The organism is Streptomyces sp. NPDC096176 (genome assembly GCF_044763255.1).
GTDB lineage: Bacteria > Actinomycetota > Actinomycetes > Streptomycetales > Streptomycetaceae > Streptomyces.
In genome coordinates this window covers 667,369-722,715 of record NZ_JBIWFV010000002.1, presented here as the reverse complement: position 1 = coordinate 722,715, position 55,347 = coordinate 667,369, and the positions used below count along the sequence as shown (strand labels likewise).

Here is a 55,347-nt window from a genome sequence, read left to right as displayed (position 1 = left end):
CGCAGCGCCCGGCGCCTCGTCCCCGATCCGATCGACGCGCAGGACCTGCTCCAGACCGCTCTGGTGCGCACCTACGGCCGCTGGGACGGAATCGCGGACAAGTCGCTCGCGGACGCGTACCTTCGCCGCGTGATGATCAATACGCGCACCGAGTGGTGGCGGGCTCGCAAGCTCGAGGAGGTCCCCACCGAGCAGCTGCCCGACGCGAGCGTCGAGGACGGCACCGAGCAGCACGCGGACCGCGCCCTGCTGATGGATGTGCTCAAGGTGCTGGCGCCGAAGCAGCGCAGCGTCGTCGTGCTGCGGCACTGGGAGCAGATGAGCACCGAGGAGACCGCTGCCGCGCTCGGCATGTCGGCCGGTACCGTGAAGAGCACGCTGCACCGGGCGCTCGCCCGGCTCCGTCAGGAGCTCGAGGCACGGGCCCTGGACGCCTGCGCCCTGGAGCGCGACGACGCGCGGCGGGCCCATCGGCGTGACGGACGGGAGCAGGAGCGGTGCGCGGCCTGAGAGGCAAGGGCGGCAGCGGGACCAGGGCGGCGAGCGGCACGGCCACGGCCGGGCTCGTCGCCGTGGTCCTGTTCGCGGCCGGCTGCTCCACGGGGGGTACGGGGGTGCAGGACGAGGGGGCGGCGCCGTCGGAGGCGGCGAGCAAGGCCACGCCCTCCCCGGCGTCGTCGGGGGGTGCAGGACAGTTCACGAAGTCGGTCGACGCGGTCAAGCTGCTGATGGCCGACCCGAAGGTCAGTCCGCGCGTCAAGGCAGACCTGCGGCCATGCGCCAAGGACTCGTATCCCGTCGACACCTCGTACGCCGTCCTCACCGGGAACGACGCGCCGGACGTCATCGTCAACGTGCTGACCTGCGGAGACGCGGTCGGCATGGGCACCTATGTGTACCGGGAGAACGGAAAGGCGTACGAGAACGTCTTCTCCGTCGAGGAGCCGGCCGTCTACGCGGCGGTCGACCGGGGCGACCTGGTGGTGACGAAGCAGGTGTACGCCAAGAACGACCCCGTCGCGGAGCCGTCCGCCGAGGAAGTGAGCACCTACCGGTGGTCGGCCGGTAAGTTCGCCCGGCAGTTCTGGGTCCGCAACGAATTCAGCAGAGCCGTCGGGGAGGGCGAGGTGGTCGCCTCCGAACCGTCCGCGCCGACCGAGAACTGAAGAGAACTGAGAGAGCAACCGGATGGCCGAGACCCATGTCCTTTTTGTCGAGGACGACGATGTCATCCGCGAGGCCACCCAGCTCGCACTGGAGCGGGACGGCTTCGCGGTCACCGCGGTACCCGACGGGCTGCTGGGCCTGGAGGCCTTCAGGGCGGACCGGCCGGACATCGCGCTTCTGGATGTGATGGTGCCGGGCCTCGACGGGGTGAGCCTGTGCCGCCGTATCCGGGACGAGTCGACCGTCCCGGTGATCATGCTCTCGGCGCGTGCCGACTCGATCGACGTCGTGCTCGGCCTCGAAGCAGGCGCCGACGACTATGTCACCAAGCCCTTCGACGGTGCCGTGCTCGTCGCCCGCATCCGCGCCGTGCTGCGCCGCTTCGGGCATGCGAGCGGCGCGGCGGGCGACGCGGCCGCAGCGGGCCGGCAGGAGCAGGGAGGCGAGCTGACCTTCGGCGATCTGGCGATCGACACGGAGGGCATGGAGGTGCGCAGGGCCGGTGAGCCGGTGTCCCTGACGCCGACCGAGATGCGGCTGCTGCTGGAGTTCTCCGGCGCGCCCGGCACCGTGCTGTCCCGCGACAAGCTGCTGGAGCGGGTCTGGGACTACGGCTGGGGCGGCGACACCCGGGTGGTGGACGTCCATGTGCAGCGCCTGCGCACCAAGATCGGCCAGGACCGGATCGAGACGGTCCGGGGCTTCGGATACAAGCTGCGGGCCTGAGGGACGCCTGTGAGAGCCGTCCCGGGAGAGCTGGAAGCCGCCGTATGAGAGCCGAGGAGAGTCCCACCGCATGAGGCGTCTCGTCCTGCGCACCGGCGTCCGCTGGAAGATCAGCATCGCGATCGCGGCGGTCGGCGCCCTGATCGCCATGGCGCTCAGCCTCGTCGTGCACAACGCCGCCCGGGTCTCGATGCTCGACAGCGCCCGCGACGTGCAGATGGACCGTGTGCTGCTCGCCCAGCGCTGGTACGAGACGTCCAAGAACAAGGACCCGCGCTTCAACAGCAAGATCAATGATCCGGCGCTGCCGCACGAGCTCCAGCAGCTCATGCGGGAGAACCGGCGCGGCTCGTACGTCGACGAGGGCGACGACGGCACGCCCGAGATCTGGGCGGCCGTGCCCCTCGCGAACGGCGACGTGCTCTCGCTGCACACCGACTTCGCGGGCCGCAGCGCCGTCGTGATGCAGGACCTGGACCGTGCCCTGATCATCGGGTCCGTGTCGGTGGTGCTCGGCGGTTCCGCGCTCGGCGTCCTGATCGGCGGGCAGCTCTCGCGCCGCCTGCGCAAGGCCGCCGCCGCGGCCGGCAACGTGGCGCAGGGCAACCACGAGGTGCGGGTACGGGACGCCATCGGCGGCGTCGTACGCGACGAGACGGATGACCTGGCCCGAGCCGTCGACGCGATGACCGACGCGCTCAACGCGCGCATCGAGGCCGAGCGCCGGGTCACGGCGGACATCGCGCACGAGCTGCGCACCCCGGTCACGGGCCTGCTCACGGCGGCCGAGCTGCTGCCGCCGGGCCGGCCGACGGAGCTGGTAAGCGACCGGGCGCAGGCCATGCGGACGCTGGTCGAGGACGTGCTGGAGGTGGCGAGACTCGACAGCGCCTCCGAGCGGGCCGAGCTGCAGGAGATCCAGCTCGGTGAGTTCGTCGGCCGCCGAGTCACCTCGGTCCACCCCGACGCGGAGATCCGCATTGTGCACAGCTCGTGGGTCAACACCGACCCGCGGCGGCTCGAGCGCATCCTCGGCAATCTGCTCACCAACGCCGTCAAGTACGGCAAGGGGCCCATCGAGGTCACCGTCGAGGGCCGTGTGGTGCGCGTGAGGGACCACGGGCCCGGTTTCCCGGAGGCCCTGCTGCGGGAAGGCCCGAGCCGCTTCCGTACGGGGGCGAGCGACCGCGCCGGAACCGGCCACGGCCTGGGGCTCACGATCGCCGCCGGTCAGGCCCGGGTGCTGGGGGCACGGTTGACGTTCCGCAACGCCGCACCTGAGGGGGCGACGCCGGTGGGGGTCTCCGGCGGTGCGATCGCCGTGCTGTGGCTGCCGGAGCACGCCCCGACGAACACCGGGAGCTACCCCATGTTGCCCCTGAGGGGCCGCGAAGACCGGGAGGCGAAGGGCGCACGAGCCCGCGGGTGAGGATCTCCGACGGACCGAAGGGCGCCCGTGGGTGAGGCCCCGCCGGGGCGGGGCCTCACCATGCAGCATTTACTGGTGGTGACCCGCCCGGCGACCATCGGGACGACGAGCATGGCCAGCAGCATCGGCAGCAGGAGCAAGCCGGAGTTGGTCGCCCGGTGCGGACCTGGTGAACCAGGTGCGCTGCTTCAGCGCGCAGCACCATGCACGCGGCGAAGTACGCCCTCAAAGACGTCGAGGGCGACCCCGAGGAGAAGCGTGAAGCCATCCTCGAAGTCGCCCTCGATCTGATCACCCAGGCACACCACACCCGGAGCTGACGTCCGCGTCAGGCGTGCGTCACAGGTTGACGCCGGCGGAGCGCAGGAAGGACGCCGGGTTGAGCGCCGAGCCGTAGTTCGGGGTCGTACGGACCTCGAAGTGCAGGTGCGGGCCGGACGAGTTGCCGGTGTTGCCGGACTTGGCGATGTTCTGGCCGGTCTTCACCGTGGAGCCGACCGAGACATTGATCTTCGACAGGTGCGCGTACTGCGTGTACTTGCCATTGCCGTGCTTGATCACGATGGCGTTGCCGTACGCGGGGCCGTCGCCGCCGCCGTTCGGGCCGGCCTTCACGACGGTGCCGCCGTGGGCGGCCTTGACCGGGGTACCGATCGGAACGGCGAAGTCCTGACCGGAGTGCTTGGCGGACCACATGGCGCCGCCCTGCGCGAAGCTCGCGGTGAGCGTGTACTTGCTGACCGGCTTCACCCACGACGGGGCCTTCTTGGCGGGCTTCTTCGCGGTCTTCGCCTTCGGGGTCTCCGCCTTCGCGGCACTCGCCTGGGCGTCGGCCTGGGCGGCCACGGCGGAGGCGGCATTTACGACGGCCGGCTTGGACGCCTTGCCCGCATCGGCGGAGGCGACACCCGCACCGGCTCCAACGACCATCACGGCGCCCATTCCGGCGGCCACGACAGCCCCACGGGTACGGAGCACGGACGGGCGGAGCTGGTGGATCATGGTGCGCTTCGACATACGGGAGAACCTCCGGGCATGAATGGACCCGGCACGCTCGCCGGGCTGGCTCCACATTGGTAACCCGAGCCCCCAAGTCGGCTCAAACCCCCCATCTACGACATCACGTCGTAGCGAAGGCCGTGGAAATACGACCCTTGACTCCGCTCCGGATCCCCTCCCGCACCCCCGAGAGAGAGCCGCTTATGCCCCACTCCGAATGGTTTAACCCCATGTCCGGCCCCTGGGACTGCGGGAGCGAGGGCCTCCGGCCGCACCCGACGCCCGAAGAGGCCAAAGGCCCCGGGCCCCCGCCTCCACCTTGTGGGACAAAACGGATATTCACGTCACTAAGCCGCCTAGTAGGCCTGAAAACGCCTGTGCGCCTTGTCACGGAGCAGCCCCCCGCAGACCCCCGGAATCGTGAGCCAGGCCACGCCGAACCACCCGGCCGAAAAGGAGAGAACCCCTCGGCGACAAGGGCATTTCTCGTGACCGGGGCCACAGAATCCCGCCCCCGCCATCGCTCGAAAGGCACGCCACGCGTCCTTCCCCCGGACACCCCGTTCCGGGATCCTCCTGCCATGAGCAGACCCGAGACCCCTGCCCACCGACCGTTACGCCGCCGCGGCTGGACCTGGACCCTCGCCGCCGGGCTGGCCTGCACCCTCACCTGGAGCTCACCCGCCGGGGCCGGCCCCTCCGACACCGGCCTCAAGGGCGCACTCGACAGGATTCTGGCCGACCCTCGGATGGACGGCGGGGCGGTGAGCGTGGTCATCGCCGACGCGGCCACCGGGAAGCGCCTCTACCAGCGCGACGGCGGCGACCGCCTGATGCCCGCCTCGAACACCAAGCTCGCCACGTCCGCCGCCGCCATGGCCGTCCTCGGCCCCGACCACCGCTACGCCACCGATGTGCTGACCACCGGCAAGCGGCGGGGCTCCACCCTCGTGGGCGACGTGTATCTGCGCGGGAGCGGCGACCCGACCATGCTCGCCGGGGACTACCAGCGGCTCGCCGCCGAGCTCGCAGCCTCCGGCATCAAGCGCGTCACCGGACGTCTCGTCGCGGACGACACCCACTTCGACGACCAGCGACTGGGCCGTTCCTGGGCGGCGGACGACGAGTCCGCCTACTACTCCGCCCAGATCTCGGCGCTCACCCTGGCCCCCGACACCGACTACGACGCCGGAACGGTCGTCGTCGAGGTGACGCCGGGCGACGACCCGGGCGACCGGCCCCGGGTGAAGCTGACCCCTCCCACCGACTACGTGCGCCTCGACATCAGCGCCACCACGGTCGAGAAGGGCAGGCCGGGCACAGTGGCCGTCTCGCGGGAGCACGGCTCCAACACCCTCACGGTCACCGGAGACGTCCCCGTCGGCTCGGCGGCCACCAAGGAGTGGATCGCGGTCTGGGAGCCGACGGGCTACGCCGCCGCCGTGTTCTCCGACGCGCTGGCCGAGCACGGGGTGCATGTCTCCGGCACCCCGCGCACGGGGCTGCCGACCCCGCCCGGCGCACGCACGCTCGCCTCGCACCGCTCCATGCCCCTCAAGGAGCTGATGCATCCCTTCATGAAGCTCTCCAACAACATCCACGCCGAGGCCCTCACGAAGTCCATGGGCCACAGAACCGCCGGGCACGGCACCTGGGACGCCGGGCTCGCCGCGATCGGGGCCCAGCTGGAGAAGGAGGGTGTCTCGACGTCCGACCTCCGCCAGGCCGACGGCTCCGGGCTTTCCCGGATGAACGTGTTCCCGGCCGAGGAGCTGGCCACGCTGCTGCTGTCCGTCCGTGACGCCCCCTGGTTCGCCGACTGGTACGCCTCCCTGCCCGTGGCATGCGCCCCGGACCGCGCCGTCGGCGGGACGCTGCGCTCCCGTATGTGCAACACCCCGGCCGCGCTCAACGCCCGCGGCAAGACCGGCTCGCTCACAGGGGCGTCCGCGCTGTCGGGATACGTCACCGACGCCGCCGGACGCGAGCTCGTCTACAGCGTCGTCCTGAACAACTACCTCGCCCCTTCGGTGAAGAGCATCGAGGACGCGGTCGTCTTCACCCTGGCCTCCTCCGACACCGCCGCGGGCGAGATCATGCCCTCGTCGGTGCGGGGCACGCGGAGCGCGGAGCCGGACGCCTCCCTGGAATGCGCCTGGCGCAAACCGCTGCACTGCTGACCGGCACCCGGTGACCGCCCGGCCCCCTGAGAAGCCCTCACCGGGCAGGGCCTTGGGAATCCGAGCAGCACCGGCACGCAGACGGGCCCGGGCCCGGAACCCTGGAGGGTTCCGGGCCCGGGCCCGTCACGTCATCCGGCCCGCAGGGCCGTTACGCGTCCTTCGACAGGTTCGGACCGGTCCCACCGGCCGCCTGCTCGATCGGCGGGACGTCCGGCAGAGCCGACTTCTCCTCGCCGCGGAAGGTGAACTTCTTCTCCTCACCCTCGCCCTCGGTGTCCACGACCACGATGTGACCGGGGCGCAGCTCGCCGAAGAGGATCTTCTCCGACAGGATGTCCTCGATCTCGCGCTGGATCGTCCGGCGCAGCGGCCGGGCGCCCAGAACGGGGTCGTAGCCCTTCTTGGCGAGGAGCGACTTGGCCGCGGGGCTGAGCTCGAGGCCCATGTCACGGTCCTTGAGACGCTCGTCCACCTTGGCGATCATGAGGTCGACGATCTGGATGATGTCTTCCTCGGTCAGCTGGTGGAAGACCACCGTGTCGTCGACACGGTTCAGGAACTCGGGCCGGAAGTGCTGCTTGAGCTCTTCGTTGACCTTGACCTTCATCCGCTCGTAGTTCGACTTCACGTCGCCCTGCGCGGCGAAGCCCAGGTTGAATCCCTTCGAGATGTCCCGGGTCCCGAGGTTGGTCGTCATGATGATGACCGTGTTCTTGAAGTCCACGACGCGACCCTGGGAGTCGGTCAGACGACCGTCCTCCAGGATCTGCAGAAGGGAATTGAAGATATCGGGGTGGGCCTTCTCGACCTCGTCGAAGAGGACGACGGAGAACGGCTTCCGGCGCACCTTCTCGGTGAGCTGGCCGCCCTCTTCGTAGCCCACGTATCCGGGGGGCGAACCGAAGAGACGGGAAACCGTGTGCTTCTCGCTGAACTCCGACATGTCGAGGGAGATCAGCGCGTCCTCGTCGCCGAAGAGGAATTCGGCGAGCGTCTTGGAGAGCTCGGTCTTACCGACACCGGACGGGCCGGCGAAGATGAACGAGCCACCGGGGCGCTTCGGGTCCTTCAGACCGGCTCGCGTACGGCGGATTGCCTGCGAGAGGGCCTTGATGGCGTCCTTCTGCCCGATGACGCGCTTGTGGAGCTCGTCCTCCATGCGCAGCAGACGCGAGGACTCCTCCTCGGTCAGCTTGAAGACCGGGATGCCGGTGGCGGTCGCGAGGACCTCGGCGATCAGCTCGCCGTCGACCTCGGCCACGACGTCCATGTCGCCGGCCTTCCACTCCTTCTCCCGCTTGGTCTTCGCCGCCAGCAGCTGCTTCTCCTTGTCGCGGAGCGAAGCTGCCTTCTCGAAGTCCTGGGAGTCGATCGCGGACTCCTTGTCGCGGCGGACACCGGCGATCTTCTCGTCGAACTCGCGCAGGTCCGGCGGCGCGGTCATCCGGCGGATACGCATCCGTGAGCCGGCCTCGTCGATCAGGTCGATCGCCTTGTCCGGCAGGAAGCGGTCCGAGATGTACCGGTCGGCCAGGGTGGCGGCCTGGACCAGCGCCTCGTCCGTGATGGAGACCCTGTGGTGCGCCTCGTAACGGTCGCGGAGGCCCTTGAGGATCTCGATGGTGTGCGGCAGCGACGGCTCCGCGACCTGGATGGGCTGGAAGCGGCGCTCGAGAGCGGCGTCCTTCTCCAGGTGCTTGCGGTACTCGTCGAGCGTGGTGGCACCGATGGTCTGCAGCTCGCCTCGCGCCAGCATCGGCTTGAGGATGCTCGCCGCGTCGATCGCGCCCTCGGCGGCGCCCGCACCCACCAGGGTGTGGAGCTCGTCGATGAACAGGATGATGTCGCCGCGGGTGCGGATCTCCTTGAGGACCTTCTTCAGGCGCTCCTCGAAGTCACCGCGGTAGCGGGAGCCGGCGACCAGCGCGCCCAGGTCGAGGGTGTAGAGGTGCTTGTCCTTGAGGGTCTCGGGCACCTCGCCCTTGACGATGGCCTGCGCCAGGCCCTCCACGACCGCCGTCTTACCGACGCCGGGCTCGCCGATGAGGACCGGGTTGTTCTTGGTACGGCGGGACAGCACCTGCATGACCCGCTCGATCTCCTTCTCGCGCCCGATGACCGGGTCGAGCTTGGACTCACGAGCGGCCTGGGTGAGATTCCGGCCGAACTGGTCGAGGACGAGGGAGGTCGAGGGCGTGCCCTCGGCCGGGCCGCCTGCCGTGGCGGCTTCCTTGCCCTGGTATCCGGAGAGCAGCTGGATGACCTGCTGCCGCACCCGGTTGAGATCGGCGCCCAGCTTCACGAGGACCTGGGCGGCGACGCCCTCGCCCTCGCGGATCAGGCCGAGCAGGATGTGCTCGGTGCCGATGTAGTTGTGGCCCAGCTGAAGAGCCTCGCGGAGCGAAAGCTCCAGGACCTTCTTGGCACGGGGCGTGAAGGGGATGTGGCCGGACGGGGCCTGCTGGCCCTGGCCGATGATCTCCTCCACCTGCTGGCGGACCGCCTCGAGCGAAATCCCGAGGCTCTCCAGGGCCTTAGCGGCGACACCCTCACCCTCGTGGATAAGGCCCAGGAGGATGTGCTCGGTGCCGATGTAGTTGTGGTTGAGCATCCGGGCTTCTTCCTGAGCCAGGACGACAACCCGCCGCGCGCGGTCGGTGAACCTCTCGAACATCGTTAATCGCTCCTCAGAGCGGTCAGGCAGTAAGGGGTCGGTCCCCTCCCTGTCCTTCCGCAGCTTAGTCCCGCAAGCGGGGACCGCTCATTCCAACTGCCGACACCCGTCTGTGGCCTCCTGACCCCTGAACGCCGACAACTGCTCCAACCCGATGGTGCGAGACGATGTTCCCGCAGGCCAGGCAGTTACCCTCTCCGCCACTACGCCGATGGCGAACGTGAGACTGCCCTACGAGCGTGTCGCCCCTCCCCACTAGGAATGTCTTACCCGCCGTCACCGACAGTCCATGCAGCGCGCACCCCCTGCCTCAGCTACGGGCGAACAACCTTGCGCCACCCGACGCGCTACTGCGCCCCCGTTTTCGCGACTGAGCGCCACCAAAGGGACACTCTGCGTGGCGGGCGCCGTAACCCGGCGGCCGGGTTGGGCGTTCCCGAAGACATGGCCCTCACCGTCCCGTCCCCCCGCGCGCCCTTCGAGGGCGACGCAGCGCAGTGGTACCGCAGCGAGCTCGGCTGGGCGGCCACGGACGGCAGCCCCGTGCAGCTGACGACAGGGGTGCATTTCGACGTGCTCGATGTCCCCGCGGAGGCCGGAGCCGCGGTGCTGAGCCGCGTGGCCCGTACCGGTCCGGTGGCCCTCACAGGGCGCAGAATGCAGCTGCTGGTGGCCGCGGGCAGCGCCGAGGAGCTGCCCGGACTCCTGGACTGGCTGGAATGGGGCGGGGTCGAGCTCGACCTGACCGCCACCGGCGCGGGCGGGCGGGTGACCGCCCCGCCGCCCCCCGGGTGTGCCGGCGCCCTGGAAGCCGCCGTATGGCTGCGTCCCCCGGTTCCGGGGCGCGAGGCAGAGCTACCGGCTCTCACCGGCCTCGGGGACAGTGGCAGTGCCCCCGATCTCGCACGGCTGGTGGACACGGCGGCGACGGAGTCCCACCGCATCCGACTGCTGCATACGGCACGCCGCCGGAATGCACGACGGACTGAAACTCAGCCGTTGGCCTTCTCGTAGGCCTCACGAACCGTCGCGGGAACACGACCGCGGTCGTTGACCTCAAAGCCGTTCGCCTTCGCCCAGGCGCGGATTTCGGCGGTGTCCTTGTTGCCGCCGGCCGCCGCGCGGCCCTTGCCGCGACCGGTCGCTGCACGGCCACCGGTACGCCGGCCGCTCTTCGCGTACGGCTCGAGCAGGCTGCGGAGCTTGTCCGCATTGGCGGTGGTGAGGTCGATCTCGTAAGTCTTGCCGTCCAGTGCGAACGTCACCGTCTCGTCCGCCTCGCCGCCGTCGAGGTCGTCGACAAGAAGGACCTGAACCTTCTGTGCCACCGGATTTCCTTTCATCGAAAATGCAGTACGCGGAAAGGAAACCGCTTTTCCCTGAAAAACACAAACCCTCGGCAGAGGTTCAGAACCGCGAGAACACGGGAAACGTGCGCGATTCGGACATAGGGATCCGTCGCTTGTGACGATCCGCCTTGTGCCGATCAGAGGTGCAGAAGCATCCGGCTGTTGCCCAGGGTGTTCGGCTTCACTCGTTCGAGCCCCAGGAACTCCGCGACACCCTCGTCATAGGAACGCAGGAGCTCTGCGTAGACATCGGTGTCGACCGGCGTCTGCGTCTCTCCGATCTCGACGAAGCCGTGCTTACCGAAGAAGTCGACTTCGAAGGTGAGACAGAAAACCCGGCGCACTCCCAGCCGGCGCGCAGTGGCCACCAGCTTCTCGAGAACCCGATGACCGATGCCGAGCCCCTTGAAGGCGGGGTCCACGGCGAGAGTGCGCACTTCGGCGAGGTCCTCCCACATGACATGGAGCGCACCGCACCCGACAACCAGGCCGTCCTCGTCGCGTTCCGCGACCCAGAACTCCTGGATGGCTTCGTAAAGCGTCACCGTCGCTTTGTCGAGCAGGATGCCTTCGCCGACGTATGGGTCCACGAGCCGGCGGACGTCCGGCACATCGCCGGTCCTCGCACGCCGGACAGTGAAGGCATTTGCTGCGGCATAAGGCATGACCTGACGCTATCGCCCCGAAGCCCCCGGACCCTCGGCGGCCTCGCCGCCCTGAACCAGGCGCACAGCGGCTTGCAGCGCCTCACGCTGCTCGGGGGACATCATGCCGAAGAAGGCGACAAGGGCGGCGGCAGGGTTGTCGCTCTTCGACCACGCTTCGTTCATCAGTGCGGCCGAGTAGGCGGCACGGGTGGAGACCGCCGTATATCGATAGGCCCGACCCTCGACTTCCCTGCGGACCCAGCCCTTCTGATGGAGATTGTCCATTACCGTCATGACCGTCGTGTAGGCGATGGACCGTTCCTGCTGGAGGTCTTCCAGCACTTCTCTGACCGTCACCGGCCGGTTCCATTGCCAGATCCGTGTCATGACGGCGTCTTCGAGCTCTCCCAATTGGCGGGGCACATCGCCACCATAGTGGGAGATCGGTGATGAACCGACTATTGACGTATCAAAAAGGACGTACGGCGGTGAATCCGCCGTACGTCCTCTGCGTTACGCCCTCTGCGGTGCCGTACAGGTCGCCTGCGTCAGTCGTCGCGCCCGGCCTGCGGGCCGGACTCCGCGCGGGCCAGCGCCGCGTCCACGGCGGCGTCCTCCTTGGCCTTGTTCGGGCCGCCCTGGCTCTTGACGATCGTCACGACCAGGCCGATGAAGAAGGCGGCCATCACCACAGGGGGCACAAGCGCGGATACGTAGTCCATGACGACCAGAGTAGCTAGCCGACTGCCCACTGCCCCGGCGGGGGCACGGGCTTGCGGCGCGGCGGGAAGACCTCCGACGGCTTGGGCACCGGGCGTTCGTCCGGTGCGGGCGGCTTGGGCTGCGGCTTCGGCTTCGGCTTCGGCTCGTCGGCGGCCCGGCCTCCGGGGAGAGCGAGAAGCCGGGCGCGCCGGGGGCCGGCGGGCGCGGCGGGCGCCGGCACGGTGACGGCTCGGCCGGCCAGCCGGCTCCGCACCGACCGCTCGGCCAGCTCCTGGCAGCGGCGCAGAACGGCCGCGGCTGCGGGGTTGCCGCGCAGGGAGCGCAGCGCCGCGAGATCGTCCGGGCGGGGGTCGTAGCCGGCGGCCAGGGCGTCCTGGAGGCGTTCCAGATAGCCGGTGGCCGTACCGGGCAGGGCGTCGCGGTAGCGGGCGAGGTCGGCGAGGAGGAACGCACGCAGTCGGCCTGCCTCGCGTACCGCCTCGTCGACGGAGTCGGCCAGGTGCAGACACTCCTGGACGTCGTGCTCCGCGAGGGGGACGGGGTGAAGGGCGACGGCGAGGGCGCGTCGGAGCACACGCAGCTCGTCCACACCGAACGCCATGCCGCCACGTGATCCGTATGGCGTGGGCATGTCCCGACGATACGTCCTAATTGGACAAAATCCGCTTAGCGTCACAAAAGGGTTCGCGTGTCGCCCTCATCGGCCAGCGCCGCCTGCTGGGTTCCCTCACGGGCGGCGCGGGCCCGGTCGCGCGCGGCGGCACGACCGGTGCACCGCGCTTCCGCCGTCAGAGGCGGGAGACGTTGCGTTCGTAGACCAGACGGAGGCCGATCAGGGTCAGCCACGGCTCGTGTTCGTCGATCGCCCCTGCCTCCCCCAGGACCATCGGCGCCAGACCGCCCGTCGCAATCACCGTCACGTCGTCCGGGTCCTCGGCAAGCTCCCGCTTCATGCGCTGGACGACACCGTCCACCTGGCCGGCGAAGCCGTACACGATGCCGGACTGCATTGCCTCCACGGTGTTCTTGCCGATCACGCTCCGCGGGCGGGCCAGCTCGATCTTGCGTAGCTGGGCGCCCTTGACGCCGAGCGCCTCGACGGAGATCTCGATGCCCGGCGCGATCACCCCGCCCGCGTACTCGCCGCGTGCGCTGACCGCGTCGAACGTCGTCGCCGTGCCGAAGTCGACGACGATCGCGGGGCCTCCGTACAGGTCCACCGCGGCGACCGCGTTGATGATGCGGTCCGCGCCGACCTCCTTGGGGTTGTCCATCAGGATCGGCACGCCGGTCTTGATGCCGGGCTCGACGAGAACAGCCGGGACGTCGCCGTAGTAGCGGCGGGTGACCTCGCGCAGCTCGTGCAGCACGGACGGAACCGTGGAGCAGATCGCGATGCCCTCGATGCCGTCGCCGAGTTCGTCGCCGAGCAGCGGGTGCATGCCCATCAGGCCCTGCAGCAGCACGGCGAGCTCGTCCGCGGTGCGGCGGGAGTCCGTGGAGATGCGCCAGTGCTCGACGATCTCCTCGCCGTCGAAGAGTCCCAGAACGGTGTGGGTGTTGCCGACGTCGATGGTGAGCAGCATCAGCCCTCGACCTCGCGGAGATCCAGGCCGATGTCGAGGATCGGGGAGGAGTGCGTCAGCGCGCCGACCGCGAGGTAGTCGACACCGGTTTCCGCGTACGCGTGCGCGTTGTCGAGCGCGAGGCGCCCGGAGGACTCCAGCACCGCGCGGCCCGCGACGAGCGCGACGGCCTCCGCGGTCTGCGCGGGCGTGAAGTTGTCCAGCAGGATCAGGTCGGCGCCGGCGTCAAGGACCTCGCGGACCTGGTCGAGAGTGTCCACCTCGACCTCGATCGGGAGGTCGGGGAAGCGGTCCCGCACGGCCTTGAAGGCCTCCGCCACGCCCCCGGCGGCGACCACGTGGTTGTCCTTGACCAGTGCCGCGTCGGACAGCGACATGCGGTGGTTGACGCCGCCGCCGCAGCGCACCGCGTACTTCTCCAGGGCGCGCAGGCCGGGCGTGGTCTTGCGGGTGTCCCGGACCTTGGCCTTGGTGCCCTCCAAGACGTCGGCCCAGGCGCGCGTCGCTGTCGCGATGCCCGAGAGGCGACAGAGGATGTTCAGCGCGCTGCGCTCGCCGGTCAGCAGGTCGCGGGTGCCCGCGGTGACCGAGAGCAGCTTCTGACCGGCCTCGACGCGGTCGCCGTCCTCGACGTGCCGTTCCACCTGGAACTCGGTGGTGCAGACGATCGACAGGATCGCTTCCGCGACCCGCAGGCCCGCGACCGTGCCCGCCTCGCGGGCGGTGAAGTCGCCGGTGGCGACGGCGTCCTGCGGGACGGTCGCCGCACTCGTGACGTCGATGCCCCCGTCGAGGTCCTCCTCGATGGCCAGGTGTGCGATGTCCTCGACCTGGACCGGGTCGAGTCCGGCTTCGGCGAGGAGGGTGGCGAGGGCGGGGTCGAGACCGCACTCGTACACCTCTTCGGCGCAGCCGCAGTCGTCCCCGCAGCCGCCGCCGGCGGCCGGGGCGCCGATCTGGATCAGCGGTACGTCCACGGGGCTCGGACGTTCATCGGGCGTGCTCACGGTTACGGCTCCCTGGGGGCGTCGGGGACGGACAAGGTATCGGTGTGCGGGAAGGCGGTTCCCTCGGTGCGCCGGACGACGAGCCGGCGGTCGGCCGCGAGCCGTACCACGAGGTGGCGGCGCCAGTCGGCGTCGTCGCGCTCGGGGCGGTCCTCGCGCCAGTGGCAGCCGCGCGTCTCCTCGCGCTCCCGTGCGGCCGTGGTCAGCACCCGCGCCACGCACAGCAGGTTGGAGGTCTCCCACGACTCGACGCCGGGCTCCGCCGTCTTGCCGGATCCTTCGCGGTCCTGCTCGGCGTTCGCGTACACGTCCTCGAGCGCGGCGGCCGCCGCGGCGAGCGACTCGGCGGAGCGCAGCACGCCCGCGCCGTGCGACATGATCCGCTGGATCTCCGCCCGCGCCTCGGGGGCGATGAGGGGCAGCAGGGACGGCGCCTCGGGCGGGACGGGTGCGACGGCCGGCCAGGGCCGCCGGGAGGCGATGTCGGCGGCGATGCGCTCCGCGAAGACGAGGCCCTCGAGCAGGGAGTTGGACGCGAGCCGGTTCGCGCCGTGGACGCCGGTGCAGGCGACCTCGCCGCAGGCGTACATGCCGGGAACGGTGGTGCGGCCGTGCAGGTCGGTGCGGACGCCGCCGGACGCATAGTGGGCGGCCGGTGCGACCGGGATCGGCTCCGTCACCGGGTCGAAGCCGTGGGCCCGGCAGGCGGCGAGGATCGTGGGGAAGCGCTGCTCCCACATCTCGGCGCCGAAGTGGCGGGCGTCCAGGAACATGTGGTCCGCGCCCTGTTCCTGCATGCGCCGCATGATTCCCTTGGCGACGATGTCGCGCGGGGCGAGCTCGGCCAGTTCGTGCTGCCCGACCATGAAGCGGACGCCGTCGCCGTCGACGAGATGGGCGCCCTCGCCCCGTACCGCCTCCGAGACCAGCGGCTGCTGGCCCTCGCTGTCCGCGCCGAGGAACAGCACGGTCGGGTGGAACTGCACGAACTCGATGTCGGAGACCTCCGCCCCGGCGCGCAGCGCGAGCGCCACGCCGTCGCCGGTGGAGACCGCCGGGTTGGTGGTCGCGGAGAAGATCTGGCCCATGCCGCCGGTGGCCAGCACCACCGTGGGGGCGTGGACCGCGCCGACGCCGTCGTGCTGGCCCTCGCCCATGACGTGCAGGCTGATGCCCGCCGTACGGCCCTGTGCGTCGGTGAGCAGGTCGAGAACGAGGGCGTTCTCGATGGTGCGCAGACCCTTGTCGCGGACCGCGTCGACGAGCGCGCGGGAGATCTCCGCACCGGTCGCGTCGCCGCCCGCGTGCGCGATACGGCGCCGGTGGTGGCCGCCCTCGCGGGTCAGTTCGATCTCGCCCGAGGAGGGGTCGGTGTCGAAGAGCGCGCCCGTGGCGATCAGCCGGCGGACGGCGTCGGGTCCCTCGGTGACCAGGGTGCGCACCGCCTCCTCGTCGCACAGGCCCGCGCCGGCGACCAGGGTGTCGTCCAGGTGCTGCTCGGGAGTGTCGCCGTCGCCGAGGGCCGCGGCGATACCGCCCTGTGCCCAGCGGGTGGAACCGTCGTCGAGGCGGGCCTTGGTGACGACCACCGTGTCCAGGCCCGTCGCGGCGCAGCGCAGCGCGGCGGTGAGGCCGGCGACACCGGAGCCGACCACGACGACGTCTGCCTCGATGGCCCAGCCGGGGACGGGGGCGGTCAGCCGTATTCCGGTCACGTGGAGGCTCCGTTGGTCAGGGCGGCCCCGGAACTCCCGGCCCGGGGATTCGCCGTCCCGAAATTCAGGGGGATGTTGTCGATGAGGCGGGTGGATCCGACCTTCGCGGCGACGGCCAGGACCGCGTCGCCGGTGTGGTCGTCGGCGACCTCCTCGAAGGTGGCCGGGTCGATGAGCGCCACATAGTCCAGGACGAGCGGCGGGTCCGCCTTCGCTGCCTCGTCCAGGACGGCGCGTGCCGCCGCCCGAACGGCGTCGGCTCCGATGGCCGGCAAGGCCTGGGCGACCGCGTGCGCGTCGGCCGCGGCGCGGGCCTCGCCGAGCGCGGAGAGGGCCGCGGCACGGGCAGGTGCCGCGGGCACGACTTCCGCCCTGGCGTGCAGGGCCTGCTGGGCGGCAAGCCGGTCCCGGGCCGCGAACAGGGCACGGGACAGGGCGAGCGCGGTCTCGCGCTGCGGCGCGGACAGGTAGCGATTGCGGCTGGACAGGGCCAGGCCGTCCTCCTCCCGCACGGTGGACACGCCGACGATCTCGACCGGGAAGTCGAGGTCTCGCACCATCCGGCGGATGAGGGCGAGTTGCTGGGCGTCCTTCTGCCCGAACAGCGCCACGTCGGGGCGGGTGAGGTGCAGCAGCTTGGCGACGACGGTGAGCATGCCGTCGAAGTGGCCGGGACGCGTGCTGCCTTCGAGGCGCTCGCCCATGGGGCCCGCGGTGATGCGGACCTGCGGCTCCCCGCCGGGGTAGACCTCGTCGACCGACGGGGCGAACACCACGTCCGCGCCCGCCCCTTCGGCCGTCGCGAGGTCGGCGTCGAGCGTGCGCGGATAGCGGTCGAGGTCCTCGCCGGCGCCGAACTGCAGCGGGTTGACGAAAACGGTGACGATGACGAAACCCTTGTCGCCGACGCGCTCGCGGGCGGCGCGGATCAATGCGGCGTGTCCGTCGTGGAGGGCGCCCATGGTCATCACGACGGCGGTGCGGCCCTGGGGGGCGAAGTGCTCCACCACGTAGGCCAGGTCCGCGCGCGTCGGTACCAGTTCGAAGGCGCGGCTCATCGCAGGTCACCCTCGGCCAGGACGCCCAGCAGATCCTCCGCGAGCTCAGGTTTGAGCATGCCGTGCGCGAGAGCGCGGTCGGCGGTCGTACGGGCCATCGCCAGATAGCCGGAGACGGCGGCGGGCGCGTGCTTGCGCAACTCGGCGACGTGCGCCGCGACCGTGCCGGCGTCGCCGCGGGCGACAGGCCCGGTCAGGGCGGCGTCGCCGGACCGCAGAGCGTTGTCCAGGGCCGCGCCGAGGAGGGGGCCGAGCATCCTGTCGGGGGCGGCGACGCCCGCAGTGCGCAGCAGGTCCATCGACTGGGCGACCAGGGTGACGAGGTGGTTCGCTCCGAGGGCGAGTGCCGCGTGGTAGAGCGGGCGGTTCTGCTCCTCGATCCACTCGGGCTCGCCACCCATCTCGATGACCAGCGCCTCAGCCGCCAGCCGCAGCTCCTCGGGCGCCGTCACACCGAACGAGCAGCCGGCCAGACGCTGCACGTCCACCGCGGTCCCCGTGAAGGTCATCGCGGGATGCAGAGCCAGCGGCAGCGCCCCGGCCCGCAGGGCGGGCTCGAGGACCTTGGTGCCGAAGCGGCCCGAGGTGTGCACCAGCAGCTGCCCCGGCCGCACGGCGCCGGTCTCGACGAGGCCGTCGACCAGGCCGGGAAGCGCGTCGTCCGGGACGGTCAGCAGCACCAGCTCCGCGCGCGCGAGCACATCGGCGGGCGGCACCAGGGGCACGTCCGGCAGCAGCGCGGCGGCACGGCGCCGCGAGGCGTCGGACACACCGGAGACGGCGACCGGACGGTGTCCGGCGAGCTGCAGGGACACGGCCAGAGCCGGTCCCACTCGGCCCGCTCCGACCACACCGACGGTGAGCCGGGCGGGGCGGTCCCGCGGGTCGAGCGGTTCCTGTGCTGCTGTGGGATTCACGCGACGGTGCCTTCCGTTCCAGTCCGCAGGGGTACCGGACGATTTCTCGTCACGATGCTACGCCAGCGTTTCCGGCACCCCCGCAGTTGTCCACAGGCTGTGGGCGATGATCGGACCGTGACCGACACGAGTGAAACGAACGAGCAGGACCAGAGGGAGCGGAGGCTCGCGGCGTGGCGCGCCTGTGACCGTGTGCTGGCCCGGGGCTCCGCCGACCGGCGCATCTCGGAGCGTCTCGCGGCGCTCGCCGCCCACGCCGGCGAGGTGTACGACCTCGAGGACTGGACGGACGTGTACGGCAACGGGGTCGTCGAGGAGCTGGAACGGCGAACCGCCGCCCTGCTCGGCTTCCCGGCCGCGGCGTTCTTCCCCACCGGCACGATGGCCCAGCAGGCGGCGCTGCGCTGCTGGGCGAGCCGCACGGGGAACTCGACGGTCGCGCTCCATCCGCGGGCGCACCCGGAAGTGCACGAACGCTCGGCCTTCTCCGTGGTGAGCGGACTGCGCACGATCCATCCCACGACCGAGCCGCGACTGCCCACCGCCGACGAGGTGCAGGACTGCGACGAGCCGTTCGGCGCGCTGATGCTCGAACTGCCGCTCAGGGACGCCGGCTTCGTGCTCCCCACCTGGGACGAGCTGGTGGCGGTCGTCGACGCGGCGCGGGAACGTGATGCGGTGGTGCACTTCGACGGCGCACGCCTGTGGGAGTGCGCCCCGCACTTCGGCAGACCGCTCGACGAGATCGCGTCACTGGCGGACAGCGTGTACGTCTCCTTCTACAAGTCCCTCGACGGCATGTCGGGGGCGGCACTCGCCGGCCCCCCGTCGCTGATCGACGAGGCACGCGCGTGGCGGCACCGTTACGGGGGGCAGCTGTTCCAGCAGTACCCGGCCGCGCTGTCGGCGCTGCTGGGACTCGATCGGGAGCTGCCACGGCTGCCGTCGTACGTGGCCCACGCGAAGGTGGTCGCGGCCGCGCTCACGGACGCCTTCCGCGCTGCCGCCGTCCCCTGGTTCCGCATCAACCCGGCCGTCCCGTACACGCACCAGTTCCAGGTCTGGCTGTCGTACGACAAGGACGTGCTGAACGCGGCGGCCCTGTCGCAGTCGGAGGAGACGAGCGTGACGCTCTTCCGCCACTGGTTCTCGGAGGGCTGCCCTCCGGGGGTCTCCGTCACGGAGGTGACGGTCGCCTCCGAGGGCCTGGAGTGGACGGCCGAGGACGTGGCAGCGGCGGTGTCGGAGTTCGTGCGCCGCGTGGGGCCGGCTGTGTCCGCACCTGACTGACGCCGGAAGCCGCGGAGGGCGCCGCCCGCCGTGGCGCGGACGCGGCGGCCCGCCAACACCGCGCGGAAGCGGCGATAGGTCCAGGCCTCGCGGATCGTCCGCAGGTCGTGGTCGCCGGGACGGGGCGGCGGCGCGTCGCCCCTCTGCGCGGCCCGGTACACGTCGATCATGTGCTGCTGCATCGCGTTCATGGCCCCACGCTCCGCCCGCGCCGGGCCCCGCGTCGCGTCGATTGACGAGCCACGTCAAACGACGACGTGCCCGTTCGCGGCACCCGCATCATGGAGGGCGTGAGCGTGACCATCGACATCGCGGGGCTGGCCCCGGAACGCATCGTCTTCGACATCTCGCCCCTCGCCGAGCTGGGCGTGGCCCTGCACGCGCTCTCAGAGCCCGGGCACCATCCGGGGCTGCACGGCTGGGCGACGGCGACGGCCGCCGGGCTCAAGCCCGACCTCGCCGACCGGCTGCACGAGGCCGACTTCCTGTGGCGGTCGACGTTCTCCGACATCTTCATGCCGTTCGCCGGGCTGTCGACGCGCCACGGACGAATCGGCGCGAGCCTCGCCGGGGAACTCGACGTGCTCGACCGGCTCGACGACGAGCGGTTCGTCTCGTCGGCGCTGGAGTTCACCTGCGCCAGCACCTACTCGACCGGTGGCCCCTCACCTCTCGTCGACACCGCCCGCCGCGCGCACGCGCTTGAACTGGCCGCCAACCGGGGCCCCCGTCAATTGGACTTCACCCGAAGGCTGCTCACCGATCCCGCTTCCGTACGGACGTGGCTGCGGCGGCTGTTCGAGGACTGTGAGGACGCCTTCTTCGCCGACACCTGGCGACGTGTCTCCCCCCAACTCGCCGCCGACGCCCGCCACAAGACCGAACTGCTGCGCCGCAAAGGCCTGGCGGAGGCCCTGCACGCCGTCTCACCCGCGCTCACCCTCGATGCGGGCGGCACCAGGATCAGCGCCGACAAGCTCGCGGACGGGCGGACGACCGCCACCGACCCTGCCGTCGGCGCCGGTCTCACCCTGGTGCCCTCCAGCTTCGGCTGGCCGCATCTGATGGTGCTGCACGCGCCGGGCTGGCAGCCCGTGATCCAGTACCCGATCGGGGCCCCTGAGCTGCCGGGCGCGGCCTCCGTCGAACTGCTGACGCTGCGCATGGACGCGCTCGCCCACCCGCTGCGCATGCGGCTGTGCCGCAATCTCGGCCGCGCCGCGTACACGACGAGCGAGCTGGCCGACTCTCTTGGCATCACGGCGCCGGAGGTGTCGCGCCATCTGTCCGTACTGAAGAAGGCGAAGCTGGTCACGACCCGGCGGCGGGGCCGCTACGTGCTCCATCAACTGGACGTGACAGTGGTCGCCCGACTGGGCAGCGACTTCCTGGAGACGGTCCTGCGGTAGACCCGGCAGACCGGATCCGGAGACCCGATCCGGCCTGATCCGGCCTGATCCACACAAGAGGCCTTGAACAAAGGCCCTACTCGAACCGGGCGTGCTTGACGCCCGTCCACGCCGTCCGCAGCCGCTGCCGTAGCGCGCCGTCCGTGTTCGGCGCCAGACGCAGTCCGGCCGACGCGGCGATCATGTCCGCCACCTCGGGCACGTTCGCCCGGTCGGTGTGGATGTGCTCGGCGAAAAGCGGCTTCCGCAGCCGTTCGAGGCAATGGTCCAGCTTCTGCACGGCGAAGCTCTCGCGCTTGAGGCCCCGGCCGAGTCCCCGCTCGCTCAGCCGTCGCAGCACGGTCTCCCGTTGGGCGAGCAGCGCGACGTGGTGGACCTCGTGGCCGGCCCCGTCCCGCAGTCGGCCCACGACCTCGTCGAAGTACGCGGGTTCGACGAGGGTCATGGGCACGATCACCACGCCCTCGTGCCTGCGCAGGGCCAGGTCCAGAACCTCGTACACGCCCTGCCGCCACGAGGCCATGTCCTGGAAGTCGCCGCGCAGCGCGGGCGGAGTCATCCGGTGGAGTCCGAAGCCGACATGCTCAGGGTCGCAGACGACGCTGCCCGGCAGCCGCCGCAGGATCTCGTACGCGGTCTGCGTCTTCCCGCCCCCGAACGGCCCGTTGATCCACAGCAGCACGGCGGATCAGACCGCCCCACCGCCCGCCCGGACCAGCCCCGTCTCGTAGGCGAGCACCACCACCTGCACACGGTCGCGCAGGCCCAGCTTGGTGAGGATGCGACCCACGTGCGTCTTCACGGTGGCCTCCGAGAGCACCAGCCGGGCCGCGATCTCGCCGTTGGACAGGCCCTGGGCGACGAGCAGCATCACCTCGCGCTCCCGTTCCGTCAGCCTGTCCAGCTCCTTCTGGCGGGGCTCGGGACCCGAACTCGGCAGCATCGGCGCGAAACGGTCCAGCAGCCGCCGCGTCGTCGACGGCGCCACGACCGCGTCGCCGCTGTGCACGGACCGGATCGCGCCGAGCAGCTCGGCGGGCGGCACGTCCTTGAGCATGAAGCCGCTGGCGCCCGCCTTGAGCCCGGAGAAGGCGTACTCGTCCAGGTCGAAGGTGGTGAGGATCAGCACCTTGGGCGCGCCCGGCTCCGCGCAGATACGCCGTGTCGCCTCCACTCCGTCCAGCCTCGGCATGCGCACGTCCATCAGCACGACGTCGGCCGCCGTGGCCCGCAGGACCTCGATCGCCTCCGCGCCGTCGCCGGCCTCCGCGACGACCTCCATGTCCGGCTGGGCGGCGAGCACCATACGGAAGCCGGTGCGCAGGAGCACCTGGTCATCGACGAGCATCACGCGGATGGACATGTCTGTTCCGTCCCTGGTTCTGTAGTGGCTCTGGTGGCCGTTGTGGCTCTGGTGGACGTTGCGGCTCTGGTGGACGTTGCGGCGCTAGTGGGCGGGTTTGAGGGGCAGCAGCGCGCTGATGCGGAAGCCTCCGCCCGGCCGCGGTCCGGCGTCCAGCGTTCCGCCGACCATACCGACGCGCTCGCGCATCCCGATGAGGCCGTGGCCCCGGCCGTCCGCGCCGCCGTCCTCGTACAGTTCGTGCGCCGAGCCGCGTCCGTCGTCCTCGACAAGCAGCCCCAGCCCGTCGTCGAAATAGACGAGTCGTACGCTCGCCCCTGCCCCCGGGCCGCCGTGCTTACGGGTGTTGGTGAGCGCTTCCTGCACGATGCGGTACGCGGTGAGCTCGACGCCGCTGGGCAACGGCCGCGGCGTTCCCTCGATCTTGAAATCCACGGTCAGCCCCGCGCCCCGCACGTGCTCGACCAGGTCCTCGATCTGCTGCACGTCAGGCTGGGGGACGTACTCTCCGCTCTCCGGACCGTCGCCCGTGCGCAGCACGCCGAGCAGCCGGCGCATCTCGGCGAGGGCCTGGCGGCCGGTGCTCGAGATGGTCTCCAGCGCCTGCTTGGCCTGATCGGGGGCGGCGTCCAGCACATAGGCGGCGCCGTCGGCCTGCACCACCATCACCGACACGTTGTGGGCGACGACGTCGTGGAGTTCCCGGGCGATCCTGGCGCGCTCGGCCGCGACCGCGACCTTGGCCTGCGCCTCGCGTTCCTTCTCCAGACGGGTGGCGCGCTCCTCGAGCTGGTCGAAGTAGGCGCGCCGAGTGCGTACCGAGTCGCCGAGCACCCATGCCAGGGCGAACGGCAGGCTCATGATGACGGTGATGAAGATCCTGCCGAGGGTGCTCGTCGACTCCTCCGGCCAGCGGATCTGCGCCAGTGACGCCGCGGCCAGCCCCCCGATGAGCGCCAGCCTGGACGCCCACCGCGGACCGCCGGTCGCGGCGACCGTGTAGATGATGACCATCATGGCGAAGTCGGCCGGATTGACGTCGATGTCGAACACGAGCTGCGCGACACCCGCCAGGGCGGCGACGACAAGCATCTGTTCCGGCATACGGCGGCGCAGCGCCACCACCAGACACAGCACCAGCACGATGACCGACGCCGCGATCACCGGCCCGGGCCCTCCCGGCACCTGGGTCACCCACATCGAGGCGAACCCGAGGAGCATGACAGCCCAGAAGGCGTCGACGCCCGTCGGGTGTCCGCGGAGGAAGTCATAGAGGCGCTGCACGTAACCCAGAGTAGGGAAGCCCGATAGGTGCATGGGTCAACCGGAGGATCGATCCGGTGAGCGGAGGCCTACTCCGCAAGGTGGAGACTTGTGACCGTGACGGATGACAACGGTGAATGGCGGGGGTGGCGGACCGCGGCCGGGACCGCCCTTTACGGGCCCGGCGGCTTCTATCTCCGGCCCGAGGGCCCGGCGGGGCACTTCCGCACCTCCGTCCACGCGTCGCCCCTGTTCGCCGCCGCTGTCGCCCGGCTCCTCACCACCACGGCCGAGTCGCTGGGACTCGAGGAACCGGCCCTGATCGACATGGGAGCGGGCCGCGGCGAGCTGTTGACGGGCGTGCTCGCCGCTTTGCCGCCCGGCTTCCCGGTCCGCGCCCACGCCGTCGAGCACGCGGCCCGGCCCCCCGGGCTCGACCCGCGTATCGCATGGGCCGCCGAGGCGCCTCGGGATACGAGTGGGCTGCTGTTCGCGAACGAGTGGCTCGACAACGTGCCCGTCGACATCGCGGAGATGGACGCGGAGGGTGTCGTCCGCCGTGTACTGGTGCGCGAGGACGGCGAGGAGCGCCTGGGCGAGGAGGTCACGGGGATGGACGCCGAGTGGCTCGCCCGCTGGTGGCCGCTGACGGAACCGGGGACGCGGGCGGAGATCGGCCGACCCCGGGACGAGGCGTGGACGACGGTGGCGGGGGGGCTGGACGCTGGGCTGGCGGTCGCCGTGGACTACGCGCACACAAGGGAGGCACGGCCGCCCTTCGGAACGCTGACGGGCTTTCGCGAGGGGCGCGAGGTACGCCCGGCCCCGGACGGACGCTGCGACATCACGGCCCATGTGGCGCTGGACTCCGTCGCGGCGGCGGCTGGGGGTTCCGCGCCCGCGGGCTCCGCGGACCGCGTCGAACTCGTCCCACAGCGGGAGGCCCTGCGGCGGCTCGGGGTTGTTTCCGAGCGGCCGCCGCTCGCCATGGCGTCCTCCGACCCCGCCGGATACGTCCGAGCCCTGTCCCGGGCCGGAGAGGCCGCGGAGCTGACCGCCAGAGGCGGACTGGGCGACTTCACCTGGCTCATACAGCGGGTGGGACCACCTCTGAGAGACTGTGCTGCATGACGGAGACGACGGTCGGCATCGGGGGCGCGGCGGAAAGCACCGACATGGTGCTCAACATCGGGCCGCAGCACCCTTCGACGCACGGCGTCCTCCGCCTGCGCCTGGTACTGGACGGTGAGCGGATCCAGCACGCCGAGCCGATCGTCGGCTACATGCACCGCGGCGCGGAGAAGCTCTTCGAGGCACGCGACTACCGGCAGATCGTGGTGCTGGCCAACCGGCACGACTGGCTGTCCGCGTTCTCCAACGAGCTCGGCGTCGTCATGGCCGTCGAGCGGATGCTCGGCATGGAGGTCCCGGAGCGCGCGGTCTGGTGCCGTACGCTCCTGGCCGAGCTGAACCGGGTGCTCAACCACCTGATGTTCCTCGGCTCCTACCCCCTGGAACTGGGCGGGATCACCCCCGTCTTCTACGCCTTCCGCGAGCGGGAAGAGCTGCAGGCGGTGATGGAGGAGATCTCCGGCGGCCGGATGCACTACATGTTCAACCGGGTCGGCGGCCTCAAGGAGGACCTCCCTGCCGGCTGGCTCGGCCGGGCCCGGCACGCGGTCGCCGACGTGCGCTCACGCATGGACGTGTACGACCGGCTGGTCCTCGGCAACGAGATCTTCCGCGGCCGGACCCGGGGCGTCGGCGCGCTCCCGGCGGAGTCGGTGCACGCCTACGGAGTGAGCGGCCCCATCGCCAGGGCCTCCGGTGTCGACTTCGACCTGCGGCGCGACGAGCCGTACCTGGCCTACGCCGAGCTGCAGGACACCCTGAAGGTGGTCACCCGGCAGGAAGGCGACTGCCTGGCCCGCTTCGAGGTACTTCTGGAGCAGACGCACAACGCGCTGGACCTCGCGGACGCCTGCCTCGACCGGATCGCGGACCTGCCGCCGGGGCCGATCAACCAGCGGCTCCCGAAGGTCCTCAAGGCACCGGAGGGCCACACCTACGCCTGGACCGAGAACCCGCTCGGTATCAACGGCTACTACCTGGTCTCCAAGGGCGACAAGACCCCGTACCGCCTCAAGCTGCGCTCGGCCTCGTACAACAACATCCAGGCGCTCGCCGTGCTGCTGCCGGGGACGCTGGTCGCCGACATGGTCGCGATCCTGGGATCACTGTTCTTCGTCGTCGGCGACATCGACAAGTGACCGCCGAGCGGTCGAGCTCCGGCCGGCCGCTGATCAGCAACCGACCGGCAGACGGGCGGACCCGCAGATCCGTAGACCGGCGGCGCGGCGACCGGGCAGAACCGCGAACCGGCGGCGCGGCGGACCCGCCGGCCCGCCCGCGGACCCGCAGATCCGCCCGCAGACCCGCAGATCCGCCCGCGGACCCGCGGGGACCGCTACGAGATCGCGCTGCGCAGCTCCGCGACGTCCACCTGTTCCGTCTCGTCGTGCACGGTCAGATCGATGACCTTGCCGACTCCGCGGTGGCCATCGGTGCGCTGCGCCGCAAGGGCTTCCTCGCCCACGACGTCGGCGAGATCCTCGTGCTGCACGGCCTCGATGGCCCTCTGTGTGCCGGGCGCCGCGATGGCCTTGAGCGCACCGGTGCCGTCGACGGCCTCGGCGTCGTTGCCTGCGGCACCGCCGGCGCCGGAGTTGCCGTTGCCCGAAGCGCCCTTACCGTCACCGCCGTTGCCCGTGACGCTGTTGCCCGCGCCGCCGTTGCCGGTGCCGAAGAAGTCGAAGCCGCCCTCGGGCCGCTTCACACGGGAACGCTGCGGCCCGTAGGGGACGATCGCGGCAGCCGCGGGGACAGGACGGCGAGCGGGGAGGGCGGACGGCGGACGCACGTGCTGCTCGGTCCCGGCGCCCGCCGCGTGCTTCCCCTGCGGCTCGTCCGCCTCCTGGGCCCTCTCAGCGAGGTCCCTGCGGCGGGCTTCCTCCACGGTGCGCCGGGCTTCCTGCGCCGCGGCGTTGCGCGTCAGATCCTCAAGTGCCTTCGCGGCGCGCAGGTACGTCCCCGACGTGGGCGTGGACCCGGCGGGCGGCAGCTCCTTCGCCGGGGCAGCCGCCTCGATCGCGAGCTGCCTGCGGCCCTCGAGCGCGCTGGCCCGCTCCGTCTCCGCGTTCGCGTACCGGCGCAGCAGCGCCGCGTGTTCGTTGCGCAGCGCGGCGAGTTCGACCCGCTTGGCGCGCAGCTTGGCGTCCAGCTTGAGGCGCAGCTCGCGGGACTCCTCGACATCCGCCTCGAGCTCGGCTACGCGCTCCTCCGCCTTCCACTGGTCGCTCGCGCGGCCGCGCGTCAGCTCCGCGACCCTGCGCCCGGCGCTGCGGTCCCAACTGCGCATGAGAACGGCACCAGTGACGGCGGCCACCGCCGCGGCCGCGACCAGGGCACGGAGCACGACGGCATTTCCGACGAACCACGCGCCGGAGGCGCACAGTACCGCCGCTCCGGCGACTGCGGACGGCGGCAGCAGCTTGTGAAGGGGCGGGGAATGGCGGTGGCGTCCTCGTGGCATGGCCAGGAATTTACCGTGCGTAGACACCGAATGGGGTGTCGGCCCGGCAAATCTCTGGTCGAGAACGCCGGGCCGCCCCGCGACTACTTCTTCAGCAGCCCCTCGGACTGCAGATAGGCCTTCGCGACATCCTTGGGCTTCGCGCGTTCCGCGTCCACCTTGCGGTTCAACTCGGCGAGATCCTCGGTGCTCAGCACCTTGGTGAGCTTGGCGAGAGCATCGGCTATCTCCTTGCTCCCGGCGTCCTTCGCATTGACCACCGGGAGGACGTTGTCCGCGTTCTGGAGCTTCTTGTCGTCCTCGAGGACCACCAGGTCGTAGCTCGCCAGCGTGCCGTCGGTCGTGGAGGTGAGCACCACCTGGTCCTCGCCGTCCTTGACCGCCTGCTTGGCCTGCGGGGTCCCGACCCCCTTCGGGTCGATGCCTACCACGTCGATTCCGTAGGTCTTCTTGAGGCCCGGTGCGCAGAACGGCCGCACCTCGCACTCGTCGCCCGCCGCGATCTTCACCTTCAGCTTCGAGTCACCAAGATCGGAAAGAGTCTTGAGCTTGTTCTTCTCGGCGAATTCCTTCGAGACGGCGAAGGCGTTCTGGTCGACGGCCTCTCCGGCGGGCAGCACCTTCAGCCCCACGGCCTCCGCGAGCCCGGTGAGCGCCTCGACGGTCGACGCCACATCACCGGAGGCGACGGGCTTCTCCTCCGGCGCCTTCGGCCCGTTCGCCTTCGCGTTCAGGAATTCGGCGAGGGTCGCGGCGTATTCCGGTACGACGTCTATCTCGCCCTTCTCCAGCGAAGGTTCGTACAGCTCGCGGTTCTTCACCGTGGTGATCGACGTCTTGTACCCGGCGTCACCGAGCACCTGCGCGTAGAGCTCGGCGAGCACTTTGGACTCGGTGAAGGCGGCCGCCCCGACAACGAGCGTGCCTTTCTCACCGGAGCCGCTTCCGGACGAAGCGCTGCCCTTCTCCTGTTCGAGGGATTCACCGCCGCACGCGGCAAGAGAACCCGTCAGGGCCACCACGCCGAGTACCGCACCCGCCATGCGGGAGGTCTTGCTCATCAGGTTCTCCGTCCACTGCGATATCAAAAAGCGTCGTACGAGGGTTTCGGGCATCGCCGTCAGGCCGGTGACGGCACGGACTTGCGCAAGGGGCTCAGCAGCCGGTCGGCGGCCACCAGCACCCCCTCCACGAGCAGCGCCAGCAGCGCCGCGAGCAGCGCGCCCGCGACCACTTGCGGGGTGTCGTAGGTGTTGAATCCGGCGGTGATGATGCGGCCCAGCCCGCCCTGGCCGACCATCGAGGCGATCGTGGCCGTGGCCACCACCTGGACGGCGGCGGACCGCAGCCCGGTCATCAGCAGCGGATAGGCCAGGGGCAGCTCGACCCGCACGAAGAGCTGGCCGCCCGACATGCCCATTCCCCGCGCGGCCTCCACCACCGCCCGGTCGACCTCCCGCATGCCTACGTACGCGTTCGTCAGCAGCGGCGGTATGGCGAACAGCACCAACGCGATGATCGTCGGCGCGTAGCCGGCGCTGCGCAGCGGTGTGAGCATGAAGAGGGCGAGTACGGCGAAGACCGGGACGGCCCGGCCCGCATTGGAGATGTTGACCGCGAGGGCGCCGCCCTTGCCGATGTGCCCGAGCCACAGGGCGATCGGAAGGGCGATCACGCAGGCCAGCGCGAGGGCGACCCCGCTGACGTAGAGATGCTCGCCGAGCCGGTGCCAGGCGCCGCTCTCCCCGGACCAGTTGGAACCGGTGGTGAGCCAGGTCCACGCGCCTGTGACCACGCCCATCAGACCTTCGCCTCCGCCGTCCGTATGCGGGTCCAGGGCGTGAGCAGTCGCTGGGCGCCGAGCAGCAGCAGGTCGGCCACGGCAGCGAGCAGCACGCACAGCACGGACGCGGCCAACACCTGCGCCTTGAAGGTCGTCTGCACGCCGTCGTCGATCAGATTGCCCAGGCCGCCCTTGCCGACCAGCGCGCCCACCGTCGTCAGGGCGATCGTCGACACGGTCGCTATCCGTATCCCTGCCATCAACGCGGGTAGGGCGAGGGGCAGTTCCACTTCCCACAACATCCTGACCGGGCCGTAACCCATGCCGCGTGCGGCCTCACGCGCCTCCGCGGGGACCGCGTCGAGCCCCGCCATGATGTTCCGCACGAGGATGGTGAGGGAGTAGAGCACGAGCCCGGTCACCACCAGCGCGGCGGACAGACCGAAGAACGGCAGCAGCAGCGAGAACATGGCCAGCGAGGGAATCGTGTAGAGCAGGGTGGTGAGCCCCAGCACGGGGCCGGCGAACCGCGGCCGGCTGCGGGCGAGGAGCGCCACCGGGAAGGCGACGGCCAGCCCGATCAGCACCGACGCGACCGTGATCCAGACGTGCTGGAGGGTCGCCTCGGTCAATTCCTGGCTGCGGGTGCGGAGATACTCGCCGCAGATCCAGTCGTTCGCCGCGAGACAGCTCTCCGCGGCCTGCTCCGTGACCTTCCACCCCGGACTCATCCACCCCCACCTCCCCGATTGCCCCGAACGTATGTCTGGCGACCCTATCCCCGACCACTGACAATCCCCCAGGACCGCCACATTGCAGCAACATGGCTTTCACACAACACCCGTCACAATGGGGAGCCATGATCCGATTCGAGCACGTCACCAAGCGGTACCCGGACGGCACCACGGCCGTGGACGACCTCTCCTTCGAGGTTGCCGAGGGTGAACTGGTCACGCTCGTCGGACCGTCCGGCTGCGGCAAGACCACCACGATGAAGATGGTCAACCGACTCATAGAGCCGAGCAGCGGCCGGATATCCGTGGACGGCCAGGACATCGCGGACGCCGACCCCGTCGAACTGCGCCGCCGTATCGGCTATGTGATCCAGCAGGTCGGACTCTTTCCGCACAAGACGGTCCTGGAGAACACCGCGACCGTGCCCCACCTCCTCGGTGTCAAGCGCTCCAAGAGCCGTGAGCGGGCCGCCGAGCTTCTCGACCTGGTGGGCCTCGACCCGTCCGTGTACGGCGACCGCTACCCCGAGCAGCTCTCCGGCGGCCAGCGCCAGCGCGTGGGTGTGGCCAGGGCGCTGGCGGCCGATCCGCCCGTGCTGCTGATGGACGAACCCTTCGGCGCGGTCGATCCGGTCGTGCGCGGCCATCTGCAGAACGAATTCCTGAAACTACAGTCCCAGGTCCGCAAGACGGTCCTCTTCGTCACCCATGACATCGAGGAGGCCGTGCGCCTCGGGGACCGTATCGCCGTCTACGGCCAGGGCAGGATCGAGCAGTTCGACGCGCCCGCCGCGGTCCTCGGCGCCCCCGCCACCCCGTACGTGGCCGACTTCGTCGGCGCCGACCGCGGGCTCAAGCGGCTGTCCGTCACACCCATCGAGCCGGCAGACCTCGAGCAGCCGCCGGTCGTCCACCTCGACGACCCCTTGCCGCGCGACCTCGGCTCCCGGTGGGCCGTCGTTCTGGACGCGGAGGACAACCTGCACGGATGGATCTCCGCCGAACGGGCCCAGGGCCACGGCTCGGTGCGCGACCATGCCCGCCGGATGGAGGCCTGGCTGCCGGTCGGCGCCTCGCTCAAGCAGGCGTTCGCCACCATGCTCCAGCACGACGCGGGCTGGATCGCGGTGATCGACGAAGAGGAGACCGGAAGGTTCCTCGGCGTCCTCACACCGGCCGGGCTGCACGAGGCGCTGCGACGTTCGATCGACGCGGACGCCCAGGACATCGCCCGCACGGAGGTCGCCCTGGAGTCCATCGCGACGGCGGCGCCGGCGGTCACCGTCAAGAAGCGCTGAGCCGACCGCCGAGCCACTCCAGGGCGGGCGGGATCTCGCGCCGCCAGGTGTTGAAGTTGTGCCCGCCGCTGTCCAGCACGATCGACGACACCCGCGTCGGCGCCTTCACCTTCCTGATGAAGGCCCGCGTCCCCGCGAGGTTTCCCTCGCCCTGCCGGGAGGTCTCGCCCTGCCGGGAGGTGGTGACGAGGAACGACGACTTGCGAACAGCGACAGCTGCGTCGCGAGCAGCAGACCGACCCGTCCGGCCACCGCGCGCCGACCACCACCCGCCGGCCGCGGCCACAGCCGAACGGTGGCGGCGAACAGCAGCACCGCTGCCGAGGCGGCGAAGGCCAGGACTTTGTCACTGGTCGGACCCATGAGTCGCATGTGCCCTCTGCGTCGGGGAATCTCCGGGACGAATGAACCCGCCTCCCCCAAGTCCCGTCCTAGAGAGCGCAAATCGTCCGGGCCGACCGACCTGAGGCCTTGGACACGGGATCTCATCCGGAGTCACGGGAAGCGATGTCTGCAACAGTAGATGGGGACAAATCAGGATTGGTTCCGAATAGGGCACCGGGCGGGGCCGCTGGGCGGCGGCGGCCGGACCGGATACCGGCTCGGGTCCGCCGCCTGCTGCGCGGCCCCCGTCCCGAGACGGTTCCGGGCCTGGTGGGCACCGCGTGCACCTTCGTGGGACTCATCGACATCGCGGCCGGGGTCTTTCCCCGCTTCCGGCACAGCCGGATGCACACCATCGTCGAAGTGATGCCCGGCACCACCGGGCCGTTCGCCGCCGCGCTCTCCCTGAGCGCGGGCATGCTGCTGCTCCTCCTCGCGCACGGCATCAAGCGTCACAAGCGCCGTGCCTGGCGGGCCGCCGTGATCCTGCTGCCCGCCGGAGCCGTCGCGCAGTTCGCCTACCGGCACTCCGTCGTCGGAACGCTGCTGTCCCTGGCCCTTCTGGCCCTGCTGCTGCGCCACCGGGCGGAGTTCGCCGCCCTGCCCGACCCGCGCAGCCGCTGGCGGGCGCTCGCCAACTTCGTTCTCATGGCCGCCGGTTCGCTCGTGGTCGGCCTGATCGTCGTCAGCGCCCATCCCGGCAAGATCGTCGGCAGCCCGGGCCTCACCGACCGTCTGGAGCATGTGTTCTACGGGCTCTTCGGCTTCGAGGGCCCGGTCAGGTACGCCGACGGCGTCTCCTGGACCGTGGGCTACTGCCTCGGCGCCCTCGGCCTGCTGACCGCCGTCACCACCGTCTACTTCGCCTTCCGCCCCGAACACCCGGCCGCCCGCCTGACCGAGGAGGACGAACACCGGCTGCGCGAGCTGCTCGCCGTCCACGGCGGCCGTGACTCGCTCGGCCACTTCGCACTCCGCCGCGACAAGGGCGTCGTCTTCTCCCCCAGCGGCAAGGCCGCCGTCTGCTACCGCGTCGTCTCCGGCGTGATGCTCGCCGGCGGCGACCCCATCGGCGACGTCGAGGCCTGGCCCGGCGCCATCGAACGCTTCATGGACGAGGCCAGGGCGCACTCCTGGACCCCGGCGGTGATGGGGTGCTCCGAGACCGGTGGCGAGGTCTGGACCCGTGAGACCGGCCTCGACGCCCTGGAGCTCGGGGACGAGGCGGTGGTGGACGTCGCGGATTTCTCCTTGAGCGGGCGCGCCATGCGGAACGTGCGCCAGATGGTGAAGCGCATCGATCGCGCGGGCTACCGGACCCGGGTACGCCGTGCACGTGATCTCACACCCGAAGAGGTCGAACAGATCCGCGGAGCCGCGGCCCAATGGCGGGGCACGGACACGGAGCGCGGGTTCTCGATGGCCCTGGGCCGCATCGGCGATCCGGCGGACGGTGACGCGGTGATCGCCACCGCCCACAAGGCGGACGACAGCGGGAGCTCCCCGTACGGCGATCTGAAGGCGATCATCCACTTCGTCCCGTGGGGCACGGACGGCATGTCGCTGGAGCTGATGCGCCGCGACCGGACCGCCGACCCCGGTATGAACGAACTGCTCATCGTCGCCGCACTCCAGGCCGCGCCCGCCCTGGGGATCGACCGGGTGTCACTCAACTTCGCGATGTTCCGCTCGGCACTCGCCCGCGGCGAGAAGATCGGCGCCGGCCCGGTGCTGCGGATGTGGCGACGGCTGCTCGTCTTCCTCTCCCGGTGGTTCCAGATCGAGTCGCTGTACAAATTCAACGCCAAGTTCCGGCCCCGTTGGGAGCCCCGCTTCGTGGTGTTCCGGAACACCCGCGATCTGCCCCGTATCGGCTTCGCGGCGATGCAGGCCGAGGGCTTCGTCAACGTGGCGCTGCCCCGCCCCTTCGCCCGCCGGCGCCCCGCCCCCACTCCCCGGCCCTGCGCCCACCTCGCCCGTCACGTGGAAACGCACGAAGCCCGCGCGGCGTAGCGGGGGGCCGGACCGCCCCACCACCGCCGGGCGAGGCGACCTCCGCCCCGGCCGGCCTCGAGCACTCCTCCAGCCCGGCCCCGTTCCCGGACAAGCCACGGACGAGCCGCACCCGTGCGCGAGTGGCATGGGGGTCGGCCGTGCGGGCCTAGGCTTGGTCGCATGAGTACGTTGCGCGGACGGGGCACGGCCGACGGCCTGCCGGAGTGGGATCGCTGTGCGGTCATGGGAGTCGTCAATGTGACGCCGGACTCCTTCTCCGACGGCGGTCGCTGGTTCGACACCACGGCCGCGATCAAGCGGGGCCTCGACCTGGTCGCACAGGGCGCCGACCTCATCGACGTCGGCGGCGAGTCCACCCGCCCGGGCGCCAGCCGGGTCGACGAGGACGAGGAGCTGCGCCGGGTCGTCCCCGTCGTGCGTGGCCTCACGGCAGAGGGCGTCGTCGTCTCCGTCGACACCATGCGCGCCTCCGTCGCCGAGCAGGCGGTCGCGGCCGGAGCCGTACTGGTCAACGACGTGAGCGGCGGTCTCGCCGACCCCCGGATGATCCCGGCTGTCGGCGCCACCGACGCCCCGTTCGTGGTCATGCACTGGCGCGGCTTCAGCGAGGACATGAACAGCCGCGCCGTGTACGGAGACGTCGTCGCCGAAGTCGTCGCCGAACTGCGCCAGCGCATGGAGGCCGTCATCGAGGGCGGTGTCGCGCCCGAGCGCATTGTCATCGACCCCGGTCTCGGCTTCGCCAAGGAGGCCGAGCACGATCTCGCCCTCGTCGCGCACCTCGCCGAGCTGCGGGCGCTGGGCAGGCCGGTCCTGGTCGCCGCCTCCCGGAAGCGTTTCCTCGGCCGCGTACTGGCCGAGGACGGCACCCCGCCGCCTGCACGCGAGCGGGACGCGGCCACCGCCGCGGTCTCCGCCATCGCCGCCCACGAGGGCGCCTGGGCGGTCCGGGTCCATGAGGTACGGGCAACAGCCGACGCCGTGCGGGTCGCAAGGGCCGTCGAGGGAGCCCGGTGAGCCTGACCGACACGGAGCTCGTCGAGAAGGCCAACACCGCCTTCTACGAGACGATGGAGCGCGGAGACTTCGACGAGCTGTCCGCCCTGTGGCTCGACGAGGGCATCTCGTGCATCCACCCCGGCTGGCCGGTCCTGACCGGCCGCGGCGAGGTGCTCCGCTCGTACGCGCTGATCATGGCGAACACGGATTACATCCAGTTCTTCCTCACCGACGTCAAGGTGAACGTGGCCGGTGACACCGCACTGGTGACCTGCACGGAGAACATCCTCAGCGGCGGCCCCGCGGAGGACGGCGGCGAGCTCGGACCTCTCGTCGGACAGCTGGTCGTCGCCACGAACGTGTTCCGTCGCACATCGGACGGCTGGAAGATCTGGTCCCACCACGGGTCGCCCGTTCTGACGGAAACCGACACCGAAGAGGACGACAACAGCCCCTCGTAAGTGGGTATGGGCCCAGGGAGAGGTTCGGCGACACCTGTCCGCGGGTAGGCGCGGCTACCAGTCCATGTGGGCCCTCCTCGCCCCCGTGGGAACGACCTGTCGGTGCTCGCAGGTAGATTCGAATGTGGGCACCACGCCATCCGCATGTGGCCGCGTGCCCGCAGACCTACAGAAGCAGGAGTGATTCGCGTGGATCGTGTCGCGCTGCGCGGCCTCAAGGCCCGCGGGCACCACGGCGTCTTCCCCAAGGAGCGGGAAGAGGGCCAGACCTTCATCGTCGACCTGGTGCTCGGCCTGGACACCCGCCCCGCTGCGGCCGACGACGACCTGGCGAAGACCGTGCACTACGGCGTGGTGGCCGAGGAGGCCGTCGCCGTCGTCGAGGGCGACCCGGTCGACCTGATCGAGACGCTGGCGGAGCGGATCGCCCAGGTGTGTCTCAAGCACGACGGTGTCGAGGAGGTCGAGGTGGTGGTGCACAAGCCGGACGCCCCGATCACGGTGCCCTTCGACGACGTCACCATCACGATCACCCGGAGCCGAGTATGAACCAGGCAGCAAGCGACCCGACCGTGCAGCCGGTGCCGTCCTCCGTCACGGAGCAGGTCGATGCGGCCGACGTCACACTGTCCAACCCCAAGGACGCCGTGATCTCCCTCGGCTCCAACCTGGGCAACCGGCTGGAGACCCTCCAGGGCGCCATCGACGCCTTGGAGGACACCCCGGGCCTGCGGGTCAAAGCCGTCTCGCCCGTGTACGAGACGGAGCCATGGGGCGTCGCGCCCGGCAGCCAGCCCTCGTACTTCAACGCGGTGGTGGTCATCAGGACCACGCTGCCGCCGTCCTCCCTGCTGGAGCGCGGCCAGGCCATCGAGGAGGCCTTCCACCGGGTCCGCGAGGAGCACTGGGGCCCGCGCACGATCGACGTCGACATCGTGGCCTACGCGAACGTGGTCTCCGACGACCCCGTCCTCACGCTGCCGCACCCCCGCGCGCACCAGCGCGCGTTCGTGCTCGCTCCGTGGCACGACGTGGATCCCGAGGCGCAGCTGCTGGGCCACGGCGCCGTCGCCGAGCTCCTGGCCGGTGTGGGCGTCGGCGGCGTGCAGCCGCGCGCGGACCTGGAACTACGCCTGCCCGAGTAGTCGTTAGGCTCCTGCGGGACGATCTCGTACAGCGTGGTGAAGGGCGGCTTACTCGGTGAAGCAACTACGGCTCGGTGTACTGGCCGGTCTCTTCGCCGCGGCCGCGGTGCTGTCCTGGGGCGGGGCCCGCCTGTGGGACTCGCTGGGCACGCTGCCGAGCGTGCCGCTGGCCGCCCCCGTCGTACTGGCGGTGATCGCCGTCGTCCTCACCGCGACCGCGCTCTCGATCCGGTCCCGGCTGCGCGCCCAGCGTGAGCGCCGGCCGGGGGCCAAGGGGGTCGAACCTCTGATGGCGGCGCGTGCGGTGGTCTTCGGCCAGGCGAGCGCGCTGGTGGCGGCGCTGGTGAGCGGGATGTACGGCGGGACGGGTGTGTTCCTGCTGGGCTCCCTTGACGTCCCCGCCCGCCGTGACCAGGCGATCTACGCCGGGTTCTCGGTGGTGGCGGGCATCGCGGTCATCGCGGCGGCGATCTTCCTGGAGCGGGTGTGCAAGCTCCCGGAGGACGACGACGACAAGGACGCGACGGCTCCCGCGTAGAGCCGGGGGCCGTCGCCTCGCTCGTCCTGGTCGGTCGGTCACTCGCCCTGGGCGGTCAGAAAACCGGCTGCCCCCGTCAGAGGAGCGTGCCGCCCTCGACCTGCGTGGCACCAAGGATGGCCGTCAGCCGGTCCGGTACGTCCTGCGACAGCTCCACCCGGCCCGCCGCCAGGTTCTCCTCGATGCGCGCCGGCGTCCGACTGCCGGAAACAGGGACCGCATGCTCGTCGTGGTGCAGCAGCCACGCCGGCGCCGGCCGGGCCGGCGTGATCGACAGCTCCGCCGCGATGCCGCGCACCGGCGCGAACCGGTCGTTGTCGGCCTTCAGGTCGGCTGCGTGGTGGCGGGGCGCGTTCTGCACCGACTGCCCGCCGACGCACGGGCATTGATCAGACGGCCCCCACCGGTCGGCGCGCCCTTGGACGCCCCTGACCAGTCAGCGCGCCAGTATGAGGCTCATCGCCTCGGCTCGCGTCGTCGCGTCCCGCAGCTGGCCGCGCACCGCCGAGGTCGTCGTCTTCGCGCCCGGCTTGCGGATGCCTCGCAGCGACATGCACATGTGCTCGGCCTCGATCACGACGATCGCACCGCGCGCCTCGAGGATGCGCATGAGCGAGTCGGCTATCTGCGTGGTGAGCCGCTCCTGTACCTGCGGGCGCCGCGCGAACACGTCCACGAGCCGTGCGAGCTTGGACAGGCCCGTGATCTTCCCCGTCACCGACGGGATGTAGCCGACATGAGCCACGCCATGGAACGGCAGCAGATGATGCTCGCAGAACGAGACCAGTTCGATGTCCTTCACGAGGACCATCTCGTCGTGGCCCAGATCGAACGTCGTGGTCAGGACTTCCTCGGGCTCCTGCCGCATGCCCGAGAGGAGCTCCCGATACGCCCTCGCCACCCGCGCCGGCGTCTCCAGCAGGCCTTCGCGGTCCGGGTCCTCACCCACCGCGATGAGCAGCTCACGCACCGCGTTCTCCGCCCGCTTCTCATCGAAATCGGCGATAGAACGCTCGCCGTCCAGCGTCACCGGGTCGGTCATCTGTGCCTCGTTCCTGTGCTCCGACATGGCGTGAAACGCCGCACCTCCCAGGCTAGAACCTGGGAGGTGCGGCGTTCATTCCGGGGACGGTGGCCCACGGCGACATAGTGCCTGGTCAGGCCTCCGGACGCTCCTCGGGAACCGCCTCCGCGGACGCCTTGGTGACATCGGTCACCGTGGTGGCCGTCGGCGCCGTGCCGTTGGCCGCGCCGTTGGTGAGGGCGAGCTCCTTGGGCGAGAGGACCGGCGGACGCGTGGAGGGCGTGCGCCGGGACGAGCCGGTCCACGCCGGGCGGGCCGGACGCTTCACGATCGGGGCGAAGATCTCCGCGATCTCCTCCTTGCCGAGGGTCTCCCTCTCCAGCAGCTGGAGTACCAGGTTGTCGAGAACGTCGCGGTTCTCGACGAGGATCTCCCAGGCCTCGTTGTGCGCGGTCTCGATGAGCTTCTTGACCTCTTCGTCGACCAGCGCCGCGACCTCTTCCGAGTAGTCGCGCTGGTGGCCCATCTCGCGGCCCAGGAACGGCTCGGTGTTGTCGCCGCCGAACTTGATCGCGCCGAGCCGCTCGGTCATGCCGTACTGCGTGACCATCGCGCGGGCCGTGGCAGTGGCCTTCTCGATGTCGTTGGCGGCGCCGGTGGTCGGGTCGTGGAAGACCAGCTCCTCGGCCGCGCGGCCGCCCAGCATGTACGCCAGCTGGTCGAGCATCTCGTTGCGCGTGGTCGAGTACTTGTCCTCCTCCGGGAGCACCATCGTGTAACCGAGGGCCCGGCCGCGGGACAGGATCGTGATCTTGTGGACCGGGTCGGAGTTGGGCGAAGCCGCCGCGACCAGGGCGTGTCCGCCCTCGTGGTACGCGGTGATCTTCTTCTCCTTGTCGGACATGATCCGGGTCCGCTTCTGCGGGCCCGCCACGACGCGGTCGATCGCCTCGTCCAGGAAGTGGTTGTCGATCAGCTTCTTGTCGCTGCGCGCGGTGAGCAGCGCGGCTTCGTTCAGCACGTTCGACAGGTCGGCGCCGGTGAAGCCGGGCGTACGACGGGCGACGGCGCCCAGGTCGACGTCCGGGGCGACCGGCTTGCCCTTCTGGTGGACCTTGAGGATCTCCAGACGGCCCTGCATGTCCGGACGGTCGACCGCGATCTGCCGGTCGAAGCGGCCCGGGCGCAACAGCGCCGGGTCGAGGATGTCGGGCCGGTTCGTGGCGGCGATCAGGATGACGCCGCCCTTCACGTCGAAGCCGTCCATCTCGACGAGCAGCTGGTTCAGCGTCTGCTCGCGCTCGTCGTGGCCGCCGCCGAGGCCCGCGCCGCGGTGCCGGCCGACGGCGTCGATCTCATCGACGAAGACGATCGCCGGGGCGTTCGCCTTGGCCTGCTCGAAGAGGTCACGGACTCGGGAGGCACCGACACCGACGAACATCTCGACGAAGTCGGAACCGGAGATCGAGTAGAACGGGACGCCCGCCTCGCCGGCGACGGCGCGTGCGAGCAGCGTCTTGCCCGTGCCGGGCGGGCCGTAGAGCAGCACGCCCTTCGGGATCTTGGCGCCGACGGCCTGGAACTTGGCCGGCTCCTGCAGGAACTCCTTGATCTCGTGGAGCTCCTCTACCGCCTCGTCGGACCCCGCCACGTCGGAGAAGGTCGTCTTGGGGGTGTCCTTGGTGATCAGCTTGGCCTTGGACTTCCCGAAGTTCATGACTCGGGAGCCGCCGCCCTGCATCTGGTTCATCAGGAAGAGGAAGACCACGACGATCAGCACGAACGGCAGGAGGGACAGCAGAACCGAGACGAACGGGCTCTGCTTGGACGGCGCGACCGTGTAGCCCTTCTCGATCTCGCCGGCCTGGAATTTCTCCTGCAGCTTGTCGGCCAGGTCGGCGCCCTGCGTGCCGATGTAACTGGCCTGAACCTTGCTGCTGTTGTCGACCTTCTGGTTTTCCTTGAGCTCGATCTTGATGATCTGCTCGTCGCCAGTGGTCAGCTTTGCCTGCTTGACCTGGTCCTTGTCGATCGCCTGGACGACCTCGCCGGTGTCCACCGTCTTGTAGCCACCGGACGAGCCGACAACCTGCATCAGCACGACCACGGCGAGGACGGCCAGCACGATCCACATGACCGGCCCACGGAAGTATCGCTTCACGTCCATCCATACGGAGCGGTGTCGCTCCGTCCCTCCTGCCCGTAGGTAAATGCTGCTGTGAGAAAAGACAACTGTTCTTCGGACGGTACCTCAGCATGGCCGCCGAGAACCGCCTTCCTCTGCTCCAACGGCGAAAAGGCGGTTCTGGTTCCCGTGCGTCAGCCTCCGTAGACGTGCGGCGCCAGTGTGCCCACGAAGGGAAGGTTCCGGTACTTCTCCGCGTAGTCCAGGCCGTACCCGACGACAAACTCGTTCGGGATGTCGAACCCGATCCACTTCACGTCGATCGCGACCTTGGCCGCGTCCGGCTTCCGCAGCAGCGTGCAGACCTCGAGAGAGGCCGGCTCGCGGGAGCCCAGGTTCGACAGAAGCCAGGACAGGGTCAGCCCCGAGTCGATGATGTCCTCGACGATCAGGACGTGCTTGCCCTTGATGTCGGTGTCCAGGTCCTTGAGGATGCGGACCACGCCGGACGACTGCGTGCCCGCGCCGTACGACGACACGGCCATCCAGTCCATCGTGACGGGGGAGGACAGCGCGCGCGCCAGGTCCGCCATCACCATCACGGCGCCCTTGAGGACTCCGACGATGAGCAGGTCCTTGCCCGCGTACTCCGCGTCGATCTTCGCGGCCAGCTCGACGAGCTTCGCGTCGATCTCTTCCTTGGTGATGAGCACCGACTGAAGGTCGGTGCTCATGTCCTTCTCGTTCACCCGCGTCGCTTTCTCTCGGCGGTTCAGCCTTGCCGAATGACCAGTCTGCCACCCTGGCGTCGCGCCTCCACCCGGCCGGGCAGGTTGATGGCCCGCTGACCGCGCCATCCGGTGATCAGCCGGTCGACTTCCTCGACGTGCCGGGCGAAGAGCGATCCGGCGGGCGCACCGGCCTGGATCACGGCGCGGCGCAGCACTCGGCGGCGTACCGCAGGGGGGAGCGCGTACAGCTTGGCGCAGTCCAGCAGTCCGCTCTCGTCCCGTACGGAGGCGTCCGCGTCGGCGGCCCAGCTGTCGAGGGCGTCCGCGTCGTCGCGGGAGAGCTGGGCGGTGCGGGCGAGGGCTTCGACCACGCCTTTGCCGAGCGCCTTCTCCAGGGCGGGCAGACCCTCGTGGCGCAGGCGGGAGCGGGTGTAGGCGGGGTCGGCGTTGTGCGGGTCGTCCCAGACGGGCAGCGACTGGACCATGCAGGCCTTGCGGGCGGTCTGCCGGTCGAGGAACAGGAAGGGACGGCGGTAGCGGCCGGCGGTCCCTGATACGGCGGCCATACCGGACAGCGAGCGGATGCCGGAGCCGCGGGCGAGTCCGAGGAGGACGGTCTCCGCCTGGTCGTCGCGAGTGTGACCGAGAAGAACGGCGGCAGCTCCCAGACGCTCTGCGGCGTCGTCCAGGGCTGCGTAGCGGGCGTCACGGGCCGCGGCCTCCGGTCCGCCGTGGCGGCCGACGCGGACCGCGATGGCCTCGACCGGGTCGAGCTGCATCGCGGTGAGGCGTGCGGCGACCTCGGCCGCGCGGACGTCGGAGCCGGCCTGCAGGCCGTGGTCGACGGTGACGGCGCCGGCGCGGACGGAAAGTTTGCGGGCCTCGAAGGCGAGGGCGGAGGCGAGGGCCATCGAGTCGGCGCCGCCGGAGCATGCCACGAGGACGAGCGGGGGTTCGCCCGCGGACACCGGGCTCGGGCCGGAGTGCGCGTAGCGGGCGGCGTTTTCTGAGTGTTCGGTGAGTACGTCGTGGAGTACGCGGCGGACCGCCAGGCGTATCGCCGCGACCGCAGGATGGGGACCCATGTCCGGTGCCCTTCGTGAAAGGTTTGGAGGGGGTGTCTCGGTCGAGTCGGGACGATCAGGAACGACCAGAGGACGAAGATCGCCACTCCGAGAGCAGTCACTCAGAGTGCGTCGATGGTGACAGAACCGAGCCAATACCCGAGCATTGCACGCCTATCCACAGCCCACGGTCCCTCGGATGGGTGATTGGAGGGGCATCCCTCTGCCGCCGCCCGCCCCGTCGCCAACGACGCTCCCCTACGGTGCGCCCTCGCCCTTGCTGTGCACCCTCGCGACCCAGTCCGCCGGTTTGGCGATCTCCGCCTTGGTCGGGAGCGTGTTCGGAGAGGTCCACACCCGGTTGAAGCCTGCCATGCCCACCTCCTCCACCACGGCCCGCACGAAGCGCTCGCCGTCGCGGTACTGACGCAGTTTGGCGTCCAGGCCCAGCAGCTTGCGCAGCGCCAGGTCCAGTCGGCTCGCGCCGCGCGCCCTGCGCTGCTGGAACTTCTCCCTGATCTCCGCGACCGACGGCACCACCGCCGGCCCGACGCCGTCCATCACGAAGTCGGCGTGCCCCTCCAGCAGCGACATCACCGCCGTCAGCCGACCGAGGATCTCGCGCTGCGATGGCGTCTGGACGATCTCCACGATGGAGGGTCCGCCCTCGTCCTGTTCGCCCTCCGGGCGCGCTCCGACGAGCGATTGCGCGGCCTCGCGGAGCCGCTCGAGAACGGCCATGGGATCCATCTCGGTCTCGCCGAGGAACGACTGGATCTCGCTCTCGAGATGGTCGCGCAGCCACGGCACGCCGGTGAACTGGGTGCGGTGGGTCTCCTCGTGGAGGGCGACCCAGAGCCGGAAGTCGTGCGGCTCCACCTCGAGTTCGCGCTCGACGTGGACGATATTCGGGGCGACCAGCAGCAGGCGTCCGCCGCCGTTGCCGCCGTTCTGCGAGGTGTCGCCCGCGGGCAGGTCGCGGGTGCCGGGCGCGAAGGTCTCGTACTGCCCGAGGACCCGCGAGGCCAGGAAGGACAGCAGCATCCCCAGCTCGACGCCGGTCACCTTGCCGCCGACAGCTCCGAGCACCGCGCCGCCGGGGGTGCCGGAGCGGCGCTCCTGCATCTTGTCCAGCAGGGGCCGCAACAGTTCCCGGAAGCCCGCGACGTTCGCCTTGACCCAGCCGGCCCGGTCCACGACGAGGACGGGGGTGTCCCGCGGTTCCGCGCCCTCCGGGATCATCCGGGTGTACTCCCGGACGTGCTCCTCGGAGGCCTTGGCATGCCGTCGCAGCTCGGCGACGACGGCGCGTGCCTCGTCCCGGCTCACGTCGGGGCCGGGCCGCACGAAGCGGGTCGCGGTCGCCACGGCGAGGTTCCAGTCGACCATCTCGGCACCACCGATGCTCGTCATGCGTCAACCGTACGTTCTCGGCTGCGGGAGCGGTGAGGTGTCGGCGGCGGCCGATTCGATACCCGGCCGCCGGCGGCCGGGTCCGTCACGAGGCGAGGGCGGCGGCCAGGCGGTCGAGGGCGGGCTCCGCGGAGTACTCGGAAGAGGTGTCCTTGGCGAGGAACGCGAACCCGAGGAGTCGGCCGCCCGGGGCAACGACCGTGCCCGCCAGGGTGTTGATGCCCCGCAGCGTGCCCGTCTTGGCTCGGACCAGGCCGGTGCCGTCGGAGTCGGCGGAGTAGCGGTCCTCGAGGGTGCCGCTGAAGCCGGCCACGGGCAGCCCGGTGAGGACGGGGCGCAGTTCGGGGTGGGCTGTGTCGCCCGCGCGCGCGAGCAGGCTGGTGAGCAGCGCCGCCGAGACCCGGTCCCGCCGGTCGAGGCCGCTGCCGTCGGCGAATCTGGTACCGGCGAGGGGCACCTGCAGCCGCCGCAGCTGCTTGGTCACTGCTCGTTCCGCGCCGGCGAAGGACGCCTTCTCGCCGGTGGCCAGGGCGGTCTGCCGGGCCAGCGACTCGGCGAGGTCGTTGTCGCTTCTGGTCAGCATTCGCTCGACGAGCAGCGAGAGGGGCTCGGAGAGCACCTGCGCAAGAGGGACGGCCTCGGCGGGCGGGAGGCCCGCTGCGGGAGGCGCGGTGCGGACGCCTCGTTCGGCGAGCATCTCCCGGAAGACGCGGGCCGCTTCACGGGCCGGGTCCTCGGCGCGGGTGGCCGCGCCGGTGGTGTGCTCGTCGAGCCTGCCCTGGCCGACCATGAGGGCGCTGACCGGGGCGATGTTGTCATTGGGACCGATGGGGTGGAGGAGAGGGCCGCGGTAGAGCGAGGTGTCGTACTCGAACCGCAGCTTGGCGCCCTTGGCGCCCTTGGCGGTCTTGCCGGCCTTGCCGTCGCGCAGGGCGCGTGCGGTCCTGTCGGCGAGTTCGCGCAGGCGTGCCCTGTCGAGGGTGGCGTCGCCGCCGCCGACCAGCGTGATCTCCCCGGCGTCGGGGGCCGCGACGACCGTGGTGGGGATGCGGTGGTCGGGTCCGAGGGCGGTCAGCGCCGCGGCGGCGGTGACGATCTTGATGGTGGACGCCGGGACCATGGCGGTGTCCGCCCGCTTCCCGTACAGCCGCTCGCCGGTGGCGAGGTCGATGACGCTGACGCTGGGGGCAGGGCCGAGGCCGGGGTCGGCGAGCAGCGGGCCGAGCGTCTCGGCCAGGGCACCCACAGCGGCTGCCGGCTCCTTGGCCGACACCGTCCGAGGGCCGCCGAGGGGCAAAAGGACAGGGGGCGCGCTGGGTGCCGGGGCTGGGGCTGAGGCTGGGCGCCGGGGTGCCGGCGGTTCGTGATGTGCACCACCCGCGGGGCTCTGGGCAGCCGCCCGCTCCCTCTCGGCCTTACGCTGACCGGAGTCCCAAGGACCCGCCGCGGTCACCGCCCCGGCGGCAAGGGTGAGGCCGACCACGGCAGCGCCCGCTGCAAGCTGCCACGTCCTGACCTTCGGCACCTCGCACCAGCCCCTTTCGCGATCACGCATGTGCGTGAGGGACACTTAATCACCAGTACTGCGTCTTGCTATGTGTTGATCATGGAGGAGCCACCCGTGGAGTTCGACGTCACCATCGAGATCCCGAAGGGTTCGCGGAACAAGTACGAGGTGGACCACGAGACCGGTCGGATCCGCCTTGACCGTCGACTCTTCACCTCGACCAGCTACCCGGCCGACTACGGATTCGTCGAGAACACCCTCGGTGAGGACGGCGACCCGCTGGACGCGCTGGTCATCCTTGACGAGCCGACCTTCCCGGGCTGCCTCATCAAGTGCCGCGCCATCGGCATGTTCCGTATGACGGACGAGGCCGGCGGCGACGACAAGCTGCTGTGCGTGCCGGCGTCCGACCCGCGCGTGGAGCACCTGCGGGACATCCACCACGTGTCCGAGTTCGACCGTCTGGAGATCCAGCACTTCTTCGAGGTCTACAAGGACCTGGAGCCGGGCAAGTCCGTCGAGGGCGCCAACTGGGTCGGCCGCACCGAGGCCGAGGCGGAGATCGAGGCCTCCTACAAGCGCCTGGAGGCGCAGGGCGGCGCGCACTGACGCCGTTGCCACAGAGCACCTGACGCGGGCGGGACACAGTGGGTGTCCCGCCCGCGTCGCGTGTCCGCCCATGTCCGTGCCCATACTGGGCAGAAGCGCCGGTCGGGGGCGGTACGAGAGGGAGCGAGGACAACCAGTGGTGGCGGAGCCCGAGGGCCCGGAGGACCGGAAGCCTCAGTCCGACGAGGCGCACAGCGCCTTCGCCCCGCCGGCGGGGGTGGGGCAGCCGGAACCGCCCGAAGAGGACCACCCCAGCTCCGAGTTCGCCGTTCCGGAGGGCCTGGCACCCGAACCGCCGCCCGAGCCGGAGGGCTCCGCGTTCGCCCCGCCCAGCGTCTACAGCGCCAGGAGCTCACCGCCGGCGTTCACTCCCGCGCACGGCATCCCGGTCGTACGGCTCACCAAGGACGCGCCCTGGCAGGACCGTATGCGGGCGATGTTGCGGATGCCGGTCGGCGAGCGGCCGGTGCCGGAGACACCGCACCGACATGACGAGGCCGGTCCGGCCGTGCCCCGCGTGCTCGACCTGACCCTGCGTATCGGCGAGTTGCTGCTCGCGGGCGGCGAGGGCGCGGAGGACGTCGAGGCGGCCATGTTCGCCATCTCGCGCTCGTACGGGCTCGACCGCTGCGAGCCGACGGTCACGTTCACGCTGCTGTCGATCACGTACCAGCCGTCCCTGGTGGACGATCCGGTGACCGCGAACCGCACCGTGCGGCGGCGCGGCACCGACTACACGCGGCTCGCCGCGGTCTACCGGCTGGTCCACGACATCAGCGTCGAGGAGTCGGACGTCACGCTGGAGGAGGCTTACCGGCGTCTCGCCGAGATCCGCCGCAACCGGCACCCCTACCCGGGCTGGGCCCTTACGCTGGCCGCCGGTCTGCTGGCCGGCTCGGCGTCCGTGCTGGTCGGCGGTGATCCGGTGGTGTTCGTCGCCGCCGCGATCAGTGCCATGCTCGGCGACCGGCTGGCCTGGCTGTGCGCGGGGCGCGGACTGCCGGAGTTCTACCAGTTCGTCGCGGCGGCGATGCCGTCGGCGGCGGTGGGCGTGGCGCTGAGCCTGTCACCGCTGGAGGTGCGGGCGTCCGCGGTGATCACCGGTGGACTGTTCGCGTTGATCCCGGGGCGGGCCCTGGTCGCCGGTGTCCAGGACGGACTGACGGGCTTCTACATCACGGCGGCCGCGCGTCTCCTGGAGGTCGGCTATCTGGTGGTCGCCATCGTGGTCGGCGTCCTGTCGGTGCTGTATCTGGGTTTCGCGCTGGACGCCGGGCTCAATCCGGAGACGAGCATCCACAGCGTGGCGCAGCCGGTGACCCAGACGCTCGCGGCGATGGCCCTTTCGCTGTGCTTCGCCGTCATGCTCCAGCAGGAGCGCGGCACGGTGGCGCTGGTGACCTTCAACGGCGGGGTGGCCTGGGTGGTCTACGGCGCGATGGCGGATGTCGGACGCATCTCGCCGGTCGCCGCGACGGCGGCTGCGGCCGGTCTGGTGGGCCTGTTCGGGCAGATGCTGTCGCGCTACCGCTTCGCTTCGGCGCTGCCCTACGTCACGGCCGCGATCGGTCCGCTGCTGCCCGGCAGCGCCACGTACTTCGGGCTGCTCGAGGTGGCCAGGGGCAATCTGAACAGTGGCCTCGCATCGCTGAGCAAGGCGGCAGCCCTGGCGCTGGCCATCGCGATCGGGGTGAACCTGGGTGGTGAGATCTCCCGGCTGTTCCTGCGGGTCCGTCCGGATGCGGTCGGTGTGCCCGGCGTGGAGACACCCGGCGGACGCCGCGCGGCCAAGCGGACGCGCGGCTTCTGACCGTGGTCGGGCGGGTCAGCGCTTGGCGTGGCGGCCGCCGCGCGGGCTCGACGGCGGGATCTCGGCGCTCAGTGCGTCGGCGGAGGCGGCCGCCGCCTTCTTGCCCCTGGAACGGGCGCGCAGGAACTCGATCGCGATCGGGACCACCGAGATCAGAACGATCAGGATCAGGATCGCCTCGATGTTCTTGTGGACGAACTCGACCTTGCCGAGCGCCGCGCCGAGCAGCGTCACGCCGGCACCCCACAGGACGCCGCCGATGACGTTGAACGTGACGAACGAGCGGTAGTTCATCCGGCTCACACCGGCGATGATCGGCGTGAACGTCCGCACGATCGGCACGAAGCGGGCGAGGACCAGGGACTTCGGGCCGTACTTCTCGAAGAACTCGTGGGCCTTCTCCACGTTCTCCTGCTTGAAGAGTTTGGAGTCGGGGCGCTTGAAGAGGGCCGGGCCGACCTTGCGGCCGAAGAGATAGCCGACCTGGTCACCGATGATGGCGGCCATCACGATCAGTGTGCAGACCAGCCACAACGGCATGTCGATCTTGCCGGCGGTCACGAGCAGGCCCGTGGTGAACAGCAGCGAGTCGCCGGGCAGGAAGAATCCGATCAGCAGACCGGACTCGGCGAAGACGATGACCAGCACACCGATCAGGCCGAACGTGGTGATCAGATAGTCCGGGTCGAGCCAGCTCGGTCCGAGCGCAAGGGTGTTCACGAGGTCCGGGCTCCTGTGGTGTGAGTCAGCGGCAAGGTCGGCAGCCAAAGCTATCAACGCACACGAGTGACCCCCGGTTCCACCGGCTGCCGCGGATGCGGCGGTAACGGACCGCCGCGATCCTTGCACCATGGGTATCGAGGACTACAGCGGCGGGCAGGGCCCGCAGGCAGATGTGACGGTCGTCACGACGAACGACATCCCGGGCTTCCGCGTGGAGCAGGTCATCGGTGAGGTCTTCGGGCTGACGGTGCGCTCCCGCCATCTGGGCAGCCAGATCGGCGCGGGCCTCAAGTCGATGATCGGCGGCGAGCTCAAGGGCCTGACCAAGACCCTGGTCCAGACCCGCAACCAGGCCATGGAGCGCCTTATCGAGCAGGCCCGCGCGCGGGGTGCGAACGCGGTGCTGGCGTTCCGCTTCGACGTGGCCGATGCCGCGGACGTCGGCACGGAGGTCTGCGCGTACGGCACAGCGGTGGTGATCGCCCGGGCCTGACGCTGCAAGGACGCAGCCGGGCGCCCCGAGCCTGACCTGCGAGGACGCGGCCGCGGTCCGGGCCGCGCCCCTGCCGGTCAGGTCCTAGAGGTGCCGGACGGCGTTCGCCAAAATCGCTTCCCGCTGGTACGCCGCCAGGCCGGGCTTCGCCTGGTCGATGTTGCGGGTGAACCGTTCGTCCGTGACGTACATCTCGGCCAGGCAGGTGTGGATCTCGAACGTGCAGGTGTAGTGGTTCCGCGTGATCCACTGACGGTGCTCCTCCGCGACGTCCATCGCGGCCTTTGACTCCGGCTCCTCGCCGGCCTCCATCAGGGCCACGAAGCGGCGGGTGATCTCGTCGGCCTCCCGCTGGATCCGCTGCCAGTCCTCCTTGGTGTAGGCGGCGGAGCGGCGCTGCGACTCCTTGTACGCCTCCGTGTCGCCCCAACGCTCCTTTGTCTCCTGCGCGTAGTCGTCCGGGTCGAAGTCCCCGAAGACCTCGAACTTCTCCTCGGGCGTGAGGTTGATGCCCATCTTTCTCGCCTCCATGGCCTTCTCGACGGCGACGGCCATCTCCTGGAGCCGGGTGATCCGGGCGGACAGCAGCTCGTGCTGGCGCCGCAGGTGCTCCTGCGGGTCCGCGTCCGGGTCGTCCAGCAGCGCCGCGACCTCGTCGAGCGGAAAGCCGAGCTCACGGTAGAACAGGATCTGCTGCAGCCGGTCGAGGTCGCCGTCGTCGTAGCGCCGGTGGCCCGCGTGGCTGCGGCCGCTCGGGCGGAGCAGCGCGATCTCGTCGTAGTGGTGCAGCGTGCGCACCGTGACGCCGGCGAATCGGGCGACCTGTCCGACGGAGTGGCTCATGGCTTTCCGCTCCTTCGTTTCTGTTACGCGACCCAGACTGACGCCTCACGTTGCGTGAGGTGCAACCCCGTACGAGCCTGAGGGCTATGGCACTCCATCAGGGCGCGTCCGACTCCGCCGAGCAGGAGTCCGAGCCGCGCCGGCTCTCCATCAACCCCTTCTACGGGTCGGCCGACCCCGTCACGGAGATGACCTCGGCGCCGCCGAAGCACCGGCTGCCGGACGGCCCGATGCCACCTCCCACCGCGTATCAGCTGGTCCACGACGAGCTGATGCTCGACGGCAACTCCCGGCTCAACCTCGCCACCTTCGTGACCACCTGGATGGAACCCCAGGCGGCCGACCTGATGGCGGAGTGCCGGGACAAGAACATGATCGACAAGGACGAGTACCCGCGCACCGCCGAGCTGGAGCGCCGCTGCGTCGCCATGCTCGCCGACCTGTGGCACGCGCCAGACCCGTCAGTCGCGGTGGGCTGCTCAACCACCGGGTCGAGCGAGGCCTGCATGCTCGCCGGGATGGCGCTCAAGCGCCGGTGGGCGAAGAGGAACGGGGCCCGCTATCCGGGGACTGCCCGGCCGAACCTGGTGATGGGCGTCAACGTCCAGGTCTGCTGGGACAAGTTCTGCAACTTCTGGGAGGTCGAGCCCCGGCTGGTGCCGATGGAGGGCGACCGCTTCCACATCGACCCGCAGGCCGCCGCCGAGCTGTGCGACGAGAACACCATCGGTGTGGTGACGGTACTCGGCTCGACCTTCGACGGGTCCTACGAGCCGGTCGCCGACGTCTGCGCCGCGCTGGACGCCCTCCAGGAACGCACCGGGCTCGACGTCCCGGTGCACGTCGACGGGGCGTCGGGCGCGATGATCGCCCCGTTCCTCGATGCGGACCTGGTGTGGGACTTCCGGCTGCCCCGGGTGTCCTCGATCAACACCTCGGGGCACAAGTACGGGCTGGTCTACCCGGGTGTTGGGTGGGCGCTGTGGCGTTCGCCGGACGAGCTCCCGGATGAGTTGGTCTTCCACGTGAACTATCTGGGCGGCGACATGCCGACGTTCGCGCTGAACTTCTCCCGTCCTGGAGCACAGGTTGTGGCGCAGTACTACACGTTCCTGCGGCTCGGACGGGACGGCTACCGGGCCGTCCAGCAGACCGCCAGGGACATCGCGACTCGGCTCGCCGGCCGGATCGAGGAACTGGACGGCTTCAGGCTGTTGACCCGTGGGGATCAGTTGCCCGTCTTCGCCTTCACCACCGCGCCCGAAGTGAAGGCCTTCGACGTCTTCGACGTGTCGCGGCGGCTGCGCGAGAAGGGCTGGCTGGTGCCCGCGTACACCTTTCCGGCCAACCGCGAGGATCTCTCCGTGCTGCGGGTGGTCTGCCGCAACGGGTTCTCGGCGGATCTGGCCGCGCTGCTCCTGGACGACCTGCGGTTGCTGCTCCCCGAACTGCACGAGCAATCAGGCCCATTGCGCAAGGACCCGGCGGCAGCGACGTCGTTCCACCACTGATGGTGCGGGCCCGGCCCCGCGGTGTGCTGGGGCCGGGCCGGGTGCCTGGCGCGTCAGCGGCCCAGGCGGCGGAAGCGGGCGACGGCCAGGGGGAAGAAGACCGTCACCAGGAGCAGCGGCCACACCACCGCCAACAACTGGGCGTTTTCGGCCGGCCAGGAGCCCGTGGCCGCCTCCGGGATGCCGGAGAGGTCGCGGACCATCGTCGCCGTCGCCGAGATCGGGTTCCACTCGACCGCCGCGCCGAGCCAGCCGGGCATCGAGTCGGGCGTGGCGAAGGCGTTGGACAAAAAACCCACCGGCCAGACCAGGATCTGCACCGCCTGCACCAGTTCCGGCTTCCCGGCCACCATCGCCAGGTGGATGCCGACCCACAGCATCGCGAAGCGCAGCAGGAGAAGCAGCCCCACGGCGCCGAGCAGGGCCATGAAGCCGCCTCCCCAGCGCCAGCCGATGGCATGACCCACGCCGATCATGACCACGAGGCTGAGCGCCGACTGGAGCATGTCCGCGATGCTCCGCCCGACGAGCACCGCCGAGGACGCCATCGGCATGGACCTGAAGCGGTCGATGACGCCCTTGTTCAGGTCCTGGGTGACGGCGAGCATCGTCGCCTCGAGCCCGAAGGCCATGGTCAGCGCCAGCATGCCGGGCACCAGGAAGTCGACGTACGTGCCTTCCACGCCCCGGCCGCCGCCGATGAGGTAGCCGAACATCAGCAGGAGCATCACGGGGAAGACCAGGCCGACGACGACCTGGACCGGCTGCCGTGCCCAGTGGGCGAGTTCGCGCCGGGTCATGGTCCAGGAGTCGGTCAGTACGTAGGTGCTCATGCCGCGTTCTCCTTGGTGAGGTGGAGGAAGACCTCGTCGAGGGTGGGCCGGCGCACGGAGATGTCCTCGGCCTCGACGCCGGCCGCCTCCAGGGCCCGTACGGCCTCGGTCAGTGCGGCCATCCGGTCGCTCACGGGGGCGCTGACCATGCGCCGGTCGACGTCGACCGTCGCTTCGCCGGGCAGCAGGGCCGCGACGAGTTCGAGCCGGTCCGCGTCCCGCAGGACCACGTCGATCCGGTCGCCGCCGGTCTTGGCCTTGAGCTCGTCCGCCGTGCCCTCGGCGATCACCCGACCGGCGTCGACGACGGAGATGCGGTCGGCCAGCTGGTCCGCCTCCTCCAGATACTGCGTGGTGAGCAGGACGGTCGTGCCGCCGCCGACGAGCGAGCGCACCGAGTTCCAGACCTCGGCCCGGCCTCGCGGGTCGAGCCCGGTCGTCGGCTCGTCGAGGAACAGCACCTCGGGGTCGGTGATGAGCGAGGCCGCCAGGTCCAGCCTTCTGCGCATGCCCCCGCTGTACTGCTTGACCGCCTTGCGGCCGGTGTCCGCGAGGCCGAACCGTTCGAGGAGTTCGTCCGCCCGCGCGCCCGCTCGCCGTGCGCCCAGGTGATACAGCCGACCGAACATCTCGAGGTTCTGCCGGCCGCCGAGCTCCTCGTCCACCGCCGCGTGCTGACCGAGCAGGCCGATGCGCCGGCGCACTTCTCCCGCCTCCTTGCGGACGTCGTGTCCGGCGACGCGCACCGCGCCCTCGTCGTGCCGCAGCAGCGTCGCCATGACGCGTACGGCGGTGGTCTTGCCCGCGCCGTTGGGCCCGAGCACCCCGTGCACGGTGCCGCGAGCGACCGTCAGGTCCAGCCCGTCCAGCGCGCGCTTGTCCCCGTACCGCTTCCGCACGCCCTCCACGACGATCGCGTCTGTCATCCGTCTCCTCCAGCAGCCCTCGAAACACATGTAGTCAAATTTGACCACCGCCGTAAAGTAGTACCCGTTTCCAGATTGGTCAAACTTGATTAGCCGAGATCCCCTTCGTGGTGCTCCCCCGTCGCGTAGGGGTTCTCCTCGCCTTCGGCGCGCACGCCGACGAACGGCTCGCCCTCACCCGCGAAGGTGTATGCCCCGTCCTCGATCCGCCGGATCAGGCCGCGGGTCCATTCCGCACCGAAGTCGGCGGAGGACACCCACATGTGCATGATCTCGCCGATGTGCCCCAGCGACTGGGGCCCCTCCTCCGGCGTGTAGTACTCGGTGACCGAGGACCGCCACTGCTCCAGGCCGCGCACACGTTCCTTGAGCAGCGCCACGGCCTCCTCCCTCGGGAGGTCGACGATGAAGCCGACCGCGGCGGAGAGCACGTCCATCTTCTGGTCGTAGGCGGTCAGCGAGTCACGGAGCAGCGCGAAGAACTCCTCGGTCCCGTGCTCGGTGACCTCGTACTCGGTGCGGGGCGGACCGCCGGCGGTGGAGGGGGCGGTCTCGTGGGCGCGCAGCAGCCCCTGCTTCGCCATCTGCTTGAGCGCGTGGTAGATCGACCCGGGCTTGGCGTTGGACCACTCGTGCGCGCCCCAGTACTCGAGGTCGTTGCGGACCTGGTAGCCGTGCGCCCTTCCGTGCTGGCGCACGGCTCCCAGGACCAGAAGCCGGATCGCTGACACCTGCGTACCTCCTACTCAATCTTGACTACGGTACGCAGCGTACGCAACACATCACGCGCCCCGGTCGCCGCCCTGCTCCTCCGCGACAAGATCGAACGCGCCCTTGCCGTCCAGTGACTCGCGGACGATGTCCGCATGGCCGGCATGGCGGGCGATCTCCTCGACCAGGTGCAGCATCAGCCAGCGCATCGAGACCCGCGCGTCCGCCGGGAACCAGGGCGCCGGCGGCAGCGGGAAGGTGTCGTCCAGGCTCGGGACCGAGCGGATGAAGTCCTCGGTCTCCTTCGCGACCGTCTCCCAGAAGGCCAGCGTCCCCGGGATCGTCTCGGCGCCGACCAGCCGGAAGCTGTCGCCCCAGGTTTCCTCCGAGCGCTGCCGCTCGTTCGGCCGCTGCTGGGCCAGCCGCAGCCAGTTCAGCTCCATCTCGGCCACATGTTTGAGCAGCCCGGACAGCGACAGCTCACTGGCGCTCGGCCGGCTCGCCGCCTGCTCCTCGGTGAGCCCGAGGACGGAGCGCCTGATCGCGCCGCGCTGCGCCTCGACGAAGGAGATGAGCGCGCCGCGCTCGTCGCCGTGAGTCTCTGCGGGAACGTGAGTGACCATGGGTCCACCTTCCGGATCGCGGGGCCGGCGCCCCTCCTGCCGACACCCCGAAAGCTACGGGCCCTCGCGGTCACCTTCTGTCCGCAAGGGCCCGGCGCACGAAAGAATTTTTCAGAACGGGAAGCGCGAACGCCCGTGCTGCACCGAGATCCACTTCTGCCTGGTGAACGAATCGACCATCGAGTCGCCGTTCAGCCGACCGAGACCCGACTGCTTCTCCCCACCGAAGGGGACGATCGGCTCGTCGTGCACGGTGCCGTCGTTGATGTGGATCATCCCGGTGTCGATGCGCTTCGCGAGCCGCACACCGCGCTCCACGTCGCCGGTGTGCACGGCCCCGCTCAGGCCGTACGGAGTGTCGTTGGCGATCCGGACCGCCTCCTCCTCGCCGTCGAACGGGACGATCAGGGCCACCGGCCCGAAGATCTCCTGCGACAGGACCGGCGCGTCCGCGGAGAGTCCGGTCAGCACCGAGGGGGAGACCAGATTGCCGTCCGCCCCGCCGTGCAGCAGCGCCGTCGCACCCGCCTCGACAGTCTGGTCCACCAGCGACGAGACCGCCTCGGCCTGGGAGGAGTTGATGAGCGGGCCGATGTGGGTCGCCGGGTCCGCGGGGTCGCCCACCTTGAGCGTCCGCACCTTGGCGACGAACTTCTCGGTGAACTCCTTCTCGACGGACCGGTCGACGAGGATGCGGTTGGCGGCCATGCAGACCTGGCCCTGGTGCACGTAACGGCTGAAGACCGCCGCGTCCACCGCGTAGTCGACGTCGGCGTCGTCGAGCACGATCAGCGCGCTGTTGCCGCCGAGTTCGAGGATCGCGTGCTTGAAGTTCGCGGCGCAGACGGTGGCCACGTGGCGGCCCACCTTGTCGGAGCCGGTGAAGGAGATCGCCTTGGGGATCGGGTGCGCGATGAGCGCGTCGCCTATCTCGGCTATGTCAGTGATCACCACATTCAGCAGACCGGCCGGCAGACCCGCGTCCTCGAACACCTTCGCCACCAGGGAGCCGCCGCAGATCGGGGTGTTCTGGTGTGGCTTGAGGACCACGGCGTTGCCAAGGGCCAGCGCGGGCGCGACCGACTTGAGCGACAGCAGGAAGGGGAAGTTGAAGGGGCTGATGACGCCGACGACGCCGACCGGCACCCGGTAGACGCGGTTCTCCTTGCCGTCGACCGGAGAGGGCAGGATGCGGCCCTCGGGCCGCAGAGCCAGGTGGACCGCCTCGCGCAGGAACTCCTTGGCGAGGTGCAGTTCGAAGGCCGCCTTCAGATGCGTCCCGCCGAGCTCCGTGATGATCGCCTCCGTGATCTCCTGCTCACGGTCCTCGATGATCCGCAGGGCACGCTCGAAGACCGCCCTGCGTGCGTAGGGATTGGTCTCCGCCCACGTCCGCTGCGCGCGATCCGCCGCGCGGTAGGCCAGGTCCACCTCGTCCGCCGTGGCCACTGCGATGGAGGCGAGCTTCTCCCCGTCGTACGGATTGAAGTCGATGATGTCCCAGGAACCGCTGCCGGGCCTCCACTCGCCGTCTATGTACTGCAGGGCCAGATCGGTGAAGAAGGACATGTGATCCCTTACTCCAGACGCGTGAGCACGAATGCCTGATGTGGCGTCATCGTACTTACGTCTTAAATGAGTTGGAGCAGTCCACGGAGAAGATCGCGGGTTTCGGCCGGATCGGGACTGTCCTCCGCCAGCCGCTCAAGCACCCGCTCGTACTGCGCGACCTCCTCGCGCTTGTCGAGGTACAGGGCACTGGTCAGCTGCTCGAGATAGACGATGTCGGAGAGGTCCGACTCCGGGAAGCGCAGCATGGTGAACGCACCGCTCTCGCCGGCGTGACCACCGAAGCTGAAGGGCATCACCTGCAGTGTGATGTTCGGGTGCTCCGACACCTCGATCAGATGCCGCAACTGGGCCTGCATCACGGCACGGTCGCCGTA

General features: G+C 70.3%; 55 protein-coding genes and 2 pseudogenes (2 of these 57 cut by a window edge). 22 read left to right on the top strand and 35 right to left on the bottom strand.

Going from position 1 to position 55,347, the window contains the following annotated elements:
* The 5 genes and pseudogenes from ACIQ7Q_RS08565 to ACIQ7Q_RS08545 all read left to right on the top strand — a co-directional run.
* Nucleotides 1-510 carry the 3' portion of a SigE family RNA polymerase sigma factor gene (locus ACIQ7Q_RS08565; protein WP_403857931.1) on the top strand. Its footprint begins 63 nt before the window's first position, so the window shows 510 of its 573 coding nt (coding positions 64-573); its start codon lies off the left edge, out of view; its stop codon occupies nt 508-510.
* The gene (locus tag ACIQ7Q_RS08560; RefSeq protein WP_403857929.1) at nt 498-1,166 is read left to right on the top strand and encodes a hypothetical protein; all 669 of its coding nucleotides are present in this window, start codon (nt 498-500) and stop codon (nt 1,164-1,166) included. Before ACIQ7Q_RS08565 ends, ACIQ7Q_RS08560 begins: the two co-directional genes overlap by 13 nt.
* 22 nt (nt 1,167-1,188) lie before the next feature.
* On the top strand, nt 1,189-1,893 hold the full coding sequence (gene cseB, locus ACIQ7Q_RS08555; protein WP_403857927.1) for a two-component system response regulator CseB: 705 nt from the start codon (nt 1,189-1,191) through the stop codon (nt 1,891-1,893).
* Between the two features lie 70 nt (nt 1,894-1,963).
* Nucleotides 1,964-3,322 (top strand): two-component system sensor histidine kinase CseC, encoded by a 1,359-nt coding sequence (gene cseC, locus ACIQ7Q_RS08550; protein WP_403857925.1) that lies wholly within the window; start codon nt 1,964-1,966, stop codon nt 3,320-3,322.
* A gap of 154 nt (nt 3,323-3,476) precedes the next feature.
* Nucleotides 3,477-3,642 (top strand): annotated as a pseudogene (locus ACIQ7Q_RS08545) (TetR family transcriptional regulator); the annotation flags it as partial.
* A gap of 19 nt (nt 3,643-3,661) precedes the next feature.
* Here ACIQ7Q_RS08545 and ACIQ7Q_RS08540 read toward each other — a convergent pair.
* Nucleotides 3,662-4,339: a M23 family metallopeptidase gene (locus ACIQ7Q_RS08540; protein WP_403857923.1), complete on the bottom strand. Its 678-nt coding sequence runs from the start codon at nt 4,337-4,339 to the stop codon at nt 3,662-3,664.
* Nucleotides 4,340-4,902: 563 nt separating this feature from the next.
* Between ACIQ7Q_RS08540 and dacB (ACIQ7Q_RS08535) the strand changes: the two genes are divergently transcribed.
* Nucleotides 4,903-6,501 (top strand): D-alanyl-D-alanine carboxypeptidase/D-alanyl-D-alanine-endopeptidase, encoded by a 1,599-nt coding sequence (dacB, locus tag ACIQ7Q_RS08535; RefSeq protein WP_403857921.1) that lies wholly within the window; start codon nt 4,903-4,905, stop codon nt 6,499-6,501.
* 151 nt (nt 6,502-6,652) lie between these two features.
* Here the strand turns inward: dacB (ACIQ7Q_RS08535) and ACIQ7Q_RS08530 are convergent, their stop codons facing one another.
* On the bottom strand, nt 6,653-9,178 hold the full coding sequence (locus ACIQ7Q_RS08530) for an ATP-dependent Clp protease ATP-binding subunit (protein WP_403857919.1): 2,526 nt from the start codon (nt 9,176-9,178) through the stop codon (nt 6,653-6,655).
* A 444-nt stretch (nt 9,179-9,622) separates the two neighbouring features.
* On the opposite strand from ACIQ7Q_RS08530, the gene ACIQ7Q_RS08525 reads away from it, so the two are divergent.
* Nucleotides 9,623-10,192 (top strand): SCO3374 family protein, encoded by a 570-nt coding sequence (locus ACIQ7Q_RS08525; RefSeq protein WP_403857917.1) that lies wholly within the window; start codon nt 9,623-9,625, stop codon nt 10,190-10,192.
* On the opposite strand, the gene ACIQ7Q_RS08520 is transcribed toward ACIQ7Q_RS08525, so the two are convergent.
* The 10 genes from ACIQ7Q_RS08520 to ACIQ7Q_RS08475 all read right to left on the bottom strand — a co-directional run bounded on the left by ACIQ7Q_RS08520 (nt 10,171) and on the right by ACIQ7Q_RS08475 (nt 18,180).
* On the bottom strand, nt 10,171-10,506 hold the full coding sequence (locus tag ACIQ7Q_RS08520) for an Lsr2 family protein (RefSeq protein ID WP_389396400.1): 336 nt from the start codon (nt 10,504-10,506) through the stop codon (nt 10,171-10,173). The genes ACIQ7Q_RS08525 and ACIQ7Q_RS08520 overlap by 22 nt on opposite strands.
* Before the next feature lie 158 nt (nt 10,507-10,664).
* Nucleotides 10,665-11,192 (bottom strand): amino-acid N-acetyltransferase, encoded by a 528-nt coding sequence (locus tag ACIQ7Q_RS08515; RefSeq protein ID WP_403857914.1) that lies wholly within the window; start codon nt 11,190-11,192, stop codon nt 10,665-10,667.
* A 9-nt stretch (nt 11,193-11,201) separates the two neighbouring features.
* On the bottom strand, nt 11,202-11,597 hold the full coding sequence (locus tag ACIQ7Q_RS08510) for a BlaI/MecI/CopY family transcriptional regulator (protein WP_403857912.1): 396 nt from the start codon (nt 11,595-11,597) through the stop codon (nt 11,202-11,204).
* Between the two features lie 125 nt (nt 11,598-11,722).
* Complete coding sequence (locus tag ACIQ7Q_RS08505) at nt 11,723-11,896, bottom strand: hypothetical protein (RefSeq protein WP_403857910.1); 174 nt, start codon at nt 11,894-11,896, stop codon at nt 11,723-11,725.
* Nucleotides 11,897-11,910: 14 nt separating this feature from the next.
* Nucleotides 11,911-12,498, bottom strand: coding sequence for a hypothetical protein (locus tag ACIQ7Q_RS08500; protein WP_403858023.1), 588 nt, complete (start codon nt 12,496-12,498; stop codon nt 11,911-11,913).
* A gap of 187 nt (nt 12,499-12,685) precedes the next feature.
* A complete protein-coding gene (locus tag ACIQ7Q_RS08495; RefSeq protein WP_403857908.1) occupies nt 12,686-13,483 on the bottom strand; it encodes a type III pantothenate kinase in 798 nt (265 codons plus the stop codon).
* Entirely contained in the window at nt 13,483-14,490 is a 1,008-nt protein-coding gene (gene nadC / locus ACIQ7Q_RS08490; RefSeq protein WP_403857906.1) for a carboxylating nicotinate-nucleotide diphosphorylase, read from the bottom strand. The genes ACIQ7Q_RS08495 and nadC overlap by 1 nt, the downstream gene beginning before the upstream one ends.
* Before the next feature lie 2 nt (nt 14,491-14,492).
* Entirely contained in the window at nt 14,493-16,205 is a 1,713-nt protein-coding gene (locus ACIQ7Q_RS08485; protein WP_403857904.1) for an L-aspartate oxidase, read from the bottom strand.
* Nucleotides 16,202-17,263: a pantoate--beta-alanine ligase gene (gene panC, locus ACIQ7Q_RS08480; protein ID WP_403857902.1), complete on the bottom strand. Its 1,062-nt coding sequence runs from the start codon at nt 17,261-17,263 to the stop codon at nt 16,202-16,204. Before panC ends, ACIQ7Q_RS08485 begins: the two co-directional genes overlap by 4 nt.
* Nucleotides 17,260-18,180 carry a Rossmann-like and DUF2520 domain-containing protein gene (locus tag ACIQ7Q_RS08475; protein WP_403857900.1) on the bottom strand — a complete coding sequence of 307 codons (921 nt, stop codon included), beginning with the start codon at nt 18,178-18,180 and terminating at the stop codon, nt 17,260-17,262. The genes panC and ACIQ7Q_RS08475 overlap by 4 nt, the downstream gene beginning before the upstream one ends.
* Nucleotides 18,181-18,297: 117 nt before the next feature.
* Between ACIQ7Q_RS08475 and ACIQ7Q_RS08470 the strand changes: the two genes are divergently transcribed.
* Together ACIQ7Q_RS08470 and ACIQ7Q_RS08465 are read left to right on the top strand one after the other, a co-directional pair.
* Entirely contained in the window at nt 18,298-19,470 is a 1,173-nt protein-coding gene (locus ACIQ7Q_RS08470; protein WP_403857898.1) for a threonine aldolase family protein, read from the top strand.
* 296 nt (nt 19,471-19,766) lie between these two features.
* Nucleotides 19,767-20,879: a DUF5937 family protein gene (locus tag ACIQ7Q_RS08465; RefSeq protein WP_403858021.1), complete on the top strand. Its 1,113-nt coding sequence runs from the start codon at nt 19,767-19,769 to the stop codon at nt 20,877-20,879.
* Between the two features lie 76 nt (nt 20,880-20,955).
* Here ACIQ7Q_RS08465 and ACIQ7Q_RS08460 read toward each other — a convergent pair whose 3' ends face one another.
* The 3 genes from ACIQ7Q_RS08460 to ACIQ7Q_RS08450 all read right to left on the bottom strand — a co-directional run bounded on the left by ACIQ7Q_RS08460 (nt 20,956) and on the right by ACIQ7Q_RS08450 (nt 23,526).
* On the bottom strand, nt 20,956-21,561 hold the full coding sequence (locus ACIQ7Q_RS08460; protein ID WP_403857896.1) for an AAA family ATPase: 606 nt from the start codon (nt 21,559-21,561) through the stop codon (nt 20,956-20,958).
* Between the two features lie 6 nt (nt 21,562-21,567).
* Nucleotides 21,568-22,242: a response regulator gene (locus tag ACIQ7Q_RS08455; RefSeq protein ID WP_403857894.1), complete on the bottom strand. Its 675-nt coding sequence runs from the start codon at nt 22,240-22,242 to the stop codon at nt 21,568-21,570.
* An 84-nt stretch (nt 22,243-22,326) separates the two neighbouring features.
* A complete protein-coding gene (locus tag ACIQ7Q_RS08450; RefSeq protein WP_403857892.1) occupies nt 22,327-23,526 on the bottom strand; it encodes a sensor histidine kinase in 1,200 nt (399 codons plus the stop codon).
* A 96-nt stretch (nt 23,527-23,622) separates the two neighbouring features.
* Between ACIQ7Q_RS08450 and ACIQ7Q_RS08445 the strand changes: the two genes are divergently transcribed.
* A complete protein-coding gene (locus ACIQ7Q_RS08445) occupies nt 23,623-24,636 on the top strand; it encodes an SAM-dependent methyltransferase (protein WP_403857890.1) in 1,014 nt (337 codons plus the stop codon).
* Nucleotides 24,633-25,775 (top strand): NADH-quinone oxidoreductase subunit D, encoded by a 1,143-nt coding sequence (locus ACIQ7Q_RS08440; protein ID WP_403857888.1) that lies wholly within the window; start codon nt 24,633-24,635, stop codon nt 25,773-25,775. Before ACIQ7Q_RS08445 ends, ACIQ7Q_RS08440 begins: the two co-directional genes overlap by 4 nt.
* Before the next feature lie 197 nt (nt 25,776-25,972).
* Here the strand turns inward: ACIQ7Q_RS08440 and ACIQ7Q_RS08435 are convergent, their stop codons facing one another.
* From ACIQ7Q_RS08435 to ACIQ7Q_RS08420, 4 genes are all read right to left on the bottom strand, one after another.
* Nucleotides 25,973-27,097, bottom strand: a complete 1,125-nt coding sequence (locus tag ACIQ7Q_RS08435) for a hypothetical protein (RefSeq protein ID WP_403857886.1) — start codon at nt 27,095-27,097, stop codon at nt 25,973-25,975.
* 83 nt (nt 27,098-27,180) lie between these two features.
* Nucleotides 27,181-28,158, bottom strand: coding sequence for an ABC transporter substrate-binding protein (locus tag ACIQ7Q_RS08430; protein ID WP_403857884.1), 978 nt, complete (start codon nt 28,156-28,158; stop codon nt 27,181-27,183).
* Between the two features lie 59 nt (nt 28,159-28,217).
* Complete coding sequence (locus ACIQ7Q_RS08425; protein WP_403857882.1) at nt 28,218-28,898, bottom strand: ABC transporter permease; 681 nt, start codon at nt 28,896-28,898, stop codon at nt 28,218-28,220.
* Nucleotides 28,898-29,611: an ABC transporter permease gene (locus ACIQ7Q_RS08420; protein ID WP_403857880.1), complete on the bottom strand. Its 714-nt coding sequence runs from the start codon at nt 29,609-29,611 to the stop codon at nt 28,898-28,900. The genes ACIQ7Q_RS08425 and ACIQ7Q_RS08420 overlap by 1 nt, the downstream gene beginning before the upstream one ends.
* Before the next feature lie 128 nt (nt 29,612-29,739).
* Between ACIQ7Q_RS08420 and ACIQ7Q_RS08415 the strand changes: the two genes are divergently transcribed.
* Complete coding sequence (locus ACIQ7Q_RS08415) at nt 29,740-30,912, top strand: ABC transporter ATP-binding protein (RefSeq protein ID WP_403857878.1); 1,173 nt, start codon at nt 29,740-29,742, stop codon at nt 30,910-30,912.
* On the opposite strand, the pseudogene ACIQ7Q_RS08410 reads toward ACIQ7Q_RS08415, so the two are convergent.
* Nucleotides 30,899-31,111 (bottom strand): annotated as a pseudogene (locus tag ACIQ7Q_RS08410) (esterase); the annotation flags it as partial. The gene ACIQ7Q_RS08415 and the pseudogene ACIQ7Q_RS08410 overlap by 14 nt on opposite strands.
* Nucleotides 31,112-31,419: 308 nt before the next feature.
* Here ACIQ7Q_RS08410 and ACIQ7Q_RS08405 point away from each other — a divergent pair.
* The 6 genes from ACIQ7Q_RS08405 to ACIQ7Q_RS08380 all read left to right on the top strand — a co-directional run bounded on the left by ACIQ7Q_RS08405 (nt 31,420) and on the right by ACIQ7Q_RS08380 (nt 36,455).
* Nucleotides 31,420-33,309: a phosphatidylglycerol lysyltransferase domain-containing protein gene (locus ACIQ7Q_RS08405; protein WP_403857876.1), complete on the top strand. Its 1,890-nt coding sequence runs from the start codon at nt 31,420-31,422 to the stop codon at nt 33,307-33,309.
* A gap of 162 nt (nt 33,310-33,471) precedes the next feature.
* A complete protein-coding gene (gene folP, locus ACIQ7Q_RS08400; RefSeq protein WP_403857873.1) occupies nt 33,472-34,329 on the top strand; it encodes a dihydropteroate synthase in 858 nt (285 codons plus the stop codon).
* Nucleotides 34,326-34,772 (top strand): nuclear transport factor 2 family protein, encoded by a 447-nt coding sequence (locus ACIQ7Q_RS08395; RefSeq protein ID WP_403857871.1) that lies wholly within the window; start codon nt 34,326-34,328, stop codon nt 34,770-34,772. The genes folP and ACIQ7Q_RS08395 overlap by 4 nt, the downstream gene beginning before the upstream one ends.
* Nucleotides 34,773-34,961: 189 nt before the next feature.
* A complete protein-coding gene (gene folB, locus ACIQ7Q_RS08390) occupies nt 34,962-35,321 on the top strand; it encodes a dihydroneopterin aldolase (RefSeq protein WP_403857870.1) in 360 nt (119 codons plus the stop codon).
* Entirely contained in the window at nt 35,318-35,917 is a 600-nt protein-coding gene (gene folK, locus ACIQ7Q_RS08385) for a 2-amino-4-hydroxy-6-hydroxymethyldihydropteridine diphosphokinase (RefSeq protein ID WP_403857868.1), read from the top strand. The genes folB and folK overlap by 4 nt, the downstream gene beginning before the upstream one ends.
* 55 nt (nt 35,918-35,972) lie before the next feature.
* Complete coding sequence (locus tag ACIQ7Q_RS08380) at nt 35,973-36,455, top strand: DUF3180 domain-containing protein (protein ID WP_356633993.1); 483 nt, start codon at nt 35,973-35,975, stop codon at nt 36,453-36,455.
* Between the two features lie 76 nt (nt 36,456-36,531).
* Here the strand turns inward: ACIQ7Q_RS08380 and ACIQ7Q_RS08375 are convergent, their stop codons facing one another.
* From ACIQ7Q_RS08375 to dacB (ACIQ7Q_RS08345), 7 genes are all read right to left on the bottom strand, one after another.
* The gene (locus ACIQ7Q_RS08375; protein WP_403857866.1) at nt 36,532-36,816 is read right to left on the bottom strand and encodes an aldo/keto reductase; all 285 of its coding nucleotides are present in this window, start codon (nt 36,814-36,816) and stop codon (nt 36,532-36,534) included.
* Between the two features lie 75 nt (nt 36,817-36,891).
* Nucleotides 36,892-37,497, bottom strand: a complete 606-nt coding sequence (gene folE, locus ACIQ7Q_RS08370) for a GTP cyclohydrolase I FolE (protein ID WP_403858019.1) — start codon at nt 37,495-37,497, stop codon at nt 36,892-36,894.
* Between the two features lie 115 nt (nt 37,498-37,612).
* Nucleotides 37,613-39,646: an ATP-dependent zinc metalloprotease FtsH gene (gene ftsH / locus ACIQ7Q_RS08365; protein ID WP_403857864.1), complete on the bottom strand. Its 2,034-nt coding sequence runs from the start codon at nt 39,644-39,646 to the stop codon at nt 37,613-37,615.
* Between the two features lie 152 nt (nt 39,647-39,798).
* Entirely contained in the window at nt 39,799-40,338 is a 540-nt protein-coding gene (hpt, locus tag ACIQ7Q_RS08360; RefSeq protein WP_403857862.1) for a hypoxanthine phosphoribosyltransferase, read from the bottom strand.
* 38 nt (nt 40,339-40,376) lie between these two features.
* Nucleotides 40,377-41,420, bottom strand: a complete 1,044-nt coding sequence (gene tilS, locus ACIQ7Q_RS08355) for a tRNA lysidine(34) synthetase TilS (protein WP_403857860.1) — start codon at nt 41,418-41,420, stop codon at nt 40,377-40,379.
* A 237-nt stretch (nt 41,421-41,657) separates the two neighbouring features.
* On the bottom strand, nt 41,658-42,812 hold the full coding sequence (locus tag ACIQ7Q_RS08350; protein WP_403857858.1) for a zinc-dependent metalloprotease: 1,155 nt from the start codon (nt 42,810-42,812) through the stop codon (nt 41,658-41,660).
* An 85-nt stretch (nt 42,813-42,897) separates the two neighbouring features.
* On the bottom strand, nt 42,898-44,295 hold the full coding sequence (dacB, locus tag ACIQ7Q_RS08345; protein ID WP_403858017.1) for a D-alanyl-D-alanine carboxypeptidase/D-alanyl-D-alanine-endopeptidase: 1,398 nt from the start codon (nt 44,293-44,295) through the stop codon (nt 42,898-42,900).
* 138 nt (nt 44,296-44,433) lie between these two features.
* On the opposite strand from dacB (ACIQ7Q_RS08345), the gene ACIQ7Q_RS08340 reads away from it, so the two are divergent.
* Both ACIQ7Q_RS08340 and ACIQ7Q_RS08335 read left to right on the top strand, forming a co-directional pair.
* On the top strand, nt 44,434-44,928 hold the full coding sequence (locus ACIQ7Q_RS08340) for an inorganic diphosphatase (RefSeq protein ID WP_108151010.1): 495 nt from the start codon (nt 44,434-44,436) through the stop codon (nt 44,926-44,928).
* Between the two features lie 136 nt (nt 44,929-45,064).
* Complete coding sequence (locus ACIQ7Q_RS08335) at nt 45,065-46,738, top strand: threonine/serine exporter ThrE family protein (protein ID WP_403857856.1); 1,674 nt, start codon at nt 45,065-45,067, stop codon at nt 46,736-46,738.
* Nucleotides 46,739-46,753: 15 nt separating this feature from the next.
* On the opposite strand, the gene ACIQ7Q_RS08330 is transcribed toward ACIQ7Q_RS08335, so the two are convergent.
* Nucleotides 46,754-47,458 (bottom strand): DedA family protein, encoded by a 705-nt coding sequence (locus tag ACIQ7Q_RS08330; protein ID WP_403857854.1) that lies wholly within the window; start codon nt 47,456-47,458, stop codon nt 46,754-46,756.
* Nucleotides 47,459-47,588: 130 nt separating this feature from the next.
* Here ACIQ7Q_RS08330 and ACIQ7Q_RS08325 point away from each other — a divergent pair, with 130 nt between their 5' ends.
* On the top strand, nt 47,589-47,954 hold the full coding sequence (locus tag ACIQ7Q_RS08325) for a YbjQ family protein (protein ID WP_403857852.1): 366 nt from the start codon (nt 47,589-47,591) through the stop codon (nt 47,952-47,954).
* An 84-nt stretch (nt 47,955-48,038) separates the two neighbouring features.
* Here ACIQ7Q_RS08325 and ACIQ7Q_RS08320 read toward each other — a convergent pair whose 3' ends face one another.
* Entirely contained in the window at nt 48,039-48,797 is a 759-nt protein-coding gene (locus ACIQ7Q_RS08320) for a MerR family transcriptional regulator (RefSeq protein ID WP_403857850.1), read from the bottom strand.
* A gap of 86 nt (nt 48,798-48,883) precedes the next feature.
* Here ACIQ7Q_RS08320 and ACIQ7Q_RS08315 point away from each other — a divergent pair, with 86 nt between their 5' ends.
* Nucleotides 48,884-50,308: a glutamate decarboxylase gene (locus tag ACIQ7Q_RS08315; RefSeq protein ID WP_403857848.1), complete on the top strand. Its 1,425-nt coding sequence runs from the start codon at nt 48,884-48,886 to the stop codon at nt 50,306-50,308.
* Between the two features lie 53 nt (nt 50,309-50,361).
* On the opposite strand, the gene ACIQ7Q_RS08310 is transcribed toward ACIQ7Q_RS08315, so the two are convergent.
* The 6 genes from ACIQ7Q_RS08310 to ACIQ7Q_RS08285 form a co-directional block, all read right to left on the bottom strand.
* Nucleotides 50,362-51,141 carry an ABC transporter permease gene (locus ACIQ7Q_RS08310; protein ID WP_403857846.1) on the bottom strand — a complete coding sequence of 260 codons (780 nt, stop codon included), beginning with the start codon at nt 51,139-51,141 and terminating at the stop codon, nt 50,362-50,364.
* Nucleotides 51,138-52,067, bottom strand: coding sequence for an ATP-binding cassette domain-containing protein (locus ACIQ7Q_RS08305; RefSeq protein ID WP_403857844.1), 930 nt, complete (start codon nt 52,065-52,067; stop codon nt 51,138-51,140). Before ACIQ7Q_RS08305 ends, ACIQ7Q_RS08310 begins: the two co-directional genes overlap by 4 nt.
* Nucleotides 52,068-52,156: 89 nt before the next feature.
* Nucleotides 52,157-52,798 (bottom strand): PadR family transcriptional regulator, encoded by a 642-nt coding sequence (locus ACIQ7Q_RS08300; protein WP_403857842.1) that lies wholly within the window; start codon nt 52,796-52,798, stop codon nt 52,157-52,159.
* A 51-nt stretch (nt 52,799-52,849) separates the two neighbouring features.
* Nucleotides 52,850-53,401: a DinB family protein gene (locus tag ACIQ7Q_RS08295; protein WP_403857840.1), complete on the bottom strand. Its 552-nt coding sequence runs from the start codon at nt 53,399-53,401 to the stop codon at nt 52,850-52,852.
* 111 nt (nt 53,402-53,512) lie between these two features.
* Nucleotides 53,513-54,970 carry an aldehyde dehydrogenase family protein gene (locus tag ACIQ7Q_RS08290; RefSeq protein ID WP_403857838.1) on the bottom strand — a complete coding sequence of 486 codons (1,458 nt, stop codon included), beginning with the start codon at nt 54,968-54,970 and terminating at the stop codon, nt 53,513-53,515.
* A 62-nt stretch (nt 54,971-55,032) separates the two neighbouring features.
* Nucleotides 55,033-55,347: the final stretch of a helix-turn-helix domain-containing protein gene (locus tag ACIQ7Q_RS08285; RefSeq protein WP_403857836.1), read on the bottom strand. It continues 606 nt past the right edge of the window; the window shows 315 of its 921 coding nt (coding positions 607-921); the start codon falls outside the window, past its right edge — the gene reads right to left on this strand; its stop codon occupies nt 55,033-55,035.

Excerpts from the sequence above, each read along its gene's own strand:
- cseB (WP_403857927.1), top strand. The coding sequence starts at position 1,189 with ATGGCCGAGACCCATGTCCTTTTTGTCGAGGACGACGATGTCATCCGC.
- cseC (WP_403857925.1), top strand. The coding sequence starts at position 1,964 with ATGAGGCGTCTCGTCCTGCGCACCGGCGTCCGCTGGAAGATCAGCATC.
- ACIQ7Q_RS08540 (WP_403857923.1), bottom strand. The coding sequence starts at position 4,339 with ATGTCGAAGCGCACCATGATCCACCAGCTCCGCCCGTCCGTGCTCCGT.
- dacB (WP_403857921.1), top strand. The coding sequence starts at position 4,903 with ATGAGCAGACCCGAGACCCCTGCCCACCGACCGTTACGCCGCCGCGGC.
- ACIQ7Q_RS08530 (WP_403857919.1), bottom strand. The coding sequence starts at position 9,178 with ATGTTCGAGAGGTTCACCGACCGCGCGCGGCGGGTTGTCGTCCTGGCT.
- ACIQ7Q_RS08525 (WP_403857917.1), top strand. The coding sequence starts at position 9,623 with ATGGCCCTCACCGTCCCGTCCCCCCGCGCGCCCTTCGAGGGCGACGCA.
- ACIQ7Q_RS08515 (WP_403857914.1), bottom strand. The coding sequence starts at position 11,192 with ATGCCTTATGCCGCAGCAAATGCCTTCACTGTCCGGCGTGCGAGGACC.
- ACIQ7Q_RS08505 (WP_403857910.1), bottom strand. The coding sequence starts at position 11,896 with ATGGACTACGTATCCGCGCTTGTGCCCCCTGTGGTGATGGCCGCCTTC.
- ACIQ7Q_RS08500 (WP_403858023.1), bottom strand. The coding sequence starts at position 12,498 with ATGGCGTTCGGTGTGGACGAGCTGCGTGTGCTCCGACGCGCCCTCGCC.
- ACIQ7Q_RS08495 (WP_403857908.1), bottom strand. The coding sequence starts at position 13,483 with ATGCTGCTCACCATCGACGTCGGCAACACCCACACCGTTCTGGGACTC.
- panC (WP_403857902.1), bottom strand. The coding sequence starts at position 17,263 with ATGAGCCGCGCCTTCGAACTGGTACCGACGCGCGCGGACCTGGCCTAC.
- ACIQ7Q_RS08455 (WP_403857894.1), bottom strand. The coding sequence starts at position 22,242 with ATGTCCATCCGCGTGATGCTCGTCGATGACCAGGTGCTCCTGCGCACC.
- ACIQ7Q_RS08440 (WP_403857888.1), top strand. The coding sequence starts at position 24,633 with ATGACGGAGACGACGGTCGGCATCGGGGGCGCGGCGGAAAGCACCGAC.
- ACIQ7Q_RS08435 (WP_403857886.1), bottom strand. The coding sequence starts at position 27,097 with ATGCCACGAGGACGCCACCGCCATTCCCCGCCCCTTCACAAGCTGCTG.
- ACIQ7Q_RS08430 (WP_403857884.1), bottom strand. The coding sequence starts at position 28,158 with ATGAGCAAGACCTCCCGCATGGCGGGTGCGGTACTCGGCGTGGTGGCC.
- ACIQ7Q_RS08425 (WP_403857882.1), bottom strand. The coding sequence starts at position 28,898 with ATGGGCGTGGTCACAGGCGCGTGGACCTGGCTCACCACCGGTTCCAAC.
- ACIQ7Q_RS08420 (WP_403857880.1), bottom strand. The coding sequence starts at position 29,611 with ATGAGTCCGGGGTGGAAGGTCACGGAGCAGGCCGCGGAGAGCTGTCTC.
- ACIQ7Q_RS08415 (WP_403857878.1), top strand. The coding sequence starts at position 29,740 with ATGATCCGATTCGAGCACGTCACCAAGCGGTACCCGGACGGCACCACG.
- ACIQ7Q_RS08405 (WP_403857876.1), top strand. The coding sequence starts at position 31,420 with ATGTCTGCAACAGTAGATGGGGACAAATCAGGATTGGTTCCGAATAGG.
- folP (WP_403857873.1), top strand. The coding sequence starts at position 33,472 with ATGAGTACGTTGCGCGGACGGGGCACGGCCGACGGCCTGCCGGAGTGG.
- folK (WP_403857868.1), top strand. The coding sequence starts at position 35,318 with ATGAACCAGGCAGCAAGCGACCCGACCGTGCAGCCGGTGCCGTCCTCC.
- folE (WP_403858019.1), bottom strand. The coding sequence starts at position 37,497 with ATGACCGACCCGGTGACGCTGGACGGCGAGCGTTCTATCGCCGATTTC.
- ftsH (WP_403857864.1), bottom strand. The coding sequence starts at position 39,646 with ATGGACGTGAAGCGATACTTCCGTGGGCCGGTCATGTGGATCGTGCTG.
- hpt (WP_403857862.1), bottom strand. The coding sequence starts at position 40,338 with ATGAGCACCGACCTTCAGTCGGTGCTCATCACCAAGGAAGAGATCGAC.
- tilS (WP_403857860.1), bottom strand. The coding sequence starts at position 41,420 with ATGGGTCCCCATCCTGCGGTCGCGGCGATACGCCTGGCGGTCCGCCGC.
- ACIQ7Q_RS08350 (WP_403857858.1), bottom strand. The coding sequence starts at position 42,812 with ATGACGAGCATCGGTGGTGCCGAGATGGTCGACTGGAACCTCGCCGTG.
- ACIQ7Q_RS08325 (WP_403857852.1), top strand. The coding sequence starts at position 47,589 with ATGGGTATCGAGGACTACAGCGGCGGGCAGGGCCCGCAGGCAGATGTG.
- ACIQ7Q_RS08320 (WP_403857850.1), bottom strand. The coding sequence starts at position 48,797 with ATGAGCCACTCCGTCGGACAGGTCGCCCGATTCGCCGGCGTCACGGTG.
- ACIQ7Q_RS08315 (WP_403857848.1), top strand. The coding sequence starts at position 48,884 with ATGGCACTCCATCAGGGCGCGTCCGACTCCGCCGAGCAGGAGTCCGAG.
- ACIQ7Q_RS08310 (WP_403857846.1), bottom strand. The coding sequence starts at position 51,141 with ATGAGCACCTACGTACTGACCGACTCCTGGACCATGACCCGGCGCGAA.
- ACIQ7Q_RS08305 (WP_403857844.1), bottom strand. The coding sequence starts at position 52,067 with ATGACAGACGCGATCGTCGTGGAGGGCGTGCGGAAGCGGTACGGGGAC.
- ACIQ7Q_RS08295 (WP_403857840.1), bottom strand. The coding sequence starts at position 53,401 with ATGGTCACTCACGTTCCCGCAGAGACTCACGGCGACGAGCGCGGCGCG.
- ACIQ7Q_RS08290 (WP_403857838.1), bottom strand. The coding sequence starts at position 54,970 with ATGTCCTTCTTCACCGATCTGGCCCTGCAGTACATAGACGGCGAGTGG.